Source organism: Methylobacterium terricola (genome assembly GCF_006151805.1).
Taxonomy (GTDB): Bacteria; Pseudomonadota; Alphaproteobacteria; order Rhizobiales; family Beijerinckiaceae; genus Methylobacterium; species Methylobacterium terricola.
In genome coordinates, this window is the sequence record NZ_VDDA01000027.1 from 1 (window position 1) to 55557 (window position 55557).

Annotated in this window: 51 protein-coding genes and 2 pseudogenes (1 of these 53 only partly in view); 35 read left to right on the forward strand and 18 right to left on the reverse strand. The window is 69.2% G+C overall.

Going from position 1 to position 55557, the window contains the following annotated elements; translation table 11 throughout:
- The first annotated feature begins 174 nt into the window (after positions 1-174).
- A complete protein-coding gene (locus FF100_RS30315) occupies positions 175-1299 on the forward strand; it encodes an IS630 family transposase (protein ID WP_139039699.1) in 1125 nt (374 codons plus the stop codon).
- Here FF100_RS30315 and FF100_RS30320 read toward each other — a convergent pair.
- Positions 1282-1971: a DUF2254 domain-containing protein gene (locus FF100_RS30320; protein ID WP_342779035.1), complete on the reverse strand. Its 690-nt coding sequence runs from the start codon at positions 1969-1971 to the stop codon at positions 1282-1284. The genes FF100_RS30315 and FF100_RS30320 overlap by 18 nt on opposite strands.
- A gap of 135 nt (positions 1972-2106) precedes the next feature.
- Between FF100_RS30320 and FF100_RS30325 the strand changes: the two genes are divergently transcribed.
- The 13 genes from FF100_RS30325 (at position 2107) to ccmE (ending at position 15524) form a co-directional block, all read left to right on the forward strand.
- Positions 2107-3360: a cation:proton antiporter gene (locus FF100_RS30325; RefSeq protein WP_139039701.1), complete on the forward strand. Its 1254-nt coding sequence runs from the start codon at positions 2107-2109 to the stop codon at positions 3358-3360.
- Between the two features lie 774 nt (positions 3361-4134).
- Positions 4135-4581: a YidB family protein gene (locus FF100_RS30335; protein ID WP_139039703.1), complete on the forward strand. Its 447-nt coding sequence runs from the start codon at positions 4135-4137 to the stop codon at positions 4579-4581.
- Positions 4582-5022: 441 nt separating this feature from the next.
- Positions 5023-5274, forward strand: a complete 252-nt coding sequence (locus FF100_RS30345; protein ID WP_139039707.1) for a hypothetical protein — start codon at positions 5023-5025, stop codon at positions 5272-5274.
- 327 nt (positions 5275-5601) lie between these two features.
- Positions 5602-7272, forward strand: coding sequence for a cytochrome-c oxidase, cbb3-type subunit I (gene ccoN / locus FF100_RS30350; RefSeq protein ID WP_139039709.1), 1671 nt, complete (start codon positions 5602-5604; stop codon positions 7270-7272).
- 73 nt (positions 7273-7345) lie between these two features.
- On the forward strand, positions 7346-8092 hold the full coding sequence (gene ccoO / locus FF100_RS30355; RefSeq protein ID WP_139039711.1) for a cytochrome-c oxidase, cbb3-type subunit II: 747 nt from the start codon (positions 7346-7348) through the stop codon (positions 8090-8092).
- Between the two features lie 5 nt (positions 8093-8097).
- Positions 8098-8247, forward strand: coding sequence for a cbb3-type cytochrome c oxidase subunit 3 (locus FF100_RS30360; protein WP_139039713.1), 150 nt, complete (start codon positions 8098-8100; stop codon positions 8245-8247).
- A 5-nt stretch (positions 8248-8252) separates the two neighbouring features.
- Positions 8253-9131 carry a cytochrome-c oxidase, cbb3-type subunit III gene (ccoP, locus tag FF100_RS30365; RefSeq protein ID WP_139039715.1) on the forward strand — a complete coding sequence of 293 codons (879 nt, stop codon included), beginning with the start codon at positions 8253-8255 and terminating at the stop codon, positions 9129-9131.
- Positions 9132-9311: 180 nt separating this feature from the next.
- Positions 9312-10811 carry a cytochrome c oxidase accessory protein CcoG gene (gene ccoG / locus FF100_RS30370; RefSeq protein WP_139039717.1) on the forward strand — a complete coding sequence of 500 codons (1500 nt, stop codon included), beginning with the start codon at positions 9312-9314 and terminating at the stop codon, positions 10809-10811.
- Positions 10808-11329 carry a FixH family protein gene (locus FF100_RS30375; protein WP_246102563.1) on the forward strand — a complete coding sequence of 174 codons (522 nt, stop codon included), beginning with the start codon at positions 10808-10810 and terminating at the stop codon, positions 11327-11329. Before ccoG ends, FF100_RS30375 begins: the two co-directional genes overlap by 4 nt.
- A gap of 12 nt (positions 11330-11341) precedes the next feature.
- The gene (locus FF100_RS30380; protein WP_139039719.1) at positions 11342-13657 is read left to right on the forward strand and encodes a heavy metal translocating P-type ATPase; all 2316 of its coding nucleotides are present in this window, start codon (positions 11342-11344) and stop codon (positions 13655-13657) included.
- 7 nt (positions 13658-13664) lie between these two features.
- Entirely contained in the window at positions 13665-13802 is a 138-nt protein-coding gene (gene ccoS / locus FF100_RS30385; protein ID WP_063838467.1) for a cbb3-type cytochrome oxidase assembly protein CcoS, read from the forward strand.
- Positions 13795-15078 carry an MFS transporter gene (locus FF100_RS30390; protein ID WP_139039721.1) on the forward strand — a complete coding sequence of 428 codons (1284 nt, stop codon included), beginning with the start codon at positions 13795-13797 and terminating at the stop codon, positions 15076-15078. Before ccoS ends, FF100_RS30390 begins: the two co-directional genes overlap by 8 nt.
- Positions 15075-15524 carry a cytochrome c maturation protein CcmE gene (gene ccmE / locus FF100_RS30395; RefSeq protein WP_139039723.1) on the forward strand — a complete coding sequence of 150 codons (450 nt, stop codon included), beginning with the start codon at positions 15075-15077 and terminating at the stop codon, positions 15522-15524. Before FF100_RS30390 ends, ccmE begins: the two co-directional genes overlap by 4 nt.
- Before the next feature lie 22 nt (positions 15525-15546).
- Here the strand turns inward: ccmE and FF100_RS30400 are convergent, their stop codons facing one another.
- Complete coding sequence (locus tag FF100_RS30400; protein WP_139039725.1) at positions 15547-15822, reverse strand: hypothetical protein; 276 nt, start codon at positions 15820-15822, stop codon at positions 15547-15549.
- Positions 15823-15966: 144 nt separating this feature from the next.
- On the opposite strand from FF100_RS30400, the gene hemN reads away from it, so the two are divergent.
- Positions 15967-17319, forward strand: a complete 1353-nt coding sequence (hemN, locus tag FF100_RS30405; protein WP_139039726.1) for an oxygen-independent coproporphyrinogen III oxidase — start codon at positions 15967-15969, stop codon at positions 17317-17319.
- Positions 17320-17957: 638 nt separating this feature from the next.
- Positions 17958-18950 (forward strand): histone deacetylase family protein, encoded by a 993-nt coding sequence (locus FF100_RS30410; RefSeq protein WP_139039728.1) that lies wholly within the window; start codon positions 17958-17960, stop codon positions 18948-18950.
- A 22-nt stretch (positions 18951-18972) separates the two neighbouring features.
- Here FF100_RS30410 and FF100_RS30415 read toward each other — a convergent pair whose 3' ends face one another.
- Complete coding sequence (locus tag FF100_RS30415; protein WP_139039730.1) at positions 18973-19659, reverse strand: OmpW/AlkL family protein; 687 nt, start codon at positions 19657-19659, stop codon at positions 18973-18975.
- A gap of 200 nt (positions 19660-19859) precedes the next feature.
- Positions 19860-20021, reverse strand: a complete 162-nt coding sequence (locus tag FF100_RS37395; protein ID WP_171070396.1) for a hypothetical protein — start codon at positions 20019-20021, stop codon at positions 19860-19862.
- Positions 20022-20309: 288 nt separating this feature from the next.
- On the opposite strand from FF100_RS37395, the gene FF100_RS30420 reads away from it, so the two are divergent.
- Both FF100_RS30420 and FF100_RS30425 read left to right on the forward strand, forming a co-directional pair.
- Positions 20310-21116 carry a universal stress protein gene (locus FF100_RS30420; RefSeq protein ID WP_139039732.1) on the forward strand — a complete coding sequence of 269 codons (807 nt, stop codon included), beginning with the start codon at positions 20310-20312 and terminating at the stop codon, positions 21114-21116.
- Complete coding sequence (locus FF100_RS30425) at positions 21116-21442, forward strand: c-type cytochrome (protein WP_139039734.1); 327 nt, start codon at positions 21116-21118, stop codon at positions 21440-21442. The genes FF100_RS30420 and FF100_RS30425 overlap by 1 nt, the downstream gene beginning before the upstream one ends.
- A gap of 7 nt (positions 21443-21449) precedes the next feature.
- Here FF100_RS30425 and FF100_RS30430 read toward each other — a convergent pair whose 3' ends face one another.
- On the reverse strand, positions 21450-22190 hold the full coding sequence (locus FF100_RS30430; protein ID WP_139039736.1) for a cyclic nucleotide-binding domain-containing protein: 741 nt from the start codon (positions 22188-22190) through the stop codon (positions 21450-21452).
- 268 nt (positions 22191-22458) lie between these two features.
- On the opposite strand from FF100_RS30430, the gene FF100_RS30435 reads away from it, so the two are divergent.
- Positions 22459-22674: a hypothetical protein gene (locus tag FF100_RS30435; protein WP_139039738.1), complete on the forward strand. Its 216-nt coding sequence runs from the start codon at positions 22459-22461 to the stop codon at positions 22672-22674.
- A gap of 82 nt (positions 22675-22756) precedes the next feature.
- Positions 22757-23158 carry a DUF6455 family protein gene (locus tag FF100_RS30440; RefSeq protein ID WP_139039740.1) on the forward strand — a complete coding sequence of 134 codons (402 nt, stop codon included), beginning with the start codon at positions 22757-22759 and terminating at the stop codon, positions 23156-23158.
- A 116-nt stretch (positions 23159-23274) separates the two neighbouring features.
- Here FF100_RS30440 and FF100_RS30445 read toward each other — a convergent pair whose 3' ends face one another.
- From FF100_RS30445 to FF100_RS30465, 5 genes are all read right to left on the reverse strand, one after another.
- Positions 23275-23955, reverse strand: a complete 681-nt coding sequence (locus FF100_RS30445; RefSeq protein ID WP_139039742.1) for a helix-turn-helix domain-containing protein — start codon at positions 23953-23955, stop codon at positions 23275-23277.
- Positions 23956-24074: 119 nt separating this feature from the next.
- The gene (locus FF100_RS30450) at positions 24075-24452 is read right to left on the reverse strand and encodes a response regulator transcription factor (RefSeq protein ID WP_139039744.1); all 378 of its coding nucleotides are present in this window, start codon (positions 24450-24452) and stop codon (positions 24075-24077) included.
- A 145-nt stretch (positions 24453-24597) separates the two neighbouring features.
- Complete coding sequence (gene fixJ / locus FF100_RS30455) at positions 24598-25218, reverse strand: response regulator FixJ (protein ID WP_139039746.1); 621 nt, start codon at positions 25216-25218, stop codon at positions 24598-24600.
- Positions 25208-26752, reverse strand: a complete 1545-nt coding sequence (locus FF100_RS30460) for a PAS domain-containing sensor histidine kinase (protein ID WP_425463370.1) — start codon at positions 26750-26752, stop codon at positions 25208-25210. The genes fixJ and FF100_RS30460 overlap by 11 nt, the downstream gene beginning before the upstream one ends.
- Before the next feature lie 338 nt (positions 26753-27090).
- Positions 27091-27711 (reverse strand): hypothetical protein, encoded by a 621-nt coding sequence (locus FF100_RS30465; RefSeq protein ID WP_205825072.1) that lies wholly within the window; start codon positions 27709-27711, stop codon positions 27091-27093.
- Positions 27712-27894: 183 nt separating this feature from the next.
- Here FF100_RS30465 and FF100_RS30470 point away from each other — a divergent pair, with 183 nt between their 5' ends.
- Positions 27895-28698: an NAD(P)/FAD-dependent oxidoreductase gene (locus tag FF100_RS30470; protein WP_139039750.1), complete on the forward strand. Its 804-nt coding sequence runs from the start codon at positions 27895-27897 to the stop codon at positions 28696-28698.
- Between the two features lie 274 nt (positions 28699-28972).
- On the opposite strand, the gene FF100_RS30475 is transcribed toward FF100_RS30470, so the two are convergent.
- Genes FF100_RS30475 through FF100_RS30490 form a run of 4 tightly spaced genes read right to left on the reverse strand, consistent with a single transcriptional unit; the run spans position 28973 to position 35770 of the window.
- A complete protein-coding gene (locus tag FF100_RS30475) occupies positions 28973-32128 on the reverse strand; it encodes a multidrug efflux RND transporter permease subunit (RefSeq protein ID WP_139039752.1) in 3156 nt (1051 codons plus the stop codon).
- A gap of 19 nt (positions 32129-32147) precedes the next feature.
- Positions 32148-33326: an efflux RND transporter periplasmic adaptor subunit gene (locus tag FF100_RS30480; protein WP_139039754.1), complete on the reverse strand. Its 1179-nt coding sequence runs from the start codon at positions 33324-33326 to the stop codon at positions 32148-32150.
- A gap of 26 nt (positions 33327-33352) precedes the next feature.
- Complete coding sequence (locus FF100_RS30485; RefSeq protein ID WP_139039756.1) at positions 33353-35170, reverse strand: ABC transporter ATP-binding protein; 1818 nt, start codon at positions 35168-35170, stop codon at positions 33353-33355.
- A gap of 3 nt (positions 35171-35173) precedes the next feature.
- Positions 35174-35770, reverse strand: a complete 597-nt coding sequence (locus FF100_RS30490) for a TetR/AcrR family transcriptional regulator (RefSeq protein WP_139039758.1) — start codon at positions 35768-35770, stop codon at positions 35174-35176.
- Positions 35771-36190: 420 nt separating this feature from the next.
- Between FF100_RS30490 and FF100_RS30495 the strand changes: the two genes are divergently transcribed.
- Positions 36191-36598, forward strand: coding sequence for a site-specific integrase (locus FF100_RS30495; RefSeq protein WP_139039760.1), 408 nt, complete (start codon positions 36191-36193; stop codon positions 36596-36598).
- A 42-nt stretch (positions 36599-36640) separates the two neighbouring features.
- Here FF100_RS30495 and FF100_RS30500 read toward each other — a convergent pair whose 3' ends face one another.
- Positions 36641-36889 (reverse strand): hypothetical protein, encoded by a 249-nt coding sequence (locus tag FF100_RS30500; RefSeq protein ID WP_139039762.1) that lies wholly within the window; start codon positions 36887-36889, stop codon positions 36641-36643.
- A gap of 422 nt (positions 36890-37311) precedes the next feature.
- Here FF100_RS30500 and FF100_RS30505 point away from each other — a divergent pair, with 422 nt between their 5' ends.
- Positions 37312-38844: a methyl-accepting chemotaxis protein gene (locus tag FF100_RS30505; RefSeq protein WP_246102565.1), complete on the forward strand. Its 1533-nt coding sequence runs from the start codon at positions 37312-37314 to the stop codon at positions 38842-38844.
- A gap of 69 nt (positions 38845-38913) precedes the next feature.
- Positions 38914-40017 (forward strand): annotated as a pseudogene (locus tag FF100_RS38130) (recombinase family protein); the annotation flags it as partial.
- Positions 40018-40401: 384 nt separating this feature from the next.
- Here FF100_RS38130 and FF100_RS38135 read toward each other — a convergent pair.
- Positions 40402-41538, reverse strand: a complete 1137-nt coding sequence (locus FF100_RS38135; RefSeq protein WP_139039765.1) for an IS4 family transposase — start codon at positions 41536-41538, stop codon at positions 40402-40404.
- A gap of 315 nt (positions 41539-41853) precedes the next feature.
- Here FF100_RS38135 and FF100_RS30520 point away from each other — a divergent pair, with 315 nt between their 5' ends.
- From FF100_RS30520 to FF100_RS30535, 3 genes and pseudogenes are all read left to right on the forward strand, one after another.
- Complete coding sequence (locus tag FF100_RS30520; RefSeq protein WP_139039767.1) at positions 41854-42177, forward strand: hypothetical protein; 324 nt, start codon at positions 41854-41856, stop codon at positions 42175-42177.
- 97 nt (positions 42178-42274) lie between these two features.
- Complete coding sequence (tnpA, locus tag FF100_RS30525) at positions 42275-42649, forward strand: IS66-like element accessory protein TnpA (protein ID WP_139039769.1); 375 nt, start codon at positions 42275-42277, stop codon at positions 42647-42649.
- 171 nt (positions 42650-42820) lie between these two features.
- Positions 42821-44089, forward strand: a pseudogene (locus tag FF100_RS30535) (IS256 family transposase).
- A gap of 9 nt (positions 44090-44098) precedes the next feature.
- Here the strand turns inward: FF100_RS30535 and FF100_RS30540 are convergent.
- Positions 44099-44509, reverse strand: a complete 411-nt coding sequence (locus tag FF100_RS30540; protein ID WP_205825078.1) for an alcohol dehydrogenase catalytic domain-containing protein — start codon at positions 44507-44509, stop codon at positions 44099-44101.
- Positions 44510-44761: 252 nt separating this feature from the next.
- Positions 44762-47098, reverse strand: a complete 2337-nt coding sequence (locus tag FF100_RS30545) for an FdhF/YdeP family oxidoreductase (RefSeq protein WP_139039771.1) — start codon at positions 47096-47098, stop codon at positions 44762-44764.
- A gap of 472 nt (positions 47099-47570) precedes the next feature.
- On the opposite strand from FF100_RS30545, the gene FF100_RS30550 reads away from it, so the two are divergent.
- The 8 genes in view from FF100_RS30550 to coxB are tightly spaced (each overlapping or abutting the next) and all read left to right on the forward strand, a layout consistent with a single transcriptional unit that may run on beyond the window.
- On the forward strand, positions 47571-48230 hold the full coding sequence (locus FF100_RS30550; protein WP_139039773.1) for a cytochrome c3 family protein: 660 nt from the start codon (positions 47571-47573) through the stop codon (positions 48228-48230).
- Complete coding sequence (locus FF100_RS30555; protein WP_139039775.1) at positions 48218-51040, forward strand: 4Fe-4S dicluster domain-containing protein; 2823 nt, start codon at positions 48218-48220, stop codon at positions 51038-51040. The genes FF100_RS30550 and FF100_RS30555 overlap by 13 nt, the downstream gene beginning before the upstream one ends.
- A complete protein-coding gene (nrfD, locus tag FF100_RS30560; protein ID WP_139039777.1) occupies positions 51037-52392 on the forward strand; it encodes an NrfD/PsrC family molybdoenzyme membrane anchor subunit in 1356 nt (451 codons plus the stop codon). Before FF100_RS30555 ends, nrfD begins: the two co-directional genes overlap by 4 nt.
- Complete coding sequence (locus FF100_RS30565) at positions 52389-52904, forward strand: DUF3341 domain-containing protein (RefSeq protein WP_139039779.1); 516 nt, start codon at positions 52389-52391, stop codon at positions 52902-52904. Before nrfD ends, FF100_RS30565 begins: the two co-directional genes overlap by 4 nt.
- On the forward strand, positions 52901-53461 hold the full coding sequence (locus tag FF100_RS30570; RefSeq protein ID WP_246102567.1) for a c-type cytochrome: 561 nt from the start codon (positions 52901-52903) through the stop codon (positions 53459-53461). The genes FF100_RS30565 and FF100_RS30570 overlap by 4 nt, the downstream gene beginning before the upstream one ends.
- A complete protein-coding gene (locus FF100_RS30575) occupies positions 53458-54417 on the forward strand; it encodes a hypothetical protein (protein ID WP_139039781.1) in 960 nt (319 codons plus the stop codon). The genes FF100_RS30570 and FF100_RS30575 overlap by 4 nt, the downstream gene beginning before the upstream one ends.
- Complete coding sequence (locus FF100_RS30580; protein ID WP_139039783.1) at positions 54410-54889, forward strand: hypothetical protein; 480 nt, start codon at positions 54410-54412, stop codon at positions 54887-54889. The genes FF100_RS30575 and FF100_RS30580 overlap by 8 nt, the downstream gene beginning before the upstream one ends.
- Positions 54889-55557: the 5' portion of a cytochrome c oxidase subunit II gene (coxB, locus tag FF100_RS30585; protein ID WP_139039785.1), read on the forward strand. It continues 399 nt past the right edge of the window; the window shows 669 of its 1068 coding nt (coding positions 1-669); the start codon lies at positions 54889-54891; its stop codon lies beyond the right edge, outside the window. The genes FF100_RS30580 and coxB overlap by 1 nt, the downstream gene beginning before the upstream one ends.

The window sequence follows — 55557 nt, forward strand, 5'->3', positions numbered from 1 at the left end:
TCAACCGTTACATCGCCGAGCACAACGGCAGGCCGAAGCCCTTCGTCTGGACCAAGCCGGCCGCCGCCATCCTCGATGCCGTCAACGGCAACGCTGCACCATCCGTTTGAGTCAAGGCACTAGTGTCCTGCGTCTGAAGTTCGTGGCAAAGTGTGGGTCTGTTGGGAGGCGCCGATGGCCTACCGTGTACCCACATCTCTTGACCTGAGCGCCGAGGAACGAGCTGAGCTTGAGAGATGGGCCCGCCGCCGCAAGACAGCCCAGGGGCTCGCCCTGCGTGCCCGCATCGTGCTTCTAGCCTCCGATGGACGGAGCAATACGGCCATCGCGGCGGAACTGAGCACCGGCAAGCACACTGTCGGCAAATGGCGCGAACGGTTTGCCCGCGAACGCACGGATGGCCTGCTGGATGAACCTCGCTCGGGAGCCCCGCGCCGGATCGGCGACGAGCAAGTCGCCGAGTTGATCGACCGCACGCTCTGCGAGCGGCGCCAGGGTGCCACTCACTGGAGCCAGCGCAGCATGGCCAAGGTCAGCGGGGTGTCAGGAGCGACGGTCGGGCGAGTCTGGCGCGCGTTCGGCCTGCAGCCGCACCGATCCGAGACCTTCAAGCTCTCCACCGATCCGCTGTTTGCCGAGAAGGTGCGCGATATCGTGGGGCTCTATCTGGCTCCGCCCGCCCGTGCCCTGGTTCTCTGCGTGGACGAGAAGTCCCAGGTTCAGGCGCTCGATCGCACGCAGCCGCTGCTGCCGCTCCGGCCCGGACAGGTGGAGCGGCGCACGCACGACTATGCCCGACATGGCACCACCAGCTTGTTTGCCGCTCTCGATGTAAAGGCCGGGACCGTGATCGGGCAGTGCTATCCGCGTCACCGCGCCAGCGAGTTCCGCCGCTTCCTGGATGAGATCGAGGCGGCGGTACCGGCCGACCTCGACGTGCATCTGGTGCTCGACAACTCGGCGACGCACAAGACTAAGTTGATCCGCGATTGGTTAGCCAGGCGCGCGCACTATCACGTGCACTTCACGCCGACCTCTGCTTCATGGATCAACCAGGTCGAGCGATGGTTCGGCTTGCTGACGGAGCGGGCGATCCGGCGAGGCGTTCATTGCTCGGTGGACGAACTCGAACGCGACATTCGCGCCTTCATCGAGGCCACGAATGCCGATCCGAGACCGTTCCGGTGGGTGAAGTCGGCCGCCTCCATCCTGGCCAGCGTCAAACGCTTCTGCCTGAGAGCACTCGAAGCTGAGCCAGAGACAAAGCCTTTGACACGAACTTCAGACGCAGGACACTAGGGCGTTGATGTCCATGGCCTGCACGTAGCCCCCACCGGTCGCGGCGACCGCACGTCCGGTCGGCGCCTCAGCGGGGCGCGTCGGCCCCGGCTCGTCCCGCGTACGGGCGGCGATGGCCTCGCAGAGGTCGCGCTGGACGGCATCGACCACGGTCTCGATGTTGATGCCGGTGGCGATGTGGTGGACGAACCAGACCAGCGTACCGATAGCGACCAGCGCCAGGACGAGCGCGCCGGTGATCGCGAGGTGGGGGACAAACGGGCTCTCCTCCACCGTGCGCACCGTGCGCAGGACCATCAGCGAGTAGGCGAAGGCCCCGAGGAAGATGCCCAGGACCGTCTGGTTGCGGGCATCGCGGATGAAGTTGCGCAGCAGTCGGGGGCCTATCTGGCCGGAGGCCAGGGTCAGGGCAGCGATGGTTATGGAGAAGGTCGTGCCAGCGACCCCGATGTTGGAGGACGCGATGGCGCTGAGCAGTGCCCGCGCGCCCTCGGCGCCGCCGGAATAGCCCCAGTTCGTGTCCGGGGAGGAGGCGTCGAGGCTGGCGATGTGGGCCGTCTCCAGCGAAATTCCGAACTGGGCCAGCAGGATGCAGCCGAGCACGACCAGTGCGGGTCGAAGCCAGAACAGGTCGCCGAGGATCTCCAGCCAGGCTTTAATGCGTGTATTCATCGCTGAGGCCTGACAGCTCCCGCCGCCGGCGACAACCGGCACGAATTACCGTCCCCGGTCGTTAGACATCGACCGCGCGGCCCGTCCGACGCGGAACGGCGCGTTCGGACAAACCGCGGATGGGAAGGACATCCTTTGATCTCGATCTTCGACCTCGCCGCGCTGCTTCTCACCCTGTCGGCCATATTCGGCTGGCTGAACCGGCGCTTCCTGCGCATGCCGCACAGCATCGGCCTGCTCGTTATGGGGCTCCTCGCCTCGCTCGCCCTGGTGCTCGCCGACGTCGCCTTCCCGCAGCAGCACCTCTACGAGGACCTCACCCGCGTGCTCGACCAGGTCGACTTCACCGGCGTGGTCATGAATGGGATGCTGGCCTTCCTGCTGTTCGCCGGGGCCCTGAACCTCGACCTCGGCGCCCTTCGCGAACGCGCCTTCGCCGTGGGCATCCTCGCGCTTCTCGGGACGCTCGTGTCGACCGATGTGGTCGGAGCGGCGTTCTGGGCGGCGGCGCAGGCGCTCGGCAGCCCGGTGACGCTGGCCTGGGCCCTGGTGTTCGGCGCGCTGATCAGCCCGACGGACCCCGTCGCGGTGCTGGCCACCCTGAAGAACGTCAAGGTACCGGAAGCCCTCGAAGTGGAGATGCAGGGCGAGGCGCTGTTCAACGACGGCATCGGCATCGTGCTGTTCACGGTGCTGGTCGCCTTCGCAGTAGAGTCGGGAGGCGAGACGACGAGCGCCGGCGGGGTGGCGACGCTTCTCCTGCACGAGGCCGTAGGCGGCGTGCTCCTCGGCATCGTCACCGGCTACGTCGCCTACCGCGCGATGAAGGCCATCGACGACTTTCCAGTCGAGGTTCTGATCACCCTAGCTCTCGTGACCGGCACCTACGCGATTGCCCGGAAGCTTGGGACGAGCGGGCCTCTCGCCGTGGTCGCGGCGGGACTGCTCGTCGGCGAGCGTGCACCCCGCTACGCCATGAGCGACACCACCCAGAAGTACGTCTCGGCCCTGTGGACGCTCATCGACGAGGTGCTGAACTCGGTGCTTTTCCTCCTGATCGGCCTGGAGGTGCTGGTCCTCCGCTTCCAGGTCTCCGGCTTGGCTTCGGCGGCCTGTGCCGTTCCCATCGTGCTCGTCGCCCGCCTCGTCGCGGTCTCGACACCCGTCATGCTTTTCCGTTGGGGCGGCAACCTCTCGCTCGGCAACGTACCGTTCCTGACTTGGGCGGGCGTACGCGGCGGCATCTCGGTGGCGTTGGCGCTCTCACTCCCGGAAAGCGATGCCAAGCCCGCCATCCTCGCGGCGACCTACGCCGTCGTGCTCTTCACCATCATCGTGCAGGGCTCAACCCTCGGCCTTGTGGCCAGACGGACCCTCCGCGCGACCTAAGTGGCCTTGGAGCCCCGTCGGGGTTCGGCCGGTAAGCAGGGGTTCGACGGAGTCCGGAGGCCGTCGGCGACCGTCCTTCGTGACTTCGCGGTCAAGCGGTCGGTCATCACCGCCCTCTGTCCGGAAAGCCGGCGTGGCAACCCGAACGTGAGGGCGTTGCTGGCCTTCCTCGTGGAGGTGTTCCCGATGTCGGCTCCCCAGGGACATGTAGGTTGCAGCGAGCGTGGGAGACGAGGAGGATGCTCCATCGTACAGGGAACCCAGCATAATGGGCCTCGGCATGCTGATGTCGTGACCGACGCATAAAGGTCCGCTTTGTCCTACCAAGCGGACGTCTCAGCCAACAGGACTGAATGTCTGCATGGGGTCAGCAGTTCGCATGCCGCTTGTTCGGCTGTGCGCCATCAACGGACTTTCGGCCGAAACCATTGAAATGGCCGCTTCGGAGCCCGATAGCTGCCGTTGACATTAAATGATAGGGCCGGCAGTCACGACAGGCTAGACTCGCCAAGGTCGAGGACCAGCTTGACCGCTTCCGCGCCGAGGAGTTCTGGGACCGCATCATGCAGCCAATAGCCAAGTTCCTGGTTGGTCCGGGCCCCATGACGCCGGCCAAGATCCTGCCGGAGTTCAGGGTCGTGACCCACCGCGGCGCACTCTGCACAAGGAGCCCCTCACGCTGGGGATGCATCGCATCGGCGACCGGGCGCGTTTGATGCCCGGACCCTGTCGGCGGACGAGCCCCTCCTCGCCGCCGCAAGCCGGAGACGACCCATGAGCGACGGATACCCCTCGATGATGGCTCTCCTGGGCCTGCTGGCCCTCGCCGGCTACCAGAACTGGGACAAGATCGCGGAGATGTTGGGTGGGGCCGGCCAGGCCGCCCCCGCGCACCCGGGGTCCGGTGCCGCGCCCGGCAATTCGGGAGGCGGCATCGGCGGTCTTCTCGACGGCCTTTTGGGCAACCGGCGCAGCGAGGCGCCGGGCGGCTTCCTGAACAGCGGCTTGGGCGAGATGCTTCAGCGTTTCCAGCAAGCCGGTCACGGGGCCGCGGCGCAGTCCTGGGTCAACCAGGGACCGAACCAGGAGATCGCGCCTCAGCACCTTGAACAGGCCATCGGTCCCGACGTCCCGGCAACGCTGACCCAGCGCACGGGCCTGTCCCGCGAGGAGCTTCTCTCCCGCCTGTCCCGGGAGCTCCCCCAGGCCGTCGACCGCTAGACGCCAGACGGGCGGATACCCGCGTAGCCGGGCTCCTCGACGCCGACGATCTTTGTCGGCGCCGCTCCCGGGCCTTCGACATCGACGACTACGCCGGCAGGTCGTCGACGGGAGCGGTTCACCGCGACCGTCATGCGGCCTCGCACGTGGTCGTCAGAGCCATCCGTTTTTGCGGAAGCGCCAATAGAGGATCGCGCAGGCGGCGACGATGCCGCCGATAACGACGTAGTACCCGTATCGCCATTTCAGGTGCCGCGGGGCGGCGCCTGGGCGGCGGGATCTGGGTTGGGCGTGGCGTGTCGCCTTGAAAAGCCGCGAGACGCGTCGGAGCGCGCCAGTCGACCGCCGGAGAACCCGCCTCAACCGCCGTCCTTGATCCAGCCCAAGGCCAGGCTTCCCGGCCCGTGCGACGTCAGCGGCGTGCAACCGGAGACAGCCTCAATGAGCGCCCGCCCACTCTCCCTCCCGTGGAACCCGATCCGAGCCTTCACGGCGCTGTTCGTCTCCGCGGTCGTCGGCGGGTTGGCCGTGGCCGCCGCCTTCTCGCTGCTGGCCGGGACCCTGATCCTCAACGCCGGGGGCTTTCTTTTCCAAGCGCTGGTCACCGGCACCCGGATCCTCGCGCCCCTGGTCCTGGCGGCCATGATCCTGACAAGCGGGCTGCTCGGGCTCCGCCGCCAGGAGCGGGCTTGATACGAGCCGGTCGTCCGGCCCCCATCCGGATGCCCCGCCCTCGGCGGCCCCGTCCCGGGCCGTCCGTCCCCAAGGCGCGGTCGTCGCCGGGCACCGCCATCCGTCACGCACGCCTCGCCATTGAACCCGCGGATGGAGCACCGGCGGACGACGACGCGCGCCCTGGCCTGGGCGGGCTTCCGGGGTGCCGGTCGCCGGTCGGTTCGGGCGGCCAGCATCTGCGGGTCGGCATGGCGGCAGGTCGTTTGATCGAAATCAAGGCTCCCGGACGCCCGCGCCCCTAAGCGCAGGCATAGCCGTTTTTGCACGGGGCGAATCGAGCGAGCCATGGCCGCGACACCAACATCCAAATACATGACGGAGGGAGAGGTCGGCCTAGGCCTCGCCCTCCTGGTCGGCGCCTTCCTCTGCGCCCTAGCCTCGGCCCGCGCGGTCGACGCGCCGTTCAGCGTCCACATGGCCGTTTTCGCGCTCGCCGCGGTCGCCGGCATCGCCGCCATCCTCAAGCGGTACGAGGGACGGCCCGCGGAGGCCGCCCCCCAGCAGATCGACGGCAAGCCGAACTACAACCTCGGACCGGTCAAGTTCACCGTGATCGCCGCGATGGCCTGGGGCATCACGGGCTTCCTCGTCGGCTGCACAATCGCCTTCCAGCTCTGGGCGCCCTCGCTGAACCTCGAGCTCGAATACACGACCTTCGGCCGCTTGCGCCCGCTGCACACCTCGGCGGTGATCTTCGCCTTCGGCGGCAACGTCCTGATCGGGACCTCGATGTACGTCGTGCAGCGCACCTGCCGGGCGCGGCTCGCGGGCGACCTCGCGCCCTGGTTCGTGGTGCTCGGCTACAACCTGTTCATCGTCATCGCCGGGACCGGCTACCTGATGGGGGTCACTCAGTCCAAGGAATACGCCGAGCCCGAATGGTACGCCGACCTGTGGCTCACCATCGTCTGGGTCGCCTACCTCCTCGTCTTCCTTGCGACCCTCTGGAAGCGAAAGGAACCCCACATCTTCGTGGCAAACTGGTTCTATCTCGCCTTCATCGTGACCATCGCGATGCTGCACATCGTCAACAACCTGGCGATGCCGGTGAGCTTCCTTGGCTCGAAGTCCTACCCGATGTTCGCGGGCGTGCAGGATGCTCTGATCCAGTGGTGGTACGGCCACAACGCGGTCGGCTTCTTCCTCACCGCCGGCTTCCTCGCCATCATGTACTACTTCGTCCCGAAGCGCGCCGAGCGGCCGATCTACTCGTACCGCCTATCAATCATCCACTTCTGGGCGCTGATATTCATGTATATCTGGGCCGGGCCGCACCATCTGCACTACACGGCGCTGCCTGATTGGGCCCAGACGCTCGGTATGACCTTCTCAATCATGCTGTGGATGCCGTCCTGGGGCGGCATGATCAACGGCCTGATGACCCTCTCGGGCGCCTGGGACAAGCTGCGCACCGACCCCGTCCTGCGCTTCATGGTCGTGTCGCTGGCCTTCTACGGCATGGCGACCTTCGAGGGACCGCTCATGGCCATCAAGGCCGTCAACGGGCTGTCGCACTACACCGACTGGACCATCGGCCACGTGCATTCGGGTGCGCTCGGCTGGGTCGCCTACGTCTCGTTCGGGGCAATCTACTGCCTGGTGCCGTGGCTGTGGAACCGGCGTGAGCTGTATTCCTTGAAACTCGTCGAGTGGCACTTCTGGGTCTCGACCCTCGGCATCGTGCTGTACATCACCTCGATGTGGGTCGCCGGCATCATGCAGGGCCTGATGTGGCGCGCCTACAACACGCTTGGCTTCCTCGAATACTCCTTCGTGGAGACGGTGGAGGCGATGCAGCCCTACTACCTCGTCCGTGCACTGGGAGGGGTGCTGTTCCTGATCGGGGCGCTGATCATGGCCTACAACCTCGCCATGACCATCGCGGGTAAGAACGCCGTCGAGCGTGAGCCCGAGGCCACCCCCACGGCCGAACCAGCCCTGGTACCGGCCGAGTGACCCTCGCGGGATCCGCGCGTCCCGGCGGCTCCCGTGATCCCCCAGTCCCATCCCGCATCACGGACGCTTGATCATGGCCACCGCCCAGCCCGGCCTCTGGAAGAGGCACGAGGTCTTCGAGAAGAACTCCATCGTCCTGCTTATCGGCGCGCTCCTCGTCGTGGCCATCGGCGGCCTCGTAGAGATCACGCCGCTCTTCTACCTCAAGAGCACGGTGGAAAAGGTCGAGGGCGTCCGGCCCTACACACCGCTCGAACTCGCCGGGCGCAACATCTACGTCCGCGAGGGCTGCTACCTCTGCCACAGCCAGATGGTCCGGCCGATGCGCGACGAGGTCGAGCGCTACGGCCACTTCTCGCTCGCCGCCGAGAGCATGTACGACCATCCCTTCCAGTGGGGCTCGAAGCGCACCGGCCCCGACCTCGCCCGCGTCGGCGGCAAGTATTCGGACCAGTGGCATCGCGAGCACCTGAAGGACCCGCGCGCCGTAGTGCCGGCCTCGATCATGCCGGCCTACGCCTTTCTCGACCGGCCGCTCGACGCCGACGCCATCGCGGACGATCTCAAGGCCAACCGCGCCATCGGCGTCCCCTACACCGACGAGATGATCGCTGCAGCGCGCGGCGACTTGAAGGCCCAACTCGATCCCGACGGTCCCGGCGCAGCCGACCTGCAGCGCCGCTACCCCGGTGCCAACGTCCGCGACTTCGGCAGCGACAAGGGCCAGGCTGCCGAGATCGACGCGCTCGTGGCCTACCTGCAGGTGCTCGGCACGATGGTCGACTTCAAGATCTACGAAGACAGGAAGAACCTGAGGTGAGCGCTATGACCTACGAAAGTGCCGCCGCCTTCGCCCAGACCAGCGGCCTCCTCTACTTCGTCGGCATCTTCGCCGCCGTGTCCCTGTACGCCTTCTGGCCGCGCAATCGCTCCCGGTTCGACGCCGCCGCCCATCTCCCCCTGATCGAGGACTGACCGCCGTGGCCGATACCGCGAACCCCGGCAAGCCGCCCGCCGGCCCGGAGACCACCGGGCATGAGTGGGACGGCATCCGCGAGTACAACAACCCGCTGCCGCGTTGGTGGCTCTACGGCCTGTATGCCACCATCGTCTGGTCCTTGGGCTACTGGGTGCTCTACCCGGCTTGGCCGCTCGTGAGCGGCAACACCTCGGGCCTGCTCGGCTACTCGCAGCGCGCAACGGTGCTCGACGAGGTCGAGGCGGTGCGCCGCGAGCGGGACGCCCGCGGCCAGGCGCAGCTTGCCAGCGCCACAGTCGCGGAGATCCGCGCAGACCCGGCCCTGCTGCGCCTCGCACTCGCCACTGGCAAGGCGGCCTTCGGCGACAACTGCGCCGCCTGCCACGGCACCTCGGCCACGGGCCGGATCGGCTACCCGAATCTGCAGGACGACGACTGGCTCTGGGGCGGGACCCCCGAGGCGATTGAGCGGACGATCCGCTTTGGAGCCCGCTCAGGCCACGGCGAAGCCCATCTCGGCGACATGCCGGCCTTTGGGCGCGACGGCGTGCTCAAGCGCCAGGAGGTCGAAGCGGTGGCAACCTATGTGCTGTCGCTCTCGGGCAAGCCGGGCGTGGCCGGCGCGAGCGTTGAGAAGGGCGCCGAGGTGTTCGCGGGCAATTGCGCCGCCTGTCATGGCGAAGCCGCGAAGGGCAACCCGGAGATGGGTGCGCCCAACCTGACCGACCCGATCTGGCTCTACGGCTCCGCGCCCGATCAAGTCGTCGCCACGGTCACCAACGGCCGCAAGGGCGTGATGCCCGCGTGGGAAGGTCGCCTCGATCCCGCGACTATCAAGTCTCTGGCGGTCTACGTGCACGGCTTGGGCGGCGGCAAGTAGCGGGATCTTGTCCCGGTCGGTTCCGAGGGAGCCCGAGCCGGTCGACGTCCCGCGGACCACGTCCAGCGCGAACCCTGGACGTGGCTCGATTCCCGGCTTGAGCGAGATCAAGGCGGGTGGCTCGGGCGGACCATAGGACGAACGGAGCCGGCCGCGTCGCCGGACGGAAACCTCGCACCGATGCCCCTCGCCGAGCCGACACACACAGCCCCTGCGCCCAGGCCCCGTCCGACCAAGAAGTTCGGCAGCCGCGCGACGCGAACGGCCATCCCGGCGGTCAACGGGTCGCTCTACGCCGCCCGGACGAAGATCCAGCCGCAGGCGGTCCGCGGCACCTTCCGGCGGATCAAGTGGGCCCTGCTCGCGGCTACGCTCGGCGTCTACTACGCCGTCCCGTTCATCCGCTGGGACCGGGGTCCGGGCGAGCCGTCCCAGGCCGTCCTGCTCGACCTCGACAGGGGCCGCTTCCACTTCTTCTCAATCGAGCTCTGGCCGCAGGACGTGACCTACGTGATGGGCCTCCTGATCCTGGCGGCCCTGGTCCTGTTCCTGATGAACGCCGTCGCCGGCCGGATCTGGTGCGGCTACCTCTGCCCACAGACCGTCTGGACCGACCTGTTCCTCGCCGTCGAGCGACTGGTCGAGGGCGACCGGCGCGAGCGTCTGAAGCTCGACGCGGCGCCATGGTCGATGGAGAAGATCGCGCTCCGCACGATGAAGCACGCCATCTGGCTGCTGATCGCGTGGTGGACCGGCGGCGCCTGGGTGCTCTACTTCGCCGACGCGCCGACACTGGTCGTGCAGCTGGCGACCTATCAAGCTCCGCCCGCGGCCTACATCGCGATCCTGACGCTGACCGCGACGACCTACCTCCTCGCCGGCCACATGCGCGAGCAGGTCTGCACCTACATGTGCCCGTGGCCCCGTATCCAGGCCGCGCTCACTGACGAACACGCCTACAACATCCTCTACCGGGACGCTCGCGGGGAGCCTCGGGTCTCGGCCAAGCAGGCCGCCGTTCTGCGCGCCGCCGGCCAACCCGCCGGCGATTGCGTCGACTGCTTCGCATGCGTTACCGCCTGCCCGGCGGGCATCGACATCCGCGATGGCCTGCAGATGGACTGCATCCAGTGCGGCCTGTGCGTCGACGCCTGCGACACCGTCATGGCCAAGCTGGGCCGGCCGGCAGGCCTGATCGGCTACGACACCGAGGCCAACCGCCGGAGCCGGGCCGCCGGCAAGGGCCCCGTCAGCCACGTCGTTCGCCCGCGCACCGTCCTGTACGCGGCCCTCGTCGCGGGCATCGGCGGCTTCATGCTCTACAGCCTCGCGACGCGCAGCTTCATGGGCCTGAGCGTCCTGCACGACCGCAACCCGCTGTTCGTGACGCTCTCCGACGGCTCGATCCGCAACGGCTACACGGTCCGGCTCAGCAACAAGCGCCCCGGCGAGCGACACTACGCGCTGGCGGTCGAAGGTCTGCCGGGGGCGCGCGTCGAGGTCGTGGGCGGCTTGGCCGGCGACCTGCCGGTGCCATCCGATGCGACACAGGAATTCCGCGTCCTCGTTTTTGCACCGGCAGGCGCCGGGCCGACCGCCTCCGTCCCCCTGACCTTCCGGATCGCCGACGCCGCCACCGGCGAGACGGCTCGCGCGCGAGACAGCTTCAAGGCCCCATGACCATGCAGACCATTGCCTCGCCGCGTCCCTCGCACCCCTCCGGCCGACTGACCGGTCGCAAGGTGCTCCTGATCTTCGTCGCCTTCTTCGGCACCGTCGCCAGCGCGGACGCCTTCCTGGTCACCTCCGCCTTCCGGACGTGGTCCGGACTGGACGAGCCGTCCCCCTACCAGGCCAGCCAACGCTACAATGCCGAGCTGAGGCGCGCGGCCGAGCAGGACGCCCTCGGATGGCGCCTCGACGCGACCGCCATCCGCAACCCTGCGGCGGTCGCGTCCATCCACGTCACCCTGGCCGACGACGGAGGGGAGCCGGTCCGAGGAAAGGTGGTGGAGGCCCGCCTCGAACGTCCGACCGACAAGCGGCAGGATCTGCGCGTCAACCTTATCGAGGTCAGCGCGGGGACCTATTCAGCCCGGGCCGAACCGGTCGCGCGTGGACAATGGGACCTCGTCGTCGAGGTCGTCGGAGCGAACGGCGTCGCGTTCCGGCGCAGGCACCGCGTCGTCCTAGACTGAGGGGAGTGTCCGATGTGCTGCACTGATATGGCGCTCGCCTATGTGGAGGCTCACGCATCTTGGAGCGAAGCGAATACCCGACCCTCGCTCGGGCGCGACTACGCCGCCTTCGTCGCCAAAATGCCGGACCGCTCCTCCCGCGCGGAGTTCGCCGTCGAGGGCGTGCGCTGCGCCGCCTGCATGACCGCCATCGAGCGCGGCCTCGCGCCCTTGCCCGGTGTGGCCTCCGCGCGGCTGAACTTCTCGGACCGGCGCCTCGCCGTGACCTGGAAGGCTGAGGCCGCGCCCGACGTGCCCGCCGTGCTCGCGGCGCTCAACGCACTCGGCTATGCTGCGCAGCCCTTCGCGCCGGACAGGCTCGCGGATGCGGAAGCCGCCGAGACGAAGCGGCTGATCCGGGCGCTGGCGGTGGCGGGCTTCGCGTCGATGAACGTGATGCTGCTCGCCATTTCGGTCTGGGCCGGCAGCGTCTCAGACATGACGCCCGAGAACCGCGACCTCTTCCACTGGATCCAGGCGCTCATCGCGCTGCCGGCGGCGGCCTATGCGGGTCGGCCCTTCTACGAGGGCGCATTCCGCGGGTTGCGGGCGGGCCGGGTCACCATGGACTTCCCGATCACGCTCGGCGTCGTCCTGACGCTGGTGATGTCGGTGGTGGAATCGGTGTCGGGCGCCACGCACGCCTACTTCGACGGCGCCGTGATGCTGCTGTTCTTCCTGCTGATCGGTCGGGTCCTCGACCAGACCATGCGTCGGCGCACGCGCGCCTGCGCGGAGAACCTGGCGGCGCTCCGCAGCGAGCGCGCGACGCTCGCTGACACGAACGGCGGCCTGCGCGACGTACCCCTCGCCGAGCTCGTCCCGGGCGCGCGCATCCTGGTCCGGCCGGGCGAGCGGGTGCCGGCCGACGGGCTCGTCGAGCACGGCATCTCCGAACTCGACCACAGCCTGGTGACCGGCGAGACCGCCGCCGTCATGGTCCGCGGAGGCGACCGGGTCTTCGCCGGTGCCCTCAACGGCAGCGGGGCCCTGACCGTCACGGTGACGGCGGCGGCCGGAGCGAGCCTGCTCGACGAGGTCGAGGGCCTGATGCGGCGGGCCCTGGAAGCGCGCTCGCGCGCGCTCGTCCTCGCCGACAGGGCGACACGCCTCTACGTCCCGCTGGTCCACGCTGCCGCCGCGCTGACCCTGGTCGGCTGGCTAGCGGCGGGGGCGGGCTGGCACGCGGGGCTCGTCGATGCCGTCGCCGTGCTGATCGTGACTTGCCCCTGCGCGCTCGGCCTTGCGATCCCGGCCGTGCAGGTCGTGACCGCCGGCGCCTTGTTCCGCGAGGGCGTCCTGCTCAACGACGGCACGGGGCTGGAGCGCTTCGCCCAAGTCGACACCGTGGTGTTCGACAAGACCGGTACCCTGACCCTGCCGGAGCCGGTCCTGACGGCCGGCACATTCGATCCCAAAGCTTTGGCGACGGCGGCCAGGCTGGCGCTGTCGAGTCGGCACCCGATGGCCACGGCCCTGGCCGCGACGGCCGGGGGCTCGGAACCCTTCCCGTGCGCCGAGGAGGCCGCCGGGCTCGGGGTGCGAGCGCAGGTCGACGGCGTGGAGCTGCGGCTCGGCTCGGCCCGCTTCTGCGGGGCTGAGGCAGAGGCTGCCGCGGCGCTGGCGGCCGACCCGGAGGCCTCGGTGATCTGCTTCCGAGCCGGGGACGGGGCGCCGGTCGCCTTCCCGGTGCGTCAGGGACTGCGCCCGGACGCCGCCGAAGTCGTCGCCGGCCTCGCGACGCTCGGCCACCGCGTCCTGATCCTGTCGGGCGACCGCGCCGCCGCCGTCGAGGCGGTCGCGCGCAGGCTCGGTGTCGCCGAGTGGGAGGCTGGCCTCGCCCCCCAGGACAAGATCGCACGCATTGAGGACCTCCAGCGTGCCGGTCGGAGGGTCCTGATGGTCGGCGACGGCCTCAACGACGCGCCCGCGCTCGCCACCGCGCACGCCTCGCTCTCGCCGGTCACCGCCGCGCATGTCAGCCAGGCCGCCGCCGACGCGCTGTTCCTGGGTCGCGGGCTGACCCCGGTCCTGTCGGTGCTGACGATGGGGCGTCGGGCGCGCCGCCTGATGCTGCAGAACCTGTGGTTCTCGGCGGTCTACAACGTGCTCGCGGTTCCTCTGGCGGCGTTCGGCCTGCTGACGCCCCTGATCGCAGCCCTTGCCATGTCGGGCTCCTCCCTCGTCGTTACGGCGAACGCCCTGCGCGCCCGCTCGGGCGCGGCCGGAACTCCGGCCGAGGCCGTGGGCCGCCCCCCCGTGGCCGCCCCCGTCCCGAGCGCCGCGTAAGGCCGCCATGACTGTGCTTCTCCTCGTCATTCCTATCGCGCTGGCGCTCGGCACCCTCGGGCTGGCCGCCTTCCTCTGGGCCCTGCGGAGCGGCCAGTACGATGACATCGAGGGCGCCGAGTACCGCGTGCTCAACGATGACTGAGCTCGCGCTCCACCGGCCGGTTGCGGTTCGGATCCCACACCGCGCCTGGACCGTGGCGGCGGCGACCTGTCTCTCGATCCTCGCCGCGGCGGCCGCGTTCGGCGCGCCGAACGTGCTGATCTTGCCCCTCAGCCGGGAGTTCGGCTGGGATGTCGCGACCCTCTCTGCGGCTTCCGCCGTCCGGCTCGCGGCCTTCGGCGTGGCGGGACTGCTCGCGTCGCCGCTGACCACCCTGTGGGGCGTGCGCCGGGTGGCTTGCACAGCGCTGGCGATGACCGCCGCAGGGCTCCTCGCCTCGCTTGCCATAACGCATGCCTGGCAACTCATGCTGCTTTGGGGTGTGCTGGTCGGTTCCGGTGCGGGCCTTGTCTTCCTCATGCTGGGCGCGACCGTGGCGGCTCGCTGGTTCGCGACACGGCGCGGCCTCGTCATCGGCCTGTTCGGAGCCGCCGCGACGGCGGGGCAACTGGCAATGCTGCCGCTCCTCGCCTGGGTGGCGGACGTGCTTGGCTGGCGCGTTTGCCTCCTCGTCCCGTGCGCCCTGATGGCGCTAGGGATGCTCGCCATACATGTCCTCGTGCCGGAGCGGCCGGAGGATATCGGCGTTCGACCCTATGGCGCACGGCAGGGTGAGGCAGGGACGCAGCCCCTGGCTTCTCGCTCCGTAGGGGACTCCCTCCGGAAGATTGTCCGGTCGGGTCCCTTCTGGGTCCTGTTTGGCAGCTTCGCCGTCTGCGGCACGACCACCGCCGGCCTCGTCCAAGCCCACCTCGTGCCGTTCTGCGCCGACATCGGGGTCGGCCCGGTCCCGGCGACCGGCCTGCTCGCCGGGATGGGTTTGCTGAGCCTTCTCGGATCGGCGGCCGCGGGGTGGCTGTCGGACCGGTTCGCGCCCGGCTGGCTGCTGTTCTGGTTCTACGGCCTGCGCGGCGTGTCGCTCGTGTCCCTGCCCTTCACCGACCTTTCCTTCGTCGGCCTGTCCCTGTTCGCGACGGTCTACGGCCTGGACTGGGTCGCCACCGTGCCGCCGATGGTGAGGATCCTTCTGGACCGGCTCGGTAGCCCGCGGGCGCCAGCGGCCCTCGGCATGGTGTTCGCCGGGCACCAGCTTGGCGCGGCCGCGGCGGCCTACGGCGCGGGCGTGGCGCGGATTGGGCTGGAGAGCTACCTGCCGTCGTTCCTCGCCGCGGGCGCCCTCTGCTTCCTCGCGGCGTGCGTCCTTCCTTTCGCCTGCGGACGCAATCCCGACGGCCCGGCGGCACAGGATGCCCCATGACGCGCCGCAAGGCCCGGCGCCTCATCCTCATCGCCGTCTCGGGCGCCGTGCTGGTCCTGGCGGTCGGCCTCATCCTGTTTGCGATGAGCGGCTCCATCGTGTTCTTCCGCTCGCCCGGCGAGGTCGCCACGCAGGGGATGGCGGCCGGCGCGTGGTTCCGCCTCGGCGGCTTGGTACAGGTGGGCTCAGTGGTACGCGGTCCCGACCAGCGCGTCGCCTTCGCCGTCAGCGACGGCGCAGCCAGAGTGCCGGTGACGTACCGTGGGCTGCTGCCCGACCTATTCCGGGAGGGCCAGGGCGTGGTGGCGGAAGGAGCCCTCGACGCGGCCGGGACCTTCCAAGCGGATACGGTGCTCGCCAAGTACGACGAGACCTACATGCCGCGCGAGGTCGCCGGCGCCCTGAAGCGGCGCGGGCACTGGAAGGGCGGCGGGTCCGCGCCCTAGCTGAGGTCGGCGTCGTCCGTCACTACGCGTGTTCGAGGTCCGCGACCGTGATGACGCCGCGGGCGCCGCGCGCCTCGGCGTTCTTGTGCGCCTGCAGCCGGGCCAGATCGGCTTCGCGCAGGGCCGCCGCGCGACGCGCGGTCAAGGGGGAATCGAATCGCCCCGGCCACCACAGGTCGCCCTCGACGATAGCGAACCGATTGCTGTCGACCTCAATCACCCTCGGCACCTCGAACCCTCCCAGCCTGAGCAGGCCGCCGCGACGACGGGCGCGGGCGATGCCTGCGGAGGTGGTCATGCTCCCCGCACCGCGTCCGAACCATGACCTCGATCAAGGCGGTCACGCCCTTGAGCCACATCAAGGCGGGTCCATCGTCGGACACCTACCACGGATCGAGGGGCCGGTCCGGGACCGGCAGGCGAACGCGGGAGAGAGGCGCGCATGCGGGAGGATCTCAGGGCGCTTTACGGGGCGGAGCGGCTGCCCCGCTACACGAGCTACCCGCCCAGCCCCCACTTCACCACTGAGAACGGTACCAAGCGCTACGCAGCCTGGCTGGCGGGCACGCCAAGCGGAGCGACCGCCTCGCTCTATCTGCACGTTCCGTTCTGCCGGTCGATGTGCTGGTACTGCGGGTGCCACACCAGCATCACCCGGCACGATGGCCCGATAACGGACTACGTCGACGTTCTCGAACGCGAGATCGGTCTGGTCGCCACGCGGTTCGGGCACGTGCCTCTGATCCGCCACGTCCACTTCGGCGGCGGCACCCCGACCGTCATGGCCCCGAAGGATCTCGTCCGCCTCGTCGCGGCCCTGCGCGCGCGTTTCCCCTTCGACCCGGACGCCGAACTCGCCATCGAGATCGACCCGCGGACCCTCGTGCCCGCGATGACCGAGGCGCTGGGCCACGTCGGCGTCACCCGCGCAAGCTTGGGCGTCCAAAGCTTCGACCCCTTGGTCCAGGCGGCGATCCGTCGCCGGCAGGGCTTCGACGTCACCGCCGCGGCGATCGTCGGCCTCAGGGCCGCGGGCGTGCGCGGGATCAACCTCGACCTGATCTACGGCCTGCCGCACCAGACGGTGGCCTCGTGCGTCGAGACGGTGCGGCAGTGCCTGGAGCTGCACCCCGACCGCCTCGCAGTGTTCGGCTACGCGCACGTGCCGGCCTTCAAGAAGCATCAGCGCCACATCGACGAGGCCACGCTGCCGGACGCGCGTGCGCGCCTCGACCAGGCCGAGGCCATCGCCGAGACGCTCGTCGCGACCGGGTACAGGCGCATTGGCCTGGACCACTACGCCCTGCCTGACGACCCCCTGGAGATCGCGCAGGCGGAAGGCCGGCTGCGGCGGAATTTCCAGGGCTACACGACGGACCCCTGCGATACCCTGATCGGGCTGGGCGCCTCGGCCATCGGGCGGCTTCCGCGAGGCTTCGTCCAGAACGCGCCGGGTCTGCGGGCCTACGCCGAGCGCATCGGCCGGGGCGAACTCGCCACGGTGAAGGGCTACGCGCTCACGCCGGAGGACCGGTTGCGGGCCGATCTGATCGAGCGGGTCATGTGCGACTTCGCCGTCGACGTCGGGCAGGTCTGCCGCGTCCACGGCCGCAATCCGGATGACCTTCTCGCGACGTTCTCGCGGCTGCCGACGCTCGTCGCCGATGGGCTGGTCCAACGTGACGGCGAGATCCTCGTCGTCACGGCGGAAGCCAGAACCTTCGTGCGGAACGTCGCGGCGGCCTTCGACGCGCATCTCGGGACCTCCGCCGCGGTGCACAGCCGGGCCGCGTGACCGCCGCATCGGGCGACGACGCGGCGGCAGCGCTGGCACTTGTGTCAGGGACCGCCCTCCTACCTCGCGCCGGGCGCGATCCCGTTTGCGGCAGCCCGCCCGCGCAGAAGCATGGCCTTGATCCGATGGTCCCGCACCATCCGACGCAGGGGCCGCAGGGCCGGGAGCGCTCCGGTGGGATCGAGGCGGCAGGGGTTGTCGGCCAGGCTATTGGCCACCGCCTCGTGGATCTGTGCGGCCCAGAGGAGGTCCATCCGTGCCGCCGCGCCCGGCGGAGGCTCGGCCGAACGCATCAGCGGAGGAGGGTTCGAATGGCCCATGACGTTTCTCGGGCTGAAAGCATGCCGGGGGTCGGCGGAACGCGCTCGCTTCGGGTTCCGCCTTCGATGACGGGACCTGCCTTGTCCGCTCGATCCTCCCGCATATCCGGTTCTGTTTCCCGGCCCCTTGGTCCAGGTCAACGACGGTCCCAGCCGTCGACGCTTGGCTCGATGTGGGTTTCGGCGCACCCGAAGATCGCGTGAAACGTCTCGGACCCCGCTCGTCTCGTGTCCGGTGCTCGGAGCAACCGGCTAACCAAGGGCGCGACGGGGCGTCACCGACCACGATAGCGACACGCGCCGCCCGGGAGGCGACGCTTGACGACACTGCACCTCACACACACGGCCGCGCTTACCGACCTCGCGCCTCCTTGGCATCCCGAGCGGGCCAACCGCATCCGCGCCATCGAAGGCCGCCTGGAGCGGCAGCGCTTCGCGGCGCTCGTGCGCGAGCAGGCGCCCCGCGTTGCGCTCTCCGCCTTCCACAGGGCGCACGACGAAGCGTACGTCTCGGCCACGCTCGACGGGCTTGAGAGAGGCTGTATCTTTCAGCCCGACGGCGACACGCAGGTCGGACCCGGCACGCTGGAGGCGGTCCTGCGAAGCGCCGGCGCCGCGGTGCAGGCGGTCGACGAGGTCATGACCGGACAGGTTCGCAACGCCGTCTCCGTCATGCGCCCGCCCGGGCACCATGCCGGCCGGGCACGGTCCGCCGGCTTCTGCTTCTTCAACAACGTCGCGGTCGCCGCCCGCCACGCCCAAGCCGTCCACGGCGCCGCGCGGGTCTCCATCCTGGACTGGGACGCCCATCACGGGGACGGCACCCAGGAAATCTTCTGGGACGACACGACCGTGCTGTTCTGCTCGACCCACCAGTGGCCGCTCTATCCCGGCACCGGCGCGAAGAGCGAGTGCGGCGAGCACGGTACCGTCGTCAACGTGCCCTTTGCCGAGGGTGCCGACGGCACGGTGTTCAGGGAGGCGTTGGCAACGTTGGTGCTGCCGCGCATCGCGGCCTTCGAGCCCGATCTCGTGCTCATCTCGGCGGGCTTCGACGCCCACTGGCGTGACCCGCTGACCGGACTCGCCTTCGCGGAGGAGGATTTCCGCTGGGCGACGGAGCGGGTCGTCGACATCGCCGACCGCGTCTGCGGCGGTCGCATCGTCTCGGTACTGGAGGGCGGTTACGACCTGATCGGCCTGGCACGCTCGGACGCCGCTCACGTCGAGGCCCTGATGGAGCCGCCGGCACGCCCGTTCGGGCGTGCGGCGGAGCAGGTGGTTGAGGTCACGGACCCGGCCGCGGCCTAGCGAGGCGTCCCGGCCGACCGGTTCAGAACCGGTAGGTGACGCCGGCGCCGACGATCCACGGGTCGATGTCGACCCGGCCGCGGATCGCCCCGGCGTTGAGCTTCACCTTCGTGTCGAGGAAGAGCTTCTTGACGTCGACGTTCAAGCCCCAATGCTCGTCGAGCATGTAGTCGAAGCCGGCCTGGAGGGCGGGCGCGACGCTGTTCGACAGGCGGAAGCTCGTGAAGCCGCCCCGCTTCTGGTCGCCGAAGAAGATCGAGTAGTTCACGCCCGCGCCGAGATAGGGCTTGAGCGGGCCGAACCCGTCGAAGTGGTACTGCAGGGTGAGCGTGGGCGGCAGGATCCAGGTGCTGCCGATGCGGGTGCCCGCCAGGGTGCCGGCGCCCTGGATGCCGTGCCGCGTCACGCCGAGGATCAGCTCGGCCGCGATGTTCCTGGTGAAGAAATACGAGATGTCGAGTTCGGGAATGGCCGAGTCGGTGATGGCCACCCCCGCGCCGGCGAGCGGTGCGCCCGCTGCCGAGAGGCGGGCTCCCGGGTCGGGCAGGACGCCGAGGGCGCGCACGCGCACCAGCCAGGGCGACCACATCGCCACGACGGGGGCCGGGGCCGGCGGCGCCGCGAAGGTCGACAGGTCGGCGGCATGGGCGCCCGGGAAGCCGCAGGCCAGGACGGCGGCCGTGGCGGCGAGGAGGGTGGTCTTACGCATGGGTCCGTTCGCTTCAGGGAAGAGCCACGTTCGGCTGCCCGTCCACTCGCCCGTCCCGGAACCCACGGTCCTTGATCGGGATCAAAACGGCCAAGCTTGCCCCCGTCCGCGGACCCGACGCGTCATCGGCCGGCCGCGGGCAAGGCGCTGCGGTCGGGTGTCCGACGGACGGACCAGAGCGCCTTGACCGCCGCGGCACCTCACACGCCTTGCCGGAAGCTTTCCCAGTCGCGGCCGTTCAGACTACCGTCCCGCTGCGGGGCGAAGAACCGGGCGGAGCATTCCCCCACCGGCAGCGCGAGGGCGACCGTCGACGATGCGGCGAGCGACAGCGCCGCGACGGCGAGCAGGGTTCGGGTCATAGCAAAGCATCTCCTGTGTGGGCCGCCGTCGCATTCAGACGAGTGGGCGGAATGGCGGTGAGCGGACCCGGACGGAGCGCGGCCGTGACGGGCATCCTTCCGTGCGCCTCTGCGGTGCAGCGACCCTTGCTCTGGATCAAGGACGCCCCGCGGCAGAAGCCGCTGGTCCTGGGCGCTGCGGCGCCCGCTCGGCGAGAGCCGTCCGTTTTTGCGCTGGATCAAGGATGAACCGCGACGGGTTGGCGAAGCAGCCTGCACGGATCTTCCATCCCGAACCGGAGCCGCTCAATGTCCATCGCCAGCATCATGGTCGCCCTCGACACCGGCGAGGCGGCCGCCCGCCGCGTCCGCCTTGCCGCGGACCTCGCACGCCGGTTCGAGGCGACGCTCACCGGCGTCGCCGCCCGCAAGCTGCCGAACCCCGGCCCGGCCGCCGACATCGTGGCGGCGCAAGCCTCCTACGACGAGGAGCAGGCCAAGTATGGCCCGCGAGCTCGCGCGGGCCGAGGAGGTATTCCGGGCCAGCGCCGGAGCCGACATCCGCAGCGGCAGGCGGAGGCGGCACCCGAGGCCTTCCTGGTCCGGCAAGCGCGCGGCACCGACCTGGCCGTCGTCGGACGCGAGGTGGGACGCGCGGGGCATGATGCCATGGTGCCCGACCCGGGCACGGTGCTGATGGAGGCCGGGCGTCCGGTGCTGGTTGCCCTGCCTGGCGTCGAGCGCCTCGACGCGGCCCGCATCGTCATCGCCTGGAAGGACGCGCCCGAGGCGCGCCGCGCCGTCTCGGCCGCGCTGCCGTTCGTCGCGCGCGCGGACAAGGTCTTCGTGGCGGCGGCCGGCGCCGAGGCCCGCTTCGAAGGCGCCGACGAGGTCTCCGACCTGCTGTGCCGCCATGGCGCGCACGTCACCACGAACCTGCTGGACGCGCCGGCCGGCGAGGTCGCGGACGCGGTGCTGCGCTTCGCCAAGCGCGAGGACGCCGACCTCGTCGTCATGGGCGGCTACGGCCACTCGCGGCTGCGGGAGTGGCTGTTCGGCGGCGTGACCCGGGACATCCTACGGACATCGCCGCTCTGCTGCCTGATGAGCCACTGATGCACGCCTTTGATGCCATCACGGCCGCAGCGCTCCTGCTCTGCCTCGCGGCGGCCCCTGCCGCCGCCTGGGACGCCCGGGTCGAGCGCGGCCGCGCCCTGGCGCGTTCGGAATGCGCACGCTGCCACGCCGTCGGCCGGACGGGCGCGAGCCCGCTGCGGCAAGCCCCGCCGTTCCGGACGCTCCACGAGCGCTACCCGGTCGACGACCTCGCGGAGGCGCTCACCGAGGGCATCCGCACGGGTCACCCCTCGATGCCCGAGTTCCGCTTCAATCCGGACCAGGCGGAGGCACTGATCGCCTACCTGAAGACGCTGGAGCGGTGAGGCGACCTCAACTGGCCGCCATCCGTTCCAGTCTTGAGAGGTCGATCAGGCGCGCGCCGCCGGGCACGAGCAGGACGGCGTGCGCCCGGTCGAGCCGGTTCAGGATGCGGCTGACCGTCTCGATGGTGAGGCCCAGATGATCGGCCATGTCCTGGCGCCCCATCGGCAACTCCACGGTGACGGAGGAGTGACCGATCCGCGCGTAGCGGTCCCGCAGCGACAGCAGGAAGGCGGCGACCTTCTCCTCGGCCGTGCGGCGCCCGAGCAGCAGCATCTGCTCCTGGGACAGGGTCAGCTCGTAGCCGGCACGCTCGTGCAAGCTCCTAAGCAGATGCGGCTTGGCCTCAACCACGGCGGCGAAATCCTCGCGACCGAACCGGCAGGTCCTCACAGGCCCGAGCGCCTCGGCCGAGACCGAGTAGCGTACCTGCAGCGCGAGGCCGAGGAAGTCGCCCGGAAGGGCGAAGCCCATGACCTGGCGCCGCCCGTCGGGGAGCAGGCGGGTGAGGCGCAGGGCGCCCTCGATCACGTTGAACACCGAGCCGGCCGGCTCGTCCTGGCCGAACAGGGTTTGGCCCTTGTCTAGGGTGAGGTGGTGGCTGAGCGCCTCAAGCTCCTCCAGCTCCGTCGGCTCAAGCACCGAGCAGACGCTGATCAGGCGCACCTTGCAGTCAGCGCAGCCGTTCTCCGAACGACCTTGGTGGCACGCCTGCGGAGTCCTCTCGCACGAGCCCGTATCGACCAGCATGCCGCCTCCCGTGCGGTCGGGCCTGCCGGGCCCGTCCCGGTCGCTCCCCGCCGCGCGGAGCATGAACCACGGGACACGCCGTGCATTGATCCAGCGCAACGGAGGCACGCAGCGCCGTTCCCAGCCCCCGACGGAAGTCCGCTTCCGCCACAGCACCGCCGCGATAGTCGTCGCTCACGGAGGCCGCGCCGGATTCCTTGCGCTGGATCAAGGCCCCGGCACCGGGCCGCCGGTACGCACACGAGGTCGATGCCGGCCGGAGGCGAAGATGCGCAAGTTCCTCGTCACCTTCGCGAAGACCGTGTCCGACGATACCGGCCACGACCACGTCGTGCTGCAGCGGCGGGCGGTCATCGCCGCCAGATCCGACGTATCCGCCGCCTACGAGGCCAAGGCGATGTTCTGCAAGGCTGCCGGTGTATCTGACTGGCGGCTTCGGGCCGACACCTGTGAGGTCGTCGAACTCGCCCAACACGCGGCGTGAGGCTGCCCTTCCAGAACCGGACCCACGCCCCACTATCAAGGCCTCGCATTGGCGAGGCGCCCGAAAGCCCTTGAGAGACGCCATGTCCACGCCTGCCTGCAAGTCCAACCCGTTAGATGCCTTCGGCATCGCCGCGACGATGGAAGGCTGGTGCTGCATGCTCAAGGCGGCCCGTGAGTTGAGGGACGTCGATGCCGAGATGATGGATACGCTACTGGATGCACATGCCTCCGGCGGCATGGCAAAAGACTGGGATGCCGCCGCTAAGGTTCGCAGTCTCGCGACGTTGATGCGCGGCCTGCACCTCGAACCCGAGGCACTCAGGCAAAGCCGCCCCGAGATCGTGCGAGAACTGGAGGCGGCGTGCCTCGGCTGCGCGGAGCGGGCACGCTGCACGCGCGAGCTCTGGAGCGGGACGGCAGCGGACACATACCCCGAGTTCTGCCCAAACGCCGCCTGTCTCGACGGGTTGCGCGAGGCTTGAATTGGCGGTGCGTCCGAAGCCGGAAAATCGGCGGGTACGTCCACGTCCGCGCGATGGCGTCGGTCGTGACCGCCCACGAGGCGGGAAAGCTCCTCGCGCTCAGCACCTTTCGGAAGTCACTCGGAAAGGTCGGCCAGAGCCTCCATGTCGCGCAGGACCACCATCCGACGGTTGGGTGGCAGGGCGATCAGGCCGTCACGCTCCAACTGGGTTACGGCGCGCGAGACGCTCTCGACGGTCAGGCCGAGATGGTCGGCCATGTCGGTACGAGACATCGGCAGTTCCAACGCGGTCCCGCCGCAGGCCATCCGCCGCGCCATCGTGAGCAGGAAGGTGGCGATGCGTTCCCGGGCCGACTTCCGGCCGAGCAGCATCATGTGGTCCTGTGCCCGTTCCAGACCGCGCATCATCGAGGCCACGACCTCCCGCGCCAGCGCGCCGCCATCGCCGGCCAGCGCGCGGGGCTCGCGACGATGGACTTCGAGTTGCGCCTCGGTGACGGCCTCGGCGTTGAAGCGGTGCTCCGCGCCGGCTTCCAGGCCGAAGATGTCGCCGGGCAGATGGAAGGCGTCGATCTGGCGACGCCCGTCCGCGAGGAGCCTGTAGGTGCGCACCACGCCCGAAACCACCTTGTAGAAGGAGCCCGCCCGGTCGCCCTCGGCGAAGATCTCCGCCTCGGCCGCGACGATGCGTCGATGGCCGGGCCTCGCCTCCGTCGTCGGGAGCGGGAGGGCGCGACCGGGCAGCGACGTCGAGAAAACGGGCGGGAGGCCGGCGGTGGCGAGGGCGGTCTGCATGGAAGCCTCCGGGTCGCGGAACGTGGTTCCATGGCTACGCCTGGTCCGGCCGCTGCGAAATTCCGTGCCTTTCCTAAGAGGCCCCCCTAAGGGGTTTTACGGAGGCGTCTCGTCCTACCTCATGCCACCGCCGCGAGCGCGTCGCGGATGTTGTCGAGAAGTGCACCGTCCTCGAACGGTTTCTCGACCACGCCGTGGAAGCCCGTATGGCTCGCGCGTCGCAGAAGGTCGCCCGTGGCCCTTCCGGTGATCAGGATGGCAGGGAGCTCGACCGCGCGGTCGCGCAGGTGCCCGACGAGCTCCAGCCCGTCCATGCCCGGCATCAGATAATCAACCACGAGGCAGCCGGTCCGCGGCAGGGCAGCCTCGCGCAGCAGTTCGGCGCCGTCCTTGTAGAGGCGCACGTCCAGCCCTTCGAGTCCGAGGACGAACTTCAGGGAATCGCGGACGGCGGCGTCGTCGTCGACGACGAGCACCGGTCCTGTTCGCTTCGGCATGGGGGCGTCCGATCCAGTCTCGTCCTCGCCTAGGTCGAACCGCGGGGACGCGCCTTGATCTGCCTCAAGCGCGGCGTCGCGTCCAAGCTCGGGGCGACGACCGTTCAACAAGGGCAGGGTGAGGCCGGTGTCCGGGCGACAAACGTCAGCAGCCGTCGGCGGATTGCCCCGCGACCAGGGCCATGCGGACGAGTTCGGACAGGCTTCCGGCCTGCAACTTGGCCATGACGTTGGCCCGGTAGATCTCCACCGTCCGCGGGCTGATGCCGAGGTCGAGGGCGATGACCTTGTTGGCCTTGCCGGCGACGAGCCCGTCCAGCACATCGCGCTCGCGCTCGGACAGGGTGGCCAGACGCGTCCGCACCACCTTGGTCTCGGCGGCGCGGTCCGCGCTCCGTTCGGCCTGCGCCAGCGCCGACCGGACGCTGGCAAGCATCACCTCGTCGTCGAACGGCTTCTCGATGAAATCGCGGGCGCCCTCCTTCATGGCGGCGACGGCGAGCGGCACGTCCGCGTGCCCGGTCATCACGATGACGGGCGGCAGGGGGCCCCGCTGCCGGAGGCGGCGAAGGAACTCGATGCCGTCGATCTCGGGCATGCGCACGTCCGTGACTATGCAGCCGGTGGGCTCGGCGACGGCGGCGAGGAAGGCGCTCGCGGATTCGTGCACACGCACCGCCAGCCCGTCCGTGGCGAGCAGGAACGCCAGAGCCCGGCGCACCGCCACGTCGTCGTCCACGACATGCACGAGCGTATCACTGGGCATACGCGAGCTCCCTTCGGTCGATGGTGCGCAGCGTGAACCGGAACGTCGTCCCACCCGCGGGACCCGCCTCGGCGAGGATCTTCCCACCATGGGATTCGACGATAGTGCGGCAGATCGAGAGGCCGACCCCCATCCCGTTCGCCTTCGTCGTTACGAAGGGCTGGAAGAGTTGTGCCGCGACCTCAGGGGCGATGCCGGTGCCTGTGTCCGACACCTGCACCTCGACCGAGCCCTCCGCCGACAGGGCTCTCGTCGCGACGACCAACTCGCGCTGTTCAGCCTCCTGCATCGCTTCGATGGCGTTGCGGATGAGGTTGAGCAGCACCTGCTGCACCTGGACGCGGTCGGCGAGGACGAGGGGCGCGTCCGGGTCGAGGTCGAAGCGCACGCGCACCCCCTTCTCCTTGGCGCCGACGAGGGCCAGGGCACTCGCCTCCTCGATCAGCTTGGGCAGGCTCTCGATGTGGCGCTCGCCCTCGCCGCGGGTCACGAACTCGCGCAGGTGGCGGATGACCTGCCCCGCCCGCAGCGCCTGCTCGGCGGCTTGGTTCACCGCTTCGGACAGCATGGGCACCTCCGCGCCCTCCATGCGGGACAGGATGCGGCGGCAGCCCTTGAGGTAGCTGGCGATGGCGGTCAGCGGCTGATTGATCTCGTGCGCGAGCGTCGAGGCCATCTCGCCGAGCGCCGTGAAGCGGGACATGTGGACGAGTTCGGATTGCAGCTCCTGCAGTCGCGTCTCGGTCTGCCTCCGCTCGGTCAGGTCGCGGATGAAGCCGGTGAAGTAGCGCTGGCCGCCTGAGCGCATCTCGCCGACCGAGAGCTCCATTGGGAAGGTCGAGCCGTCCTTGCGCTGGCCGACGACGACGCGGCCGATCCCGATGATACGCCGCTCGCCCGTGGCGAGGTAGCGGTCCATGTAGGCGTCGTGCTGGGTCCGGTAGGGCTCCGGCATCAGCAGGCTGACGTTGCGGTCCACCACTTCGCTCTCCGCGTAGCCGAACTGGCGCACGGCGGCGGCGCTGAACGACTTGATCCGGGCCTGCTCGTCGATGACGACCATGGCGTCGGGCACCGTCTCCAGGATCGAGCGCAGGTGCGCCTCGCGGGCCCGCAACTCCTCGTCGGCCCGTCTATGCTCGTGGATGCTGGTGACCACGCCCCGGTGTCGGAACGGCTTCCCGTCCGGACCGACCTGCACGGCACCGCGCGAGCGCAGCCAATGAGGGGGCCCATCGCGGCGCATGACGCGGTAATCGACCTCGTAGGTCCCGCCGCGCTCCAGCGCGTGCCGGATGGAGACCGACCTGGCCTCCTGGTCCTCGGGGTGCACGAGCGCCTGGATCGCCGCGAGGCTGTCCAGTCCCTCGGCCGGTACGCCGAACAGGGCTGCGCAGGTCGGGGAGACGGTGACGCGGCCGGTCGGGATGTCCAGGACCCAGGTGCAGATGCCCGCCTCGTCGAGGATGCTGCGGAAGTCCTCGGCGTTCAGCGGCATGCCGACGGACGGCGGTGGGTCGGCTTGGTCCTTCATGTCCATCGTGCCGCCGGGAGGCGGGTCCGCTTGCGCCATCGTGAGGTGGGCTCCGTCCGGCGAGGAGGGGGAAGCGGCCGGGACTGCCCTTCCAGGGCCGCATGCCGCGCCGCCCGCGTTACCAGGCCACCAGCTTGCGGCACCATTCCTGCCCGACCGGATCCACAACCTATACGCCGGGGTCGGCGCGCCTTTTCGATCCGTCCGAAGCTACCACGTCGACGCAAAGGCGGCGAACTTCATGATGCACGTGACCGGCGCGGGGCCAGCCGCTTGGTGGAGGCGGCCCAGGGCGTGGCGCCGAGGTCGCGCTGCAGCAGAGATGAGGGCAAAGTCGCTCATGGCACCGCTCGCCGAATCGGGAGGGGCCGCGCGTGCCCGCCGACGCGCTTCGACGCGGCGGCGCAAGCGGGATATGCCAGCACTGCGGCGATGGTCAGCAACCCGCTCCACTGTCGGCCGGAATGCCAGCCAGCGAGCCCCGAGCCGGCCCGGAGCGTGACCGAGGCTTGGAGCAGGACCAAGGGTCCGTAGAGGAGGGGTCCATAGGGAACCCGGAGTCGCGCCACCGCCGGCAGGATGATGGGAGCGTGCCCGAACACCATCGACAGGACGAAGCCGATCAGGACGGCGTGGAGCGCGATGTCGTAGCCGAAGGCGGTCTCAGACGGCGGCTGGGCGATCAGGGCCAGGCCAGCGAGGCCGAGCCACGCATAATCCGCCAGCATGCAGGCGGCCATGAAGCGCGCCTGCCCGTCCCGGCGCACCGTCCGCACGGCGATGTCGTGCCTGACGAGCCAGCCCGTGAGGGTCAGGAGACCGGTGCCGGCCAGCGCCGCCCCAACCCAATCGGCAAGCCCGCAGGCGGCGCCTACCAGCAGCAACGCACAGGCCCCCGCATAGAGCGGCAGTCCGCCGCGCCGGGGTGCGGTGTCAAACGGCATCGGAACGGGGTTCATCCGCACTTTCGATGCAGGCGAAAGATGGGCTTGCCGTCTAAGTCCTTGTTCCGGATCTGATTTCGAGCTTGACCTCCAAGGGGTTGGCTGACTCCACGGACAAGCTTCTGCAAATTATTAATAAGCCAATCTTTCCAATAATTTAGCGGCTGGGAGGCTCGACCGCTTGCACCAAAAGTGCGGATGAACCCTTATTCCACGCCTAATCACACCCATGGCTTCCTCGGCCAGGACGGCAGCGACCCGCGGACGATGCTGGCGCAGGCACGAGGCCAGCTCGCCGCCTACCCGCAGGCGACCATCGTGGTGGGGCAGGCGGTCGATATCCGCGCCGGGCGGGACTTCACAGTCACCCTCGCAAGCGGCCAGACCCTGGACGCGGCCCGCCTCGTCCTCGCCTACGGCATCACGGATGTGCTTCCCGAGATCCAGGGCTTGGCGGAGCGATGGGGCAAGAGTGTCCTTCACTGCCCATACTGCCACGGCTACGAGTTCGCAGACGGCAAGCTCGGCGTGTTAGCCGTGTCCCCCCTGTCCGCGCATCAGGCGTTGCTGATCGCGGAATGGGGGCCGACGACGCTCTACCTGAACGGCGGGGACATGCCTGACGAGGCGACATGCGCCCGGCTCGCACGCCGCAATGTCGGGATCGAACCCGCCCCCGTGGTCGCCCTCGTCGGCGAGGGCGGGACGCTGTCGGGTTTGCGGCTCGATGACGGGCGCATGGCAGCCGTCGACGTTCTTTACCTCGCCCCGCGGACGCGTATGAACAGCCCGCTGGCGGAACGGCTCGGCTGCGCGCTCGACGAAGGACCGTTCGGTCCGGTCATCCGCACCGACGCCACCAAGCTGACGACGGTCGCAGGGGTGTACGCGGCCGGCGATATTGCCCGAGCACCCCACAGCGTGAGTTGGGCCGTGGCGGACGGGGTCACCGCGGGCATCTCGGTCCACCAATCCCTCGCGTTCCAGGACTTGGCCGCCTGACGGCGTGAGACCGACAATGCTTCCGGACCGGCGAACCGGCGACGGGCCCTCGCCCCTCTGCCCGGACCGCAAGCATCGAGCACGGAACCGGCAAGGGGCCGCCCGCGGTCGGACAGGTCCCTGTCCAGGAGCATGCTACGCCGGTGTGCTCGTGGGAGCGCGCGACCTGCTTGCCGACCGGGCGATGGATCAGGTCCGCCGACATTGCGGACCACGGGGGTGAAGCGGGAGCGCAACCTCTGTCGGGCGAGGCCACGAGCCCGTGACGCAGGGTTCAGCCAGCCGGGATGCCGCGTGCGGCCGGAGCATTGGCCTGGCCGGCCTTCGTCCCCGTGGCCTTACGCCCCGAGAAGGCTCGGGCGATCAGCACGTAGAAGAGCGGCGTGACGAAGACGGCGAGCACCGTCGCGGTGACCATGCCGCCGAGCACGCCGGTGCCGATGGCCCTCTGGCTGTTCATGCTGGCCCCACTGGCGACGGCGAGCGGCACCACGCCGAGGATGAAGGCGAACGAGGTCATGACGATGGGCCGGAAGCGCAGCTCGCACGCCTCCAGCGCCGCCTCGTGCAGAGACCGGCCCTGCGCGACGAGGTCCTTGGCCACCTCAATGATCAGGATGGCGTTCTTCACCGTCAGGCCGATCACCGTGATCAGGCCGACCTTGAAGTAGACGTCGTTGGGCATGTCCCGAAGCAGCATGGCGAAGACCGCGCCGGCCACGCCGGTCGGCACGACGAGCAGCACGGCGAGGGGTATCGACCAGCTCTCGTAGAGCGCCGCGAGGCAGAGGAAGACACAGAACAGCGCCAGGGCGAGCAGGTAGATCGCCTGGGAGCCCGAGAGCTTCTCCTGCAGCGATTGCCCCGTCCAGGCGAAGTCGAAGCCCGGCGGCAATTGCCCGGCCAGCCGCTCCATCTCGGCCATGGCATCGCCGCTGGCGTAGCCGGGGGCCGCGCTGCCGGAGATCTTGATGCTCGGGTAGCCGTTGAAGCCCACGACCTGCGACGGGCCCATCGTCCACTGCACCCGCGAGAAGGATTGGAACGGCACCATCTGGCCCTTGGCGTTGCGCACGTTGAGATCGAGCAGGTCCTCGGCCCTCATCCGCCGGGACGCCTCGGCCTGGACGATGACCCGCTGCATGCGGGCCTGATTCGGGAAGTCGTTGACGTAGGCCGAGCCGAGGCTCGTCGAGAGCGCGTCGTTGATGTCGGCGAAGGTGACGCCGAGCGCGTTCGCCTTCTGCCGGTCGAGGACGAGTTCGATCTGCGGCGCGGTCGGCAGCCCCTCGACGTAGACGCCAGCGAGGACCGGGCTCTGGCTCGCCGCCTTCAGCAACTGGTCGCGCGCGGCCGCCAACGCCGCATGGCCCTGCTGGCCCTTGTCCTGGAGGCGGAAGGCGAAGCCGCTGGAGTTGCCGAGCGAGTCGATGGCCGGCGGCGACAGCGACATGGCGATGGCGTCCGGCATCCCCCCGAGCGCGGCGTTGGCGCGGGCGGCGATGGCGTCGGCGCCGTCGTCCGGGCCGCGCTCGCCCCAGGGCTTCAGCCCGACGAAGTTGAGCGCCGCGTTCTGGCCCTGGCCGGAGAAGCCGAAGCCGAGCAGCAGGGTCTGGCTGTCGATGCCTGGCTCCCTGGCGAAGTGCTCTTCGATGCGCTTGGCCATATCGAGGGTGCGCCCGGAGGCCGATTCCGGCGGGGTCTGCACGTCGACGATGACGTAGCCCTGGTCCTCGATGGGCAGGAAGCTCGACGGCATGCGCAGGTACCCCCAGCCGAGGGCGGCCACGAGCAGCGCGTAGACGAGGAGCGCCCGCACCGGCCGGCGCAGCAGCCCGGCGACGCCGGAGCGATAAGCCAGCGTGCCGGCCCGGAAGCGGCGGTTGAACCAGCCGAAGAACCCGCCCCTGGCGTGGCCGTGCCCGGCCTCGACGGGCTTGAGCAGCGTGGCGCACAAGGCCGGCGTCAGCGACAGGGCCAGGAAGGCCGAGAAGGCGATGGAGGTCGCCATGCTGACCGCGAACTGGCGGTAGATCACCCCGACCGAACCGGGGAAGAAGGCGAGCGGCACGAACACCGTCACCAGCACCGAGGTGATGCCGATGATGGCGCCGGTGATCTGGCCCATGGCCTTGGCGGTGGCTTCCTTCGGCGGCAGCCCCTCCTCGCCCATGATGCGCTCGACGTTCTCGACCACGACGATGGCGTCGTCGACGAGGATGCCGATGGCGAGCACCATGCCGAACATCGTCAGCACGTTGATCGAGAAGCCGGCGAGCAGCAGCGCGCCGCAGGTGCCGAGCAGCGCCACGGGCACGACGATGGTCGGGATCAGGGTGTAGCGGACGTTCTGCAGGAACAGGAACATCACGGCGAAGACGAGCGCCATCGCCTCGGCCAGCGTCATCAGCACCTTCCGGATCGACACCTCGATGAAGGGGGTGGTGTCGTAGGGGACCGTGACGCGGACGTTGGCCGGCAGCGTGCGCTGGAGCTGGGCGAGCTTCGCCCTCACGCCGCTGGCGGCGGCGAGCGCGTTCGCGCCGGGCGCGAGCTGGATGCCGATGCCGGCGGCGGGGCGCCCGTCGAGGCGGGTCTGCATCGCGTAGGACTGTCCGCCGAGCTCGACCTCAGCGACGTCGCGCAGGCGCACCAGAGAACCGTCGGGGTTGGCGCGCAGCACGATTTCACCGAACTCGGCCGGTGTGGTCAGTTGCCCCTTCACCAACACGTTCGCGGCGATGCGCTGGCCCTCCGTCGCCGGCTGGGCGCCGACGACGCCCGAGGCGACCTGCGCGTTCTGCGCTCCGACCGCGGCTGTCACGTCGCCCGGCGTCATGCCGAGACCGACGAGCTTGACCGGGTCGATCCAGATGCGCAGCGCCTTCTCGGACGAGAACAGGGTCGCCCGGCCGACGCCCGGCACCCGCCGCAGCTCACCGAGGAGGCGGCGAGCGGCGAGGTCGCCGAGGTCGGTCTCGCTCATGGTGCCGTCCTTGTAGGAGACGGTGACGAACTGGAGGAAGCTGGTGCTGGCCTCCTCGACGATGACGCCCTGCTGGGTCACCGCACGTGGAAGGCGCGCCTCGATGCGCTTGATCCGGTTCTGGACCGCGACCGTCGCCTTCGACGGGTCCGAGCCCGGCGCGAACGAGGCCGTGATCTGCGCCATTCCGGAGGTGTCGCTGGTGCTCTCGAAGTACATCAGCCCCGGGATGCCGTTGAGCTCCTCCTCGATGATGCGGGTGACGCCGTCGTAGAGCCGCTCCGGCGGGGAGCCGGGATAGGTCGCCGTCACCTGGATCGTGACCGGGGCGACGTCAGGGTACTGCGAGACCGGCAGGTAGGCGATGGAGATTACCCCCACCAGCATGATGAAGATGGAGACCGCCCAGGCGAAGATCGGGCGCGCGATGAAGAAGCGGGTCATGGCGGCGTGATCCCGACGGTCAGGACTTCGCGGAGGCGGAGGCATTGCGGGGCGCCTGCCAGGGGGACGGGTTCACCGCCATGCCGGGCTGCAGCCTCTGGAAGCCCTCGACCACGACGGTCTCCCCGGCCTTGAGACCGTCCTCGACGATCCAGCCGGCATCAGTCAGCGCCCCCGCGCGGACGGGGCGCAGCGCCACGGTCCGGTCCTCGGCAACGACGTAGACCTGGGCGACGCCGGCGCTGCTGCGCTGGATGGCCTGGGCCGGGAGAATGACCGCACCCGGCAGCGTGCCCTGCGCGACGCGGACGCGGACATATGTGCCTGGAAGCAGGGCGACCTTCGGGTTCGGGAACGTGGCGCGGAGGCTGACCTGCCCGGTGCCGGGATCGACGCTGACGTCGGTGAACAGCAATCGCCCGGCATCGGCATGGAGTGAGCCATCGGGCAGTACCAACCGCACCTCGGTCTCCTCCTGCCCCGAGGCGCGCTCGGCGAGACGGCTCGGGTCGGCGGCCGAGGCGTTGAAGTCGGCGAAGATCGGGTCGACCTGCTGGATCAGGGCCAGCTTGGTCGCGTCGCCCTGGCCGACGAGCGCCCCCTCGGTGACGAGGGCCCGGCCGATGCGGCCGGCGATGGGCGCGCGCACGGTGGCGTAGTCGAGGTCGATCCGGGCGCGGGCGAGTTGCGCCTTGGCGCTCGCGACGTCGGCCTCGGCTTGGCGCAGGGCGGCGACCGCGATGTCCTGCTGGGCGGCGCTCGCCGCCTGGCGCTCCAACAGGGTTTCGGTGCGCTCCGACTGGCGCTGCGCCTGGACCTTGGTCGCCTCCGCGCGGGCGAGCGCGGCGGCCTTGGCGTCGACCTCGGCACGGTAGATGGCGGGGTCGATCCGGAAGAGGACGTCGCCCTTGGCCACGAGGCTGCCTTCCTCGAAGGCGCGCTCCTGGACGATGCCGGAGACCTGGGCCCGGACCTCGGCGACCCGCGTCGAGGTCAGGCGGCCCGGCAGGTCGAGGGTGCGCGGCACCGTGACCGCCGCGACCGTGACCGTCGAGACGTCGGGCGCGGCGCCCGCCGTACCGGGCCCGCCCGCGGGCTGGCCGTCTGCCGCCGGCTTGCAGCCTTGCAGGGCGAGGATGGCGAGGCAGGCGGCGGCGACGAGGACCGGCGTCCGGTGGAGGGAGGTGGGAATCGACATGGGGATGGTCCGTTGGTGCCGGGCCGTCAGGCGGCCTTGCGCACGAGGCGCGCATAGGCGCCGTCGCGGGCCAGGAGGGTTTCGTGCGTTCCGCTCTCGACCACCGTTCCGCGGTCCAGCACGACGATCTGGTCGGCTCGGCGCACGGTCGACAGGCGGTGGGCGATGGTGATGGTCGTGCGCGGCTTGCCCGGCCGAGCCAAGGCCTCGACCACCGCCCGCTCCGTGGCGGTGTCGAGCGCGCTCGTCGCCTCGTCGAGCAGCAGGACCCGGGGATCGCGCAGGATGGTGCGCGCCAGGGAGAGACGCTGTCTATCGCCGCCGGAGAAGCGGTGCCCCCGCTCGCCCACGACGGTGTCGTAGCCGTCGGGCAGGGCCGCGATCAGGTCGTGCAACTGGGCGATGCGCGCCGCCTCGACCATCTGCGCCACCGTGGCCTCGGGCCGGGCGAACAGAAGGTTCTCGGCGATGCTGGCGTGGAGGAGGAACGGGTCCTGCGTCACCACCCCGAGGACCTCGGAGAGCGAACGCATGCTCAGGTCCCGCACGTCGACGCCGTCGTAGATGACGGCGCCGCCATCGACGTCGTGGAGGCGTGCCAGGATATGACCGAGGGTCGACTTGCCCGAGCCGGTCGCGCCGACGATGGCGGTGTGCGAGCCGGCGGGGATGTCCACCGTGACGCCGCGCAGGGTGGCGGGTCCCGACCCGTCGTAGGAGAACGTCACGCCATCGAGGCGCACGTGGCCGGCGACCTTCGAAGGATCGAGGGTGACGGCGTCCGGTCGTTCGGTGATGCCGGCCGGCTTGTCGAGGTACTCGAAGATGCGGGCGAACAGCGCCCGCGCCTTGCGGGCCTCGACGCCCGTGCGCAGAACCTCCTCCAGCGGGAACAGCATCTGCTCCTGAAGGGCGATCATGGCGACGAGCGTGCCGATGGTCATGGCCGTCCCGGCGTTCATCATCCAGCCGCCGAGGAACAGCGTGAGGGCCGGCAGGGCCTGAAGCACCAGGTCGATGACGGACCACTGCCACTGCCCGGCCGTGTGGGACCGGACCTCCAGGTTCGCCACCTCACGCGAGGCCCGCGTGAAGCGCTCGACCAGGTGCCGGGTGCGGCCCGTCGTGCGGGCGAGGACGATGCCCGAGACCGACAGGGACTCCTGCACCGCCGAGGTCATCTCGGCGATCCGCTCCTGCTGCGCGTAGGTGGTCTCCTCGCGCATCCGGCCGACGCGGTTGCTGATCCAGGTCGCCAGCGGCAGCACCAGGAAGGAGAAAAGGGCTAACCGCCACTCCAGCAGCAGCATCGCGGCCGCGGTCATCGCGACCGCGCTGGCGTTGCGCGTCGCCTCGCCCGCGGTGTGGGTGACGAGCGCCTGGAGGGCGCCGATGTCGCTCGCGATGCGCGACTGGATGTCCCCGCCCCGGGTCGCCGTGAAGAAGCCGAGAGGCAGCGACTGGAGGTGCGCGTACACGCGCACCCTGAGGTCGTGCATCAGCTCCTGCCCGACCTTCGCAGTGACGAGGGCCTGGAGCACGCCGATGCCGGCGCCGAGCGCGGCGAGGCCGACGAGGCTTCCCGCGAGCAGCCCGAGCAGCCGCACGTCGCCGCGCGGCAGCGCGACATCGATGATCTCCCGGAGGAGGAACGGCGCGGCGAGCCCCGCCGCCGTCGCGAGCGCGATGAGCAGGAGGACGAGCGCGATCCGGCCCGCGTAGGGATGGAACAGGCCGAGGATGCGCGCCGCGGATACGTGCCTGGATGCCACCTCGCCGTAAGCGTCGTCGCTCTCGTCCGGGGCATGGGCCGCGGCGAGTTCGGGCGTCGATGAATATGCCATGGCTCAGGTCCGGCAGCCGTCCGCAGGCCCGAGTCGTCCGGCGTGGGTCATGGCGATGAGCCGCGCGCGGAGCGCGCCGAGCTCCGGCACCGGGTCGGTCGGCTTCTCGCGCACGAGGTAGGCGATCCACGCGCCGTCGGCGGCCAGCCGGACGAACTCCAGGTCGGCGTCCCCGTCGGTGTCCCGATGGCGGTGCAGGCGCTCGGCAAACCAGTCCGACACCATCCGGCGCAGGGCCGGCTCGGCGAGGATGGAGATGTGCAGGGCCGCCCACTGGCCGCCCTCGGTCATCATCGGGTCGTGCAGGGTGATGTCGACGTAGGCCCGGGTGTACCGCCCGTAGGGCTCGGGATCCTTCGCCATTGCGGCGTCGATGTCGGCGTCGAGCTGCGCGATGAGGTCGGCGACGACGCCCTCGACCAGCGCCTGCTTGCGCGGGAAATGGTGGAACAGCGCGCCCTTGGTCACGCCGGCGGCGAGGCTGACAGCCTGCACGGTCACCGCGGCGAGGCCCTGCTCCAGGGCGAGCTTGGCGGCGCAGTCGAGGAGCGTGCGCCGGACGAGCTCCGGTTGCTTCTTGCGATGGTAGGCGGTCGCCATGGTCATTGTCCGATGGCGCTCGGGCGCCCTTCGCCCAAAGGATACCTACCTAACGGTATCTTTCAAGGGCAGTTCGAGTTCGTTCAGGGCGCGCCAAGCTACGGGCGGGCTGACGCCAAGGCGTCCTCCCATCGGTGGTCGCTAATGTGCCCCTACCTGCTGATGTCGTGGCCGCCGCTCAAGGGGCCGCTTCTTCCCACGAAGCGGACATATGGGATGTGGTGCTAGAAGGTCTGCAAGGGGTCAGGTGTTCGCATTCACATGGCCGGCTGGTGTCAGCTACCTGCTTCCGATCACAAGTACGTCGAAGCGTGACAGGCCGTGGGGATGGGGCAGGGTACCTGTCCAGGCGCCTGAGTTCGCATAACTGGTGTTTCTCAGAGAACTCGCCGTTAAGGGATCACTGGTCATGCTCCGGGCATGACCAACGCCGACGTCACCGAGCTCTGGCTCGAAGCCCTGGCGGCCGAGCGCGGCACCGCCGCCTCGTCGCTCAAGACCTATCGCAGCGACATCGCCTGCTACCTCGGCTGGCTCGGCGAGCGGCGTCTCGCCGACGTGACGCGCCAGGACATGGTGGCCTACCTCGCCCACCTCGACCTGCGCGCCCTCTCGCACTCCACGATCAGCCGGCGCCGGTCGGTCGCCACCGGCATCCACCGCTTCATGGTGGCGGAAGGTCTCAGAGCCAGCTATCCGGCTGCCGAGCTCCAGCCGATGAAGCGGCCCGAGCGCCTGCCGTTCACGCCCGGGTCAAGGCTGTGGCTCCTCGCAACCTGTGTCAGGGGTGTCCGGCTGCGAGGGTTTTCCAACCCTCTGATTTCCTGACACGGTTTCCTCACAGTCGCTCTTGATCAGTTAAAGATCTTCTCAGGCCGCGGCCCGAGTGAAGAATGTGCTCTGAATGGACTCTGTTGATTTGCGTGCATCTGCAGAGGTGCCACAAATAATATTGTAGAGCTCGATGGGCGAGCGCTTGCATCCATCACCATCTGCAATCAGCACATTCTGCGCGCCAGCACAAATTAGCGACATTCCTTGCTCGATTGCTTGCAGGGGTGCCGCAAATAATCGGGAAAATCGAAGTTCGCGGCAAGTCGCGTGGACCGTGAAAATCACGAGATCGGCTCCAAACTGAGTGTGGCAGTTGTTCACATTCCCCATGATGCCGGCTAGTGGTTGCATCGTGTTCACGATGTGACAAAACTATGATTGTCGCTGCGCTTGGAATGCGTTCTCTATTCCTGTCCGAGCGCTACCGGCTCTGAACCCATTCGCTTGTCTTCTCACAGGTAACGAGAAACTACGCGCATAAGCTTGGCATATGGAACGTGAGGCGTCTTTCTCGAAAGTTTCAGGCGGTGCTCGTTCGAGCATTCAGCGGCACGCTGATGGCCCCTCAAACGCAACCCGGTAGGCGCGGGTATGCCATTCGGGGTTTGCGTCAGCCCACCGAGCGACTTGCCGGAGATGCCGACCTTCCGCTAAAGCGCAGCTATCCCGATTAGCACGACCCTTCCAGCTGAGCAGAGCGGCCAGGCATGCCCAACTCCCACGGCCTCAACCGCTCGCTCGGTGGCGCCATCGCGGCTACCGCTGTCATCTCGCTGCCCAGCAGCGGTGCGGTCCTGTTCTCCCTGGATCAGTTGCACGTCGCCACCGAGGCGCGCGGTCGCTCGAGCCAGCTCTTTCGGGCCCTGGGCGAATTTCGCACCGCCATGGTCGATCAGGAAACGGGGTTGCGGGGCTACCTGCTGACAGGCCGCACGAGTAGCCTGGAGCTGTACCGTGCAGGACGACCAGCCCTGGATGAAGCAGTCCAGCACCTACGCACCTTGATTGGTGGAGATACCGAGACGTCGCGCTTGCTGACCGATGCCACCACGGCGGCTCGCACGTGGCAGCACGATATCGCCGAAGCACCAATCGGCAAGGCAGATGATTTGGCAACGCGGGCCGAAGCCGTTCGCATCGAGACCGATGGTTCAGGCAAGAAGCTGTTCGACGCCTTCCGTGAAAAGCTCGCCGCCATCGAGACTGTCGAAGAAGCCAATCGCGTGACGCAGAATGCGCGTCTCGCACAGGCTGAGCGTGCTGCAAACCTGACGCTGTGGTTTGGCACACTGCTCACGCTTCTGATCTGCGCAGCCATTGGCATTGCTATCAATCTCCTAATCGTCCGACCACTCGGAACCGTGATGGCCTTCGTCGAACACGTCGGTATGGGCAATCTAACGGGTCGCGTCACCGTAAGGAGCCGGAATGAGATCGGCCGGCTTGGCACGACCCTGAACTCAATGGTGGCAGGCCTGACCGATCTGGCTCAGACCAGTCGCGCCTCGACTTCGAACCTCAACGCGGACGCGGCCGAGATCCGCGCCTCAGCCCAGGAGCAAGCCGCGAGCGTCGAGGAACAGTTCGCCGCCGTGCAGGAGACCGCCGCGACCGTCGACGAGATCACCCATGCGGGCGCCCAGATCGGCAAGCGCGCGCAGGAGGTGATCGCCACCGCCCAAGCCACCGCCCAGACTTCGAGCGCCGGGCTTCGCGCCCTCGGCGAGACGGCCCGCGCCATGGACGCGATCCGCGAGCAGAGCGAGGCGGTCGCCGAGAACATCGTCAGCTTGAGCGAGAAGACGCAGGCCATCGGCGAGATCATCGCCACGGTGAACGACGTCTCGGAGCGCACGCATCTCCTGGCACTCAACGCCGCCATCGAGGCGGCGGCGGCGGGCGAGAGCGGGCGCAGCTTAGCGGCGGTGGCCTCCGAGATGAAGGCGCTCGCCGACCAGGCCAAGGAGGCGACCGGGCAGGTCCGGGCGATCCTCGGCGACATTCAATGGTCTGATCACAAACGACAGGTTTTGTCTGGTGCGCACGGCGCAGCTTGTCCTGACGTGGTGGCGTCGGCCATCGCGTCGGCGCGGCTGCACTGCGGCCAGCCAGAGGGCAGATCTCGATCGGGAGAGCGATCGGGGAGGTGCCCATGCGTCGCCACTGGCAGATCCGCCGTCAGACCACGACCACGCCGGACGCAGCCCGGCGGTGGGATCGGGCCTACGGCCTCATTCTGAGCTGGGGATCACCCGAAGCCCCACCGGCAGCGATGCAAATTGCCTTCCCCCTCGCAGAGGAGGCAAGCCATGAGGACAGCTGTCTACGTGCGGGTCTCGACGGCGCGCCAGGCCCAGGCCCAGACCATCGATCAGCAGCTCGACCGTCTGCGGGTCCATCTGCAAGCACAGAACACCGCTCTGGACGACAGCGCCATCTTCCGGGATGACGGTCAGAGTGGAGCCACGCTGAACCGGCCTGGTCTGGACCGGCTGCGCGATGCCGTGCGCGCCGGCGAGATCGATCAGGTTCTGATCACCGATCCCGACCGGCTGTCGCGCAACTACGTCCAGATTATGATCGTGTTGCAGGAACTCGAACGCTTCGGATGCGAGGTGGCGTTCCTCGATCGTCCGATCGGACGGGATCCGCACGACCAGCTGCTGTTGCAGATCCGCGGTGCCGTGGCAGAGTACGAGCGCACGCTGATCGCGAAACGGATGCGGCGAGGACGCCAGATGCGCCTGCGTGCCGGCAGCCTGCTCCCCTGGACCCGAGCGCCCTACGGGTATCGGCTCGATCCCGACCGGCCGCGCGACCCGGCCGGGGTTCGGCTGGAGCCAGCCGAGGGCGCCGTGGTCCAGCAGGTCTTCGCCCGCTACGTCGAGGAGGAGGCCAGCCTATTCGGCCTGGCCAACCACCTGCGGGCTCTCGGCATCGTCTCGCCGACCGGCCGCCCCCGCTGGAGTTCGGCCTCGCTGCGCGGCCTGCTGACGAACCCGGTCTATACCGGCCAGGTCTTCGCCGGCCGGTGGCGCAGCCGACCCCCGCGCATCCGCCGCTCGGCGACGCATCCGATCGGATGCCCCTCGACCACGTCGGTGCCGGTACCGGCGGAGCAATGGCTGCCGGTCGCCACCGTCCCGGCCCTCGTCAGCCCCGCGCTGTTCGCGCAGGCGCAGGCCAAGCTGGCGCAGAACCGCGCCTTCGCCCGACGCCACAACACCCGGTACAGCTACCTGCTGCGCGCCCTGGTGAGCTGCGGAGTCTGCCAGTCGAGCTGCCTGTGCCGGACGATCCATCCCGGCTACGACTACTATCTGTGCCGCGCCAAGGGGCATCCGGGCCGCAGCGGCCGCGCGCAGCCCTGCCCAGCGCGCTACGCGCCGGCCCATCAGCTCGATGCGCTGGTCTGGCAGGATCTGTGTGCTCTGCTGAGCGAGCCCGAGCTGATCGCCGCGGCCCTGGCCCGCGCCCATGGCGGCGGCTGGCTGCCGCAGGATCTGCAGGCCCGGCGCGATCAGCTGCGGAAGGGGCGCCGTGGGCTCGAGCAGCAGGTGGAGCGCCTGACGGAGGCCTACCTGCAGGGGATCATCCCGTTGCCGGAGTACCAACGCCGCCGCCGCGTGGCGGAGGAGCACCTGCAGGCTCTGGCGGCGCAGGCCGAGCAGTTGGAGGGCCAAGTCGACAGACAGGCGCAGCTGGTCGGCTGGGCGGGATCAGCCGAAGCGTTCTGCCGTCGCGTCCAGGATGGTCTGGCCGGCGCCGACTTCGCGCAGCGCCGCCGATTGATCGAACTACTCGTCGATCGGGTCGTGGTGACCGAGGCCGAGGTCGAGATCCGCTACGTGGTTCCCGTCGGCCCGGACGGTGAGCGCGGACGCTTTTGTCAGTTGCGGAAGGACTATTTCGATTTTCCAGCGCCGGGCATACCAATCCAACTTCTCGACGGCCTGCTCAGGACTGTCCACGAGCAAGTCGGTGATCAGTCGCCAGTCGATCGCTGGACGATCCTTTGGCGTGTCGGGCTCACGTGCGTGTAGGACGGTGAGTGACAGCGGGGGATATCGCTTTTGCTTGCCGATCGGCGGTAAAACCGTGATGCGGCGATAGCGGAGTTCGACCGAGGCGGTGACGAGCCGCCCTCGCTGATCGCGAACCTCGACCCGATGAAGGCCTTGGACGGCGACCTCATCCATCTCGTTGGCGATCGTGTGCTGGCAGTCACCGGCCAGCAGATCGACGCAGCTGCGCACGATGAAGTGCGTGCCGAGATCATGGGCCAGAGAAAACAGTTCGTAGATGTCGCCCTCGCGGTCACCGACATGTACGCAACGGTCCGGCGCGGCAAACAGCGATGTGGACTGGCGAACGTTCTCCAGCCAGCGGAAGCTCTCTTTCTGTTCGATCGATACGCGGATCGGATTGACCTTGCGCTTGAGCGCATTCGTGCCCTTGAACTTCTGCCGCGACCAGAACTTCACCGCCGCAAGCCCGAGCGGTAGGCCGTCAGTGGTCACCGCGAGCGAGGCATGCATGAGCAGGCCACACAGCGTGTGCATGCGAACCTGACCTGCCTTGTCGCGCCCCGTGGTGACGGTGCGGGTGATCCCGACGGCCTCATGGCTCTCGCGCTGGAACGTGAACTCGGTCGTATCCTGGAGGACCAATACGGGGCCCTCACTGGCCCGCACACGCTCGCGTGTCGATGCGAAGTGACCCGACAGGATCTGCGCCTCGCTGACCCTTTCGTTGGAAAAGAAACGGTATGCGGCTTTGATGCTGGCCCAGTCCTGGCAGGCAAACGGCAGGCTGGCGCCGAGGCTACGGTCCATCTGTCCGACGAGCCGGTGCAGCCGATGCTCGAGGCGGGCATCGGCGAAGGTGCTACCGGCGAGTTCCTCTTCCCACCAGCACCGTGTGGCAACGGGCATGGAACACCTCGTCTTCCAAGGGTTCAGGTGCCTCTCAACCCATCACCGGTGAGGCCGATCCCGCAACGCTCCAAGCTTGACCATGCATGTGGGTAAAAGGAAACGCCACCGAGAGCTTACCGCTCTCCTGCACCTGAGCAGTGATCTACTCGATCGTCGCATGGGTGATGTCGGTGCGCTCCTTGCCCACCGCGACGCGCTTGACCGCCTCCTCGGTCAGCATCACCGAGGCGTTGATGCCGCGCTGAGGTGTTTCACCACATCCTGAAGAAAGGCTGCCGTGCCGAGCACGCGCGGCTGCGGACGGAGGAGCGCTTGGTCAAGCTCATCGCGGTGTACTGCATCCTGGCGTGGCGGGTGTTCTGGACGACCATGATCGGCCGCTCGGCGCCGCGCGCGGACCCACACCTGGCCGTGACCGATCACGAGATCGCGCTGCTCGACCGCCTCGTACCGGACTTGCCAGCCGGTGAGCGATCCCTCTTTGCCTATGTGGTGAAGATCGCGCGCCTCGGCGGCTACATCGCCCGCTCACGCGATCCGCCGCCCGGCAACCTCGTCATGTGGCGCGGCTTTGCACGCCTCACAGACATTGCGCTCGGAGCCGCCCTCGCCCAGACATCGCCAGGATGTGGGTAAAAGGAAGTCGGTGACGGCCGCCTTGTGCGTGTAGTGCTTTGCTCTGGATACAGGTGCTGGCGCCAGATGGCGCTGTATCGGCCCTGTGTCTGGACCTATGTCCAATTCTCCTCACGTCATTGTTGCGGGCACGCGCCGTGTCTGGTCGCGCGAGCAGAAGCGCGCCATCCTGGCCGAGGCGGACGATCCCGGCACGACCGCCTCGGAAGTGGCGCGCCGGCACGGTCTGCACTCCAGCCTATTATTCCGGTGGCGGCGCGCCTTGCTGGCCGAGCAGCAGGCCTCGGCTGCGGCTGCCCCACCGACCTTCATCCCGCTCGCCCTGCCGCCCCCGGCTCCGGCGGCAGCCGAGGTGCCGGCCGGGTCGGGCCTGATCGAGATCGAGCTGGCCGGCGGGCATCGGGTGCGGGCCGCAGCCGGGGCGGACCTGACGCTCCTCCAGGGCGCGATCGCCGCGCTGCTCGGCCGATGATCCCGGTCCCGTCCGGCTCGCGCGTCTGGCTGGCCACCGGGCACACCGACATGCGCAAGGGCTTCGACGGGCTGGAGCTATGCGGGAGAATGGGTGACGCGGTTGGTGTGAAGGCGGCGTATCGAGGCGGGTGTCGAGCCTGCCAGAACCTCTCAACGAGAGCGATACGCCATGTACAGCCCTACCAACATCGTGCGGCTTCGTCAGCCTGAGGAGATCGACAATCCCCTGACCGAGGTGCTGCGGGCTGGCGCCCGCCGCCTGCTCGCCCAGGCTGTCGAACTCGAGGCCGAAGCCTTCCTGACCGCCATGCAGGATCTACGGCTGGCGGACGGGCGCGCCCGCCTGGTGCGCCACGGGCACGGCGCCGAGCGCGCGATCCAGACCGGCATCGGCCCAGTGCCGGTGGCGCGGGTGCGCATCCGCGATCGTGGCGCGACCAGCCCCGAGGAGCGGATCCGGTTCTCCTCGGCCCTGCTGCCACGCTGGGCGCGGCGTAGCCGCAGCCTGGATGCGTTGCTGCCGGTCCTGTACCTGCGCGGGATCTCGACGGGCGACTTCCAGGAGGCGCTCGCTGCCCTCCTGGGCAAGGATGCGCCGAACCTGTCGCCGGCCGTCGTCACGCGGCTGACCGCGACGTGGGCTGACGAGTACACCCGCTGGCAGGCACGCGATCTCTCGGCGCGCCGCTACGTCTACGTCTGAGCTGACGGGATCTACCTGCAGGCCCGGATGGAGGATCAGGCCGAGTGCATGCTGGTCCTGATCGGCGCCACGCCGGAAGGCAGGAAGGAGTTGGTTGGCTTCCAGGTCGGGGTGCGCGAGAGTGCGCAGAGTTGGCGGGAGTTGCTGGTCGATGTGAGGCGGCGCGGGTTGTTGGTGGCGCCGACGCTGGCTGTGGGAGACGGGGCTCTGGGCTTCTGGAAGGCACTGGACGAGGTCTTCCCCGGCACGCGCCACCAGCGCTGCTGGCAACACAAGACGGCCAACGTCCTCAACAAGGTGCCCAAGTCCGTGCAATCGGCGATGAAGGCGGATCTGCGTGAGATCTCCGGTGCGTCGACGCGGGCGCAAGCCGAGGTGGCGATGGACGTGTTCGTGGAGAAGTACGGGGTGAAGTATCCCCGTGCAACCGAATGCCTGATGAAAGACAGGGAAGCTCTGCTGGCGTTCTACGACATGCCGGCGGAGCACTGGGATCACCTGCGAACGACGAACCCGATCGAGAGTGTATTCGCGACGGTCCGGCATCGGACAGTGCGCACGAAGGGGGCGCCCTCGCCCACGACCGCCAAGCTGATGGTGTTCAAGCTCGTGATGGCGGCTGCCAAGACCTGGAGGCGGCTGACAGGCGAGAACCAGTTGCCGAAAGTGGTGGCCGGCGTCATCTTCCGGGATGGGACCGAGGTCACCGCGAGCCCAGATCACCGCGCCGCCTGACCAGCCTCGTCACCCAAATCCCCGCATAGCTCCGTTCACCGCCCCAGTCGGCTTAGGCCCACCGAAGAACGCCGTGCCGGCGCGTCTGCCACCCGGATTGGCATTGTCGCACTGGGCGAAGTAGCCAGCGCGGCAATAAGCGCAGGAGCCACAGGCGATCGTCGAGCAGACCACCACCCGGTCGCCGGGCCGGACGTTGCGCACCATCGGGCCCACCGCCTCGACGATGCCGACGCCTTCGTGCCCGAGGATGGTGCCTTTCTCCATGCCTTCAAAGGAGCCGCGCACGAAGTGCAGGTCCGTGCCGCAGATTGCCGAGGCGGTGAGCCGCACGACCGCGTCGGTCGGATCCTGGATCGTCGGCTCGGGCACCTCGTCGAGACGGATGTCGCCGACGCCGTGGAACACGACCGCCTTCATGAAGAGATCTCCTGGCCGATATGCTGACGCAACCGCCGGCCAGAACCGATGTTCCAAATCTATTTCACCATGACGCACTCATGATTGACATATGATCAAAGCATCATCTTTCCGATATTTTAATCCAGGTTAAGGCAGCTCTTCCGCTTCGTCGCGCGTCTATGGGCCGTTATCGAAGAAGAAGTCGTATACCGGTCGGTGGCCCCTCGACCCGGCGACGCGCCGACCTCGTGTCCTTCCGGGTCGGGCCGGTCACACCGGATGCGTCGCGTGTCCCGGCGGCTCGCGCCTGTCCATGCCATCGCTCAGCTCGTCCGATGCCCGGATCCGCACCGGTACCGACTTGGCGGCCGGCGTCTTCGACGGCCCGTCATGGTGGGAGAGCGGCATCAGCGGGTTCATCTCGGGATAGTAGGCGCCGAGGCAGCCACCGGGCAGCGCGAACGGCACCACCTTGAGGCCGAACACCGCGCGCTCGACCCCGTCCTCGGCGTCGCCGACAAGCGAGACGACCTGGCCCTCCTGCAGGTTCGCTCGACGCATCTCGTCGGGGTTGATGAGGAGCACGTCGCGCGTGCCCTCGATGCCCCGCATGCGGTCGCTGTAGCCGTAGATGGTGGTGTTGAACTGGTCGTTCGAGCGCATCGTGATCAGGCGGTACCGGCCGGGCGCGTCCGGCCACCCGGTCGCCGACAGGGTCTCGGGCGTCGTGAACTCGGCCTTGCCGCTCTTCGTCTTCCAGATCCGCTCGCGGGCCGAGTTGCCCCGGTAGAACCCGCCGGGCGTCCACATCCGCTCGTTGAAGCCGTGGAACTGCTCGGGATAGGTCTCGGCGATCTGGTCGCGGATCAGCGCGTAATCGCCGACCCACTCGTCCCAGCGAACCTTCGGGTTGGGGGCGAGCGTCGCCTTAGCGAAGCCCGCCACGATGTCGACCTCGGACTTGAGGTGCTCGCTGGCGGGCGTGCGGCGGCCCAGCGAGCCGTAGATGCAGCTGAATGTGTCCTCCATGCTCACGGCTTGCGGTCCGCTCGCCTGCACGTCCTCCTCGGTGCGGCCGCGGCAGGGCAGCAGGTAGGCGATCTCCCCGTTCACGAGGTGAGAGCGGTTGAGCTTGGTGGCGACCTGCACGGTGAGGCGCATCGTCGTCCAGGCCTTCTCCATGCGGTCGCGATCGGGAATGGCGCGCACGAACTTGCCGTCGAGCCCGAAGAAGCTCCTCACCTTGCCGGACAGGATGCCCTCGCAGGCCTCGACCGTGTTCATGCCCGTGTCGCGCGGCGGTTCGAAGCCGAACTGTTTCGCGTAGCGATCGAGCGGCACCAGCTCGGGCTTCTCCGTGATGCCGACCGTGCGCTGCCCCTGGACGTTGGAATGGCCGCGCACCGGCGAGATGCCGGTGCCGTCGCGACCGATATTGCCCTTCAGGAGCAGCATGTTCACGAACAGTGCGACGTTCTCGAACCCGTGCATGTGCTGGGTCAGGCCCATGCCGTAGATGCCGATGACGCGATCCGCCTCGACGTAGACCTGGGCGGCGGCCTCGATGTCCTGCCGGCTCAGGCCTGATTCACGCTCGATCGCGTCCCAGGTGGTCGCCCGCACCTTCGCCTCGAAGGCCGCGAGCCCGCTCGTGTGCTGCTCGATGAAATCGACGTCGAGCACCCGCCGGCCCTCCCGGCGCGCCGCTTCGTCGGCGGCAAAGACGTGCTTGCAGACCCCCATCAGCACGGCGATGTCGCCGCCGGCGCGGACCTGGTGGTACTGCGTGCTGATGCGGGTCTCTTTGCCCGTCAGCATCTCGACCGGGCTCTGCGGGTTGGTGAAGAATTCGAGGCCGCGCTCGCGCACTGGATTGAACGTGACGATCTTCACGCCGCGCTTCGCGGCCTCCTGCAGCGGGTGCAGGAAGCGCGGGCTGTTCGACCCGGTGTTCTGGCCGAAGAAGAACATCGCGTCGCAGTTCTGGAGATCGTCGAACACGACCGTGCCGACGCCCGCGCCGATGACCTTCTTCAACGCCACCGACGTGGTCTCGTGGCACATGTTGGAGGAGTCGGGCAGGTTGTTGCAGCCGTAGAGCCGGGCGAACAGCGCGTAGAGGTAGGACGTCTCCAGGCTCGCGCGACCCGACGAGTAGAACACGACCGATTTCGGATCGAGGAGCCTCAGCTCCGATCCGATCTCCCGGAAGGCCTCATCCCAGCCGCAGGGTACGTATTTGTCGCTCGCCCGGTCGTAGCGCATCGGGTGGGTCAGGCGGCCCTGCTGCTCGAGGTCGTAATCCGTCCACTCCCGCAATTCCGTGACCGTGTGCTTGGAAAAGAAATCCGGGGTGCAGCGCCGGGTCGTCAGCTCCCAGAGGGTTGCCTTGGCGCCGTTCTCGCAGAACTCGAAGGGATGATAATTAGCCGGCTTCGCCCATGAGCACGACACGCACATGAAGCCCTTGGGCTTGTTCTGCCGGAACAGCGTCTCGGTGGCGAGCGGCGTCGCCCATTCCTTGCCGAAGATCCGGGAGATGCCCCGTACGGAACCCCAGCCGCCGGACGGGCCGTCGTAATGGGCAGTGTCTTCTTCGCCGTGCATCCGCGTTCCTCCGTCTGCGATCGACAGGCTGACGAGGCGCTCGCCCCCGCCGACCGGGACGGCTCCGGCATCCGCCCAGATATCCGCGATACCGGAAATCGTCGACGCAAGCCTCGCGAGGCGACGTCCCACGTCATGGCTTGGCTACCGTCATGATGCGGCTTTTCTGCCTTTTGCGGCCAACAGCTTCAGGCTTGTCTCGTTCCGGCCCTCTGAACGGGAAATATCGCAATTTTAAAGCAGGTTAATTGTTGAATACTGCCAAGTCATGCCATGTGCGATGTGCATGCGTCGGAGTTTCCAGACAAGCGCGGGGACTGCCAGGACGACGGGGATGGCGGCTCGCCGCCTTCGCGGACGCCGCGACGGCTCCTCGCCCCGCCGATGGAACCTGTATACACATACTGAGTAATAAGATGTGGCACGGCGTGCGAACGCCTCCCTGGGATCGAGGGGTGAGACCACAAGCGGAATGGCGCAGATCTTTCGTCCTGGTGCCGACACCCTGGCTCGCGTGGTCCTCGCAGGCATCGCCGTAGTTCCGGTCCTCGCGGTCGGGATGGCCACCACCCTGTGGCGCTCGCCCTACGCCACCGCCCAGGACGTGACCCGCGAGCAGCCGGTGCCGTTCAGCCACGAGCACCATGTCGGCGGACTCGGGATCGACTGCCGCTACTGCCACACCTCGGTCGAGAAGGCCGCCTTCGCGGGCATCCCGCCGACGGAGACCTGCATGAGCTGCCACTCGCAGATCTGGACCAATGCGCCGATGCTGGCGCCCGTCCGCACCAGCCTCGCCGAGGGGCGGCCGCTGGTCTGGCGGCGGGTCCACGCCCTGCCGGACTACGTCTACTTCAATCACTCGGTCCACGTCGCCAAGGGGGTCGGGTGCTCGACCTGCCATGGCGCGATCCAGACCATGAAGCTGGTGCGGCAGGTCGCCCCCCTGACCATGGGCTGGTGCCTCGACTGCCACCGCAATCCCGGGCCGAACTTGCGTCCGCGCGAGGCGGTATTCGACATGACCTGGGCGCCGCCTGACGACCAGGCCGAGCAGGGCGCCCACCTCGCCGCGGCTTACCACGTGAAGTCGCCGGCGCGCTTGAGCGAGTGCTCGATATGCCACCGCTGACCGGCCTTCACCGCCGCGAAGCGCTGCGGCTGCTCGGCGCCGGCATCGCGCTCGCCGTCGGGGGCTGCTCCCGGCCGGACGAGGAGATCTTGCCCTACGTGCGCCAGCCCGAGCAGCTCCTGCCCGGGGTAACGGCGCGCTACGCCACGGCACTTTCCCTCGCCGGCTTCGCCCGTGGCGTCCAGGCCATCGCGGTCGACGGCCGGCCGATCAAGATCGAGGGCAATCCGCTCCATCCCGGCAGCCGCGGCGCCACGGACGTCTTCCTCGAAGCCGCAATCCTCGATCTCTACGACCCCGACCGCTCCCGCGCGCCGAGCGAGCGGACGAGCGGCATCGCCTCCTGGGAGGCGTTCGGCAAGGCCTACGCCCGGCCGCTCTCCGAGGCGCGGGCCCGTCGCGGCGCTGGCTTCAGGCTGCTCACCGGGCGGGTCACCTCGCCGACGCTGCTGCGTCAGATTGCTGCCTTGCGGGAGGCGATGCCGGAGGCGGCCTGGCACGTCCACGAGCCGCTCGACGAGGCGAACGCCCGGGCCGGCGCCGTCCTGGCCTTCGGGCGCCCGTTGCACGCCCTGCCCCGCCTCGACCGGGCCGAGATCGTGGTTTGCCTGGAGGCCGATCCCCTCGGGCCGGGGCCGGACCAGATCCGCCTGTCTTCCGCCCTGATGGAGCGCCGGCGCGACCCCTCCCGGTTCGGTCGGCTCTTCGTGGCGGAAGGCCTGCCGACGCTCACCGGCATCAAGGCCGACGCGCGCCGCGCCCTGGCGCCGGCGACGACCGCCGCCCTTCTCGTCCACGTCGCCAACGGCTTCGGCGCCGGCCTGCCCGAGCCCAGCCTACGGGATGACGAGCGCCGCTTCGCGACGAGCATCCTGGACGATCTGCGGGCGCATCACGGCCGCGCCGTGGTGCTCGTGGGCGAGGCGCTGGAGCCCGGTTTCCACGCCCTCGCGCACTGGCTCAACGCCCGGCTCGCGGCGCCGGTGGACTGGATCGAACCGCCCGATGAGCTGCCGGGCCATCCGCCGGGCAACCTCGCGGGCTTGTGCGAGGACATCGCGGCCGATCGGGTCTCCTGCCTCGCCATCCTCGGCACGAACCCGGTCCAGACCGCGCCGGCCGGTCTCGATTTCCCGGAGTTGCTGGGCCAAGTGGGGTTCAGCGTCCAGGTCGGCACCCATGCCGACGAGACCGCGGGCGCGACGCACTGGCACCTGCCGCTCGCCCACGACCTCGAATCCTGGTCCGACCTGCGGGCGACCGACGGAACCGCGAGCTTGGTCCAGCCCCTGGTGCGTCCGCTCTATGGCGGCCGCTCGGCACACGAGATCCTGAACCTGCTCACCGGCGCGGAGGCCCGGCGCGGCTACGACATCGTGCGGGAGACTTGGCAGGGGGTCTGGGAGCAGCACCGGCGTCCGGACGACCGCGAGTTCGAGGGCTGGTGGCGCCGCTGCCTGCACGACGGGACGATTCCGGGAAGCGCCGCCGCACCGGTCGCAGGTCCCGAGCCCGCCCTGCCGGTGCTGCCGCCGGCGCCCGCCCCGGCCGACCTCGCCCTCCTTCTCACGCCCGACCCGGCCCTGTGGGACGGGCGCTTCGCCAACAACGCCTGGCTTCAGGAATGCCCGCACCCGGTGACGAAGCAGGTCTGGGGCAACGCGCTGCTCCTCTCGCACGGCGAGGCGGCGCGGCGCGGCCTTGACGACGGCCAGGGCGTGAGCATCACCGTGCGCGGCATCTCGGTCGTCGCCCCGGTGGCGGTGGTGTCGGGCGTCGCCGACGGGGTGGCGGGGTTGAGCCTCGGCCACGGCCGGCCCCGTGCCGGGCAGATCGGCAACGGCATCGGGACCGACGGCTACCGGCTCATGCGGGAGAGCGCAGGGCGGCTCATCCGCGACGGGAGCCTCACGCCCCTCGACGAACGACACGCGATCCTGCGCACGCAGAACTACACCCAGATCGAGGGCGAGACCGAAAAACTCTTTCCGCACATCGACCTCGCGGCTTTGGCCTCCTCCGCGCCCAAGGGCAACGGGTCGGACCAGCCCACGCTGCTCGCCCCCTGGACCGGCGACGCCGACGGCCATGCCTGGGGCATGGTGATCGACACCATGGCGTGCATCGGCTGCAACGCCTGCGTGATCGCCTGCCAGTCCGAGAACAACGTGCCGGTGGTGGGGCCGGAAGAGATCGCCCGCGGCCGGATGATGCACTGGCTGCGCGTCGACATCTACGACGCAGGGAAGCCGGAGCGGATCGAGGCCGGGTTCCAGCCGGTGCCGTGCATGCATTGCGAGCACGCGCCCTGCGAGCCGGTCTGCCCGGTGGCGGCCTCGGTCCATGACGGCGAGGGGCTGAACCTCCAGGTCTACAATCGCTGCGTCGGCACCCGCTTCTGCGAGGCGAACTGCCCCTACAAGGTCCGCCGCTTCAACTTCTTCGGCTACGCCGACGGGCAGGAATACGCGAATCTCGGTGCCGCGCCGGTGCGGGCGCAGCGCAACCCCAACGTCACGGTGCGGGCCCGCGGCGTGATGGAGAAATGCACCTACTGCGTCCAGCGCATCGCGAACGAGCGCCAGGCGGCCGAGCGCGACGGGCGCCCGATGGGCGACGTCTCGACCGCCTGCCAGTCCGCCTGCCCGACCCGCGCCATCCGCTTCGGCGACCTGAACGCGCCGAACAGCCCGGTGGCGGCGCAGCGCGCCGAGCCGCGCCACTACGCCCTGATGGCGGAGCTGAATACGCGGCCGCGCACCACCTACCTCGCCGAGTTGCGCAACCCCGCGCCGGAGGACCGGACGTGAGCGGGCAGCCCCACCCTCTGATCGACGCCGAGCGCCTCGGCTACGGGGCGATCTCGGCCGTGGTCGCCGATCCGATCCAGCGGACGGGCTTCGGCCGCGCCTGGGCGATCGCGCTGCTCTGCACCCTGCCCTTTGTCGTGCTCACGCTCGGCGCCATCGGGGCGGTGCTGACCGTCGGGATCGGGCTGTCGGGGGTGAACATCACCGTGGTCTGGGGCTTCTCAATCGCGAACTACGTCTGGTGGATCGGCATCGGCAATGCCGGGACGCTGATCTCCTCGATGCTGCTGCTGACGCGCCAGCGCTGGCGCGCCTCAATCAACCGCTTCGCCGAGGCGATGACCCTGTTCGCCGCCGCCATCGCCGGGCTTTTTCCGATCATCCATCTCGGGCGGCCGCTCTACGCCTACTGGCTCGCGCCCTACCCGAACACCATGGATCTCTGGCCGCAATGGCGCTCGGCCCTGGTCTGGGACTTCTGGGCGATCCTGAGCTACCTGCTCTTCTCCGCTCTGTTCTGGTTCACCGGCCTGCTGCCGGACCTCGCCACCATGCGCGACCGCGCGCGGACGCGGGCCGGCCGGGTGATCTACGGGGCGCTGGCGCTGGGCTGGCGCAACTCCGCCCGGCACTGGCGCGCCTACGAGACCTACCACCTCACCATGGCGGCGCTGGCCGTGCCGCTGGTCTGCTCGGTGCACTCGATCGTCGGGCTCGACTTCGCCGCGAGCCTGATGCCCGGCTGGCAGGAGAGCATCTTCCCACCCTACTTCGTCGTCGGGGCGATGTTCTCGGGTTTCGCCATGGTGGTAGTGCTGGCGATCCTGATCCGCTGGGGATTGAGCCTCCAGGCGATGATCACGCCGGCGCATTTCGACGCCATGTCGAAGGTAATGCTGTTTGCCAGCGTCGTCATGGCGTTCTCCTACGCCACCGAGTGGTTCACGGCCTGGTATAGCGGCGAGCATGCCGACCGCACGGTGATCGGCTACTTCTTCACCGGTGATTACGCCCCACTCTACGGCGCACTCCTGTTCTGCAACTGCTTGGCGCCTCAAGCCCTGTGGTGGCGTCGGGTGCGGCGGAACCTGTGGTGGCTCGCCGGAATCTCGGTGTTGATCAACGTCGGCATGTGGCTCGAGCGGATCCTGATCGTCTGGAACACGCTCTCGCATGGCCACGCGATCACGCTGTGGCGGACCTACCACACCAGCCTCTACGACCTCGCGATCCTGGTGGGGCCGCTCGGGCTGTTCGCCTTCCTGTTCCTGGGGCTGGCGCGCCTTCTGCCGATCGTCTCGATGCACGAGGTCCGGCAGCTGGCGCGGGACGAGGGGGTGGCGCAGCCATGACCACGCCCCTCCTCGCCGAGTTCGACACCCCCGACGCCCTCGTCTCCGCCTTCCGTCGCGCCCGCAGCGAAGGCCACCGCACCGTCGATGCCTTCACGCCGTTTCCGCTCGAAGAACTCGCCGAAGCCTTCGATCCCGCCCTGCGCTGGATCCGGCCCGCCATGGCGCTCGCCGGATTTGGCACGGCGGCCGCGATGTACGCCCTGCAATGGTGGAGCGCCGTCTATGACTACCCGCTCAATTCCGGTGGCCGTCCGCTGCACAGCTGGCAAGTCTTCGTGCTCGTGCCGTTCGAGGTCGGGGTACTGGCCGCCGCCATCGCGGGCTTTGCGGCCTTCCTCGCCACCTGCGGGCTGCCGCGGCTGCACCATCCGTTGTTCGTGATGCCGCAATTCGAGCGGGCGAGCCAGGACCGCTTCCTGCTCCTCGTCGCGCCGAAGGGCGATCCGGAACCCTTGCGTCGGCTCCTCGAGGAGGCTGGGGCCGGGCTGGTGGCGGAGACGCATCCGTGACCGGCCGGCTCCTGCCCGACATCCTCCTTCCGTCGCTCCTGCTGCTGACTGCCTGCGACGACCTCTCGATGACGCAGCAGAAGCGCTACGACGTCTACCGCCGCGCCGACCTGTGGGCCGACGGGGCCGAGGCCCGCACGCCGCCAGAAGGCACCGTGCAGCAGGGGGCGCTCGCCGACGACTCGGCCCTCGACGACCCGCCCCCCATCGATGCCGCCCTGCTTCAGCGCGGGCGTGAACGCTACGAGGCGATCTGCACCCCCTGTCATGGGCTCACCGGCCACGGCGACGGCATGATCGTCGCCCGCGGCTTCCCCAAGCCCCCCTCCTACCATGAGGACCGCCTGCGGGCGGCGCCGGCCCGCTACTTTGTCGACGTCATCACGAACGGCTACGGGGTGATGTACCGCTACGCCAACCGGGTCGCGCCGCGGGACCGCTGGGCGGTCGCCGCCTATATCCGCGCCCTCCAGCTCTCCCAGGGTGCCCGCGTCGCCGAGGTGCCGGGCTTGGCGGACACGATCCCCACAGAGGCGAACCCGGGGGCACGCCCGTGACCGAAGCCCTCGCCCGCGGCTGGCTCCTCGCCTGGATCGCCTTCGGCGCTGCCCCCGCGGGCAGCCTCGTGCTGCTGCTCGTCCACCGCATCACCGGCGGGCGCTGGGGCGAGGCGCTGGCGCCGGTCCTGCGGCCGACCGCGGCGCTCCTGCCGCTTGCCGCCCTCGGCTTCCTCGGCGTGGCGGTGGCGCTCCCGGCGCTCTATCCGTGGGCGGCCGATCCGGGCGTGGTGAAGCCGGGCGTCGCCTCCCTCTACTTCAACCCGCCGCTCTTCATCGTCCGCAGCGCTGTCGCGCTCCTCGGCTGGTCGGTGCTGGCCGGGCTGGTGCTCACGGGGCGCGGCTCCCGGCTCGTCGCTGGCCTCGGCCTCGCCTTCTACGGCCTAACCATCAGCCTTGTGCCAGTGGACTGGATCCTGTCACTGGAGCCGCGCTTCACCTCCTCGGCCTTCGGAGCCGGCATCGCCCTGCACCAGGTCCTCGCCGCGCTCAGCGTCGCCGCCGTCGCGAGCCCGCGCGGTCTCGACGGCAGGACCGCGCCCGACCTCGCCAATCTGCTCCTCGCGACGCTGCTCGGCGTGCTCTATGTTGGCCTGATGTCCTACGTGGTCGCCTGGTACGGCGACCTGCCGCCGAAGGCCGCCTACTACCTGCGGCGCGAGGTCGGCCCCTACCCGGCCCTGATCGGCGTGGCCGTGGCCGCCGGCGGCCTCGTCCCGTTCCTGTTCCTGCTCGTCGGGGCGGTGCGCCGCAGCCCTGGGGCCCTGCGGCTAGTCGGCCTGCTAGTCCTCGTCGGGCTCACCTTGCGCGTCTGCTGGCTGGTGCTGCCGGCTTGGGGACCGAGCGCCGGCGTGGCGGCGGTCGCCGCCAGCCTGTGGCTCACCGGCCTCATCGTCCTCGCGCGCCTGGCCTTGCGCCTCGCCGGCCGGCTCGGATGGAGGCTCCGGCATGTCTGACGCCTCCGCACCCGTGCGCGACGATGCGGTTGGCCATGCCGAGGGGCCGCCAGAAGCGCCCGACATCAACGTGGCGCCGGTACTGCTCACCGGCCTGTTCATCGTGATCTTCGTCGCTGTCACCCTGGCGGCCCTGCGCGTCTATCGCGACGTGGTGATCACCAGCCCGGACACCGAGCCGGCCCGCACCTTCCCCGGCCCCGCGCTCCAACGGGACCCGGAAGGCGACCTCGCCCGCCTTCTCGCCGACCAGCGCCGGCGCCTCGACACCTATGGGTGGGTCGACCAAGCCCACGGCATCGCCCGCATGCCGGTGACCGAGGCGATGCGGCGTCTCAGCCAGCGCGGGGCGGAGGCCTACGCCGCCCCGCTGCAGCCGGAGCGCATTCCGCCATTGGGCAGCCGCGGGGGCGCCGCGAGCCCCCTGCCCCCGCCCGGCACCGTCGCCCCCTCGCCGAAAGAGGTGCGCTGATGTTCGGCCGCCTCATGCCGGAAACCGCCTCCCTCCAGGCGGTGCTGACCGACCGGATCTTCATCGGGCTCACCATCGCCTCGGCCCTGATCCTCGCCCTGGTGATCGGGCTCGTCCTGGTCTTCTCGATCCGCTTCCGCCGCGGCTCGAAGATCAACCGCCATCCCCTCCCCGAGATCGTCTCGCGCGAGTTCGAGATCGGCTGGACCGCCGCGACGATCTTCCTGTTCGTGTTCATCTTCTGGTGGGCGGCCTCGGCGGAGATCGGCGCCTATTCGGCGCCGCCGGGCGCCATCGAGATCCACGTCGTCGCCAAGCAGTGGATGTGGAAGACGCAAAGCTCGAACGGTGCCCGTGAGATCAACGAGCTGCACGTGCCGGTGAACGCGCCGGTCAAGCTCATCATGACCTCGCAGGACGTGATCCACTCGTTCTTCATCCCGGCCTTCCGGTTGAAGCGCGACGTGCTGCCCGACCAGCAGACCGAGGCGTGGTTCCAGGCGACCAAGACTGGCACCTTCCACCTTCTCTGCACCGAGTATTGCGGCACCGACCACGCCCGGATGATCGGCCGGGTGATCGTGATGGAGCCCGAGGCCTACGCAAGCTGGCTGTCGGCTCAGCCGGAGGGCGACGACCTCGCCCACCAGGGCGAGCGGCTGTTCTCG

What these genes read in the sequence shown, in the direction of transcription:
- FF100_RS30315 (WP_139039699.1), top strand. Translation starts at nt 175, where the DNA reads ATGGCCTACCGTGTACCCACATCTCTTGACCTGAGCGCCGAGGAACGA.
- FF100_RS30320 (WP_342779035.1), bottom strand. Translation starts at nt 1,971, where the DNA reads ATGAATACACGCATTAAAGCCTGGCTGGAGATCCTCGGCGACCTGTTC.
- FF100_RS30335 (WP_139039703.1), top strand. Translation starts at nt 4,135, where the DNA reads ATGAGCGACGGATACCCCTCGATGATGGCTCTCCTGGGCCTGCTGGCC.
- FF100_RS30345 (WP_139039707.1), top strand. Translation starts at nt 5,023, where the DNA reads ATGAGCGCCCGCCCACTCTCCCTCCCGTGGAACCCGATCCGAGCCTTC.
- ccoN (WP_139039709.1), top strand. Translation starts at nt 5,602, where the DNA reads ATGGCCGCGACACCAACATCCAAATACATGACGGAGGGAGAGGTCGGC.
- ccoO (WP_139039711.1), top strand. Translation starts at nt 7,346, where the DNA reads ATGGCCACCGCCCAGCCCGGCCTCTGGAAGAGGCACGAGGTCTTCGAG.
- FF100_RS30360 (WP_139039713.1), top strand. Translation starts at nt 8,098, where the DNA reads ATGACCTACGAAAGTGCCGCCGCCTTCGCCCAGACCAGCGGCCTCCTC.
- ccoG (WP_139039717.1), top strand. Translation starts at nt 9,312, where the DNA reads ATGCCCCTCGCCGAGCCGACACACACAGCCCCTGCGCCCAGGCCCCGT.
- FF100_RS30375 (WP_246102563.1), top strand. Translation starts at nt 10,808, where the DNA reads ATGACCATGCAGACCATTGCCTCGCCGCGTCCCTCGCACCCCTCCGGC.
- FF100_RS30380 (WP_139039719.1), top strand. Translation starts at nt 11,342, where the DNA reads ATGTGCTGCACTGATATGGCGCTCGCCTATGTGGAGGCTCACGCATCT.
- ccoS (WP_063838467.1), top strand. Translation starts at nt 13,665, where the DNA reads ATGACTGTGCTTCTCCTCGTCATTCCTATCGCGCTGGCGCTCGGCACC.
- FF100_RS30390 (WP_139039721.1), top strand. Translation starts at nt 13,795, where the DNA reads ATGACTGAGCTCGCGCTCCACCGGCCGGTTGCGGTTCGGATCCCACAC.
- ccmE (WP_139039723.1), top strand. Translation starts at nt 15,075, where the DNA reads ATGACGCGCCGCAAGGCCCGGCGCCTCATCCTCATCGCCGTCTCGGGC.
- FF100_RS30400 (WP_139039725.1), bottom strand. Translation starts at nt 15,822, where the DNA reads ATGACCACCTCCGCAGGCATCGCCCGCGCCCGTCGTCGCGGCGGCCTG.
- hemN (WP_139039726.1), top strand. Translation starts at nt 15,967, where the DNA reads ATGCGGGAGGATCTCAGGGCGCTTTACGGGGCGGAGCGGCTGCCCCGC.
- FF100_RS30415 (WP_139039730.1), bottom strand. Translation starts at nt 19,659, where the DNA reads ATGCGTAAGACCACCCTCCTCGCCGCCACGGCCGCCGTCCTGGCCTGC.
- FF100_RS37395 (WP_171070396.1), bottom strand. Translation starts at nt 20,021, where the DNA reads ATGACCCGAACCCTGCTCGCCGTCGCGGCGCTGTCGCTCGCCGCATCG.
- FF100_RS30420 (WP_139039732.1), top strand. Translation starts at nt 20,310, where the DNA reads ATGTCCATCGCCAGCATCATGGTCGCCCTCGACACCGGCGAGGCGGCC.
- FF100_RS30425 (WP_139039734.1), top strand. Translation starts at nt 21,116, where the DNA reads ATGCACGCCTTTGATGCCATCACGGCCGCAGCGCTCCTGCTCTGCCTC.
- FF100_RS30430 (WP_139039736.1), bottom strand. Translation starts at nt 22,190, where the DNA reads ATGCTGGTCGATACGGGCTCGTGCGAGAGGACTCCGCAGGCGTGCCAC.
- FF100_RS30435 (WP_139039738.1), top strand. Translation starts at nt 22,459, where the DNA reads ATGCGCAAGTTCCTCGTCACCTTCGCGAAGACCGTGTCCGACGATACC.
- FF100_RS30440 (WP_139039740.1), top strand. Translation starts at nt 22,757, where the DNA reads ATGTCCACGCCTGCCTGCAAGTCCAACCCGTTAGATGCCTTCGGCATC.
- FF100_RS30445 (WP_139039742.1), bottom strand. Translation starts at nt 23,955, where the DNA reads ATGCAGACCGCCCTCGCCACCGCCGGCCTCCCGCCCGTTTTCTCGACG.
- FF100_RS30450 (WP_139039744.1), bottom strand. Translation starts at nt 24,452, where the DNA reads ATGCCGAAGCGAACAGGACCGGTGCTCGTCGTCGACGACGACGCCGCC.
- fixJ (WP_139039746.1), bottom strand. Translation starts at nt 25,218, where the DNA reads ATGCCCAGTGATACGCTCGTGCATGTCGTGGACGACGACGTGGCGGTG.
- FF100_RS30460 (WP_425463370.1), bottom strand. Translation starts at nt 26,752, where the DNA reads ATGAAGGACCAAGCCGACCCACCGCCGTCCGTCGGCATGCCGCTGAAC.
- FF100_RS30465 (WP_205825072.1), bottom strand. Translation starts at nt 27,711, where the DNA reads ATGAACCCCGTTCCGATGCCGTTTGACACCGCACCCCGGCGCGGCGGA.
- FF100_RS30470 (WP_139039750.1), top strand. Translation starts at nt 27,895, where the DNA reads ATGAACCCTTATTCCACGCCTAATCACACCCATGGCTTCCTCGGCCAG.
- FF100_RS30475 (WP_139039752.1), bottom strand. Translation starts at nt 32,128, where the DNA reads ATGACCCGCTTCTTCATCGCGCGCCCGATCTTCGCCTGGGCGGTCTCC.
- FF100_RS30480 (WP_139039754.1), bottom strand. Translation starts at nt 33,326, where the DNA reads ATGTCGATTCCCACCTCCCTCCACCGGACGCCGGTCCTCGTCGCCGCC.
- FF100_RS30485 (WP_139039756.1), bottom strand. Translation starts at nt 35,170, where the DNA reads ATGGCATATTCATCGACGCCCGAACTCGCCGCGGCCCATGCCCCGGAC.
- FF100_RS30490 (WP_139039758.1), bottom strand. Translation starts at nt 35,770, where the DNA reads ATGGCGACCGCCTACCATCGCAAGAAGCAACCGGAGCTCGTCCGGCGC.
- FF100_RS30495 (WP_139039760.1), top strand. Translation starts at nt 36,191, where the DNA reads ATGACCAACGCCGACGTCACCGAGCTCTGGCTCGAAGCCCTGGCGGCC.
- FF100_RS30505 (WP_246102565.1), top strand. Translation starts at nt 37,312, where the DNA reads ATGCCCAACTCCCACGGCCTCAACCGCTCGCTCGGTGGCGCCATCGCG.
- FF100_RS38135 (WP_139039765.1), bottom strand. Translation starts at nt 41,538, where the DNA reads ATGCCCGTTGCCACACGGTGCTGGTGGGAAGAGGAACTCGCCGGTAGC.
- tnpA (WP_139039769.1), top strand. Translation starts at nt 42,275, where the DNA reads ATGTCCAATTCTCCTCACGTCATTGTTGCGGGCACGCGCCGTGTCTGG.
- FF100_RS30540 (WP_205825078.1), bottom strand. Translation starts at nt 44,509, where the DNA reads ATGAAGGCGGTCGTGTTCCACGGCGTCGGCGACATCCGTCTCGACGAG.
- FF100_RS30545 (WP_139039771.1), bottom strand. Translation starts at nt 47,098, where the DNA reads ATGCACGGCGAAGAAGACACTGCCCATTACGACGGCCCGTCCGGCGGC.
- FF100_RS30550 (WP_139039773.1), top strand. Translation starts at nt 47,571, where the DNA reads ATGGCGCAGATCTTTCGTCCTGGTGCCGACACCCTGGCTCGCGTGGTC.
- FF100_RS30555 (WP_139039775.1), top strand. Translation starts at nt 48,218, where the DNA reads ATGCCACCGCTGACCGGCCTTCACCGCCGCGAAGCGCTGCGGCTGCTC.
- FF100_RS30565 (WP_139039779.1), top strand. Translation starts at nt 52,389, where the DNA reads ATGACCACGCCCCTCCTCGCCGAGTTCGACACCCCCGACGCCCTCGTC.
- FF100_RS30580 (WP_139039783.1), top strand. Translation starts at nt 54,410, where the DNA reads ATGTCTGACGCCTCCGCACCCGTGCGCGACGATGCGGTTGGCCATGCC.